General features: G+C 70.3%; 54 protein-coding genes, 1 tRNA gene and 1 pseudogene (2 of these 56 cut by a window edge). 37 read left to right on the top strand and 19 right to left on the bottom strand.

The window, feature by feature from the left end; genetic code table 11:
* The 3 genes in view from ACIP8W_RS18505 to ACIP8W_RS18495 are tightly spaced (at most 44 nt apart) and all read left to right on the top strand, a layout consistent with a single transcriptional unit that may run on beyond the window.
* Window positions 1-174: the 3' portion of a hypothetical protein gene (locus tag ACIP8W_RS18505; protein WP_402148798.1), read on the top strand. 120 nt of this gene lie to the left of the window's left edge; only the last 174 of its 294 coding nucleotides appear in the window; its start codon lies beyond the left edge, outside the window; its stop codon occupies window positions 172-174.
* Window positions 175-218: 44 nt separating this feature from the next.
* Entirely contained in the window at window positions 219-683 is a 465-nt protein-coding gene (locus ACIP8W_RS18500) for a PH domain-containing protein (RefSeq protein WP_402203725.1), read from the top strand.
* Between the two features lie 35 nt (window positions 684-718).
* Entirely contained in the window at window positions 719-2,221 is a 1,503-nt protein-coding gene (locus tag ACIP8W_RS18495) for a PH domain-containing protein (RefSeq protein WP_402203687.1), read from the top strand.
* A gap of 83 nt (window positions 2,222-2,304) precedes the next feature.
* Here ACIP8W_RS18495 and ACIP8W_RS18490 read toward each other — a convergent pair whose 3' ends face one another.
* Window positions 2,305-3,456, bottom strand: coding sequence for a pyridoxal phosphate-dependent aminotransferase (locus tag ACIP8W_RS18490; RefSeq protein WP_401956282.1), 1,152 nt, complete (start codon window positions 3,454-3,456; stop codon window positions 2,305-2,307).
* Between the two features lie 903 nt (window positions 3,457-4,359).
* On the opposite strand from ACIP8W_RS18490, the gene ACIP8W_RS18485 reads away from it, so the two are divergent.
* The 12 genes from ACIP8W_RS18485 (at window position 4,360) to ACIP8W_RS18430 (ending at window position 16,815) form a co-directional block, all read left to right on the top strand.
* Window positions 4,360-4,956 (top strand): DUF2617 family protein, encoded by a 597-nt coding sequence (locus tag ACIP8W_RS18485; protein ID WP_402148792.1) that lies wholly within the window; start codon window positions 4,360-4,362, stop codon window positions 4,954-4,956.
* A gap of 54 nt (window positions 4,957-5,010) precedes the next feature.
* Window positions 5,011-6,666 carry a polyamine aminopropyltransferase gene (locus ACIP8W_RS18480; protein ID WP_401956280.1) on the top strand — a complete coding sequence of 552 codons (1,656 nt, stop codon included), beginning with the start codon at window positions 5,011-5,013 and terminating at the stop codon, window positions 6,664-6,666.
* Window positions 6,667-6,771: 105 nt separating this feature from the next.
* Window positions 6,772-7,536: an SRPBCC domain-containing protein gene (locus tag ACIP8W_RS18475; RefSeq protein WP_401956279.1), complete on the top strand. Its 765-nt coding sequence runs from the start codon at window positions 6,772-6,774 to the stop codon at window positions 7,534-7,536.
* A 9-nt stretch (window positions 7,537-7,545) separates the two neighbouring features.
* On the top strand, window positions 7,546-8,337 hold the full coding sequence (locus ACIP8W_RS18470) for an aldose 1-epimerase (protein ID WP_401956278.1): 792 nt from the start codon (window positions 7,546-7,548) through the stop codon (window positions 8,335-8,337).
* A 94-nt stretch (window positions 8,338-8,431) separates the two neighbouring features.
* Entirely contained in the window at window positions 8,432-8,971 is a 540-nt protein-coding gene (gene pyrE / locus ACIP8W_RS18465; RefSeq protein WP_401956277.1) for an orotate phosphoribosyltransferase, read from the top strand.
* Between the two features lie 218 nt (window positions 8,972-9,189).
* The gene (gene fbaA / locus ACIP8W_RS18460) at window positions 9,190-10,221 is read left to right on the top strand and encodes a class II fructose-bisphosphate aldolase (protein ID WP_401956276.1); all 1,032 of its coding nucleotides are present in this window, start codon (window positions 9,190-9,192) and stop codon (window positions 10,219-10,221) included.
* Window positions 10,222-10,467: 246 nt separating this feature from the next.
* On the top strand, window positions 10,468-11,946 hold the full coding sequence (locus ACIP8W_RS18455; RefSeq protein ID WP_401956275.1) for an MFS transporter: 1,479 nt from the start codon (window positions 10,468-10,470) through the stop codon (window positions 11,944-11,946).
* A gap of 2 nt (window positions 11,947-11,948) precedes the next feature.
* Window positions 11,949-12,362, top strand: coding sequence for a DUF3151 domain-containing protein (locus ACIP8W_RS18450; protein ID WP_401956274.1), 414 nt, complete (start codon window positions 11,949-11,951; stop codon window positions 12,360-12,362).
* A gap of 124 nt (window positions 12,363-12,486) precedes the next feature.
* Window positions 12,487-13,452, top strand: a complete 966-nt coding sequence (locus ACIP8W_RS18445) for a DUF3152 domain-containing protein (RefSeq protein ID WP_401956273.1) — start codon at window positions 12,487-12,489, stop codon at window positions 13,450-13,452.
* 122 nt (window positions 13,453-13,574) lie between these two features.
* Complete coding sequence (locus tag ACIP8W_RS18440) at window positions 13,575-14,420, top strand: tryptophan 2,3-dioxygenase family protein (RefSeq protein WP_401956272.1); 846 nt, start codon at window positions 13,575-13,577, stop codon at window positions 14,418-14,420.
* A 43-nt stretch (window positions 14,421-14,463) separates the two neighbouring features.
* A complete protein-coding gene (kynU, locus tag ACIP8W_RS18435) occupies window positions 14,464-15,681 on the top strand; it encodes a kynureninase (RefSeq protein WP_402203723.1) in 1,218 nt (405 codons plus the stop codon).
* Between the two features lie 249 nt (window positions 15,682-15,930).
* Window positions 15,931-16,815 carry an alpha/beta hydrolase gene (locus tag ACIP8W_RS18430; RefSeq protein ID WP_402203682.1) on the top strand — a complete coding sequence of 295 codons (885 nt, stop codon included), beginning with the start codon at window positions 15,931-15,933 and terminating at the stop codon, window positions 16,813-16,815.
* Between the two features lie 74 nt (window positions 16,816-16,889).
* On the opposite strand, the gene ACIP8W_RS18425 is transcribed toward ACIP8W_RS18430, so the two are convergent.
* A complete protein-coding gene (locus ACIP8W_RS18425; RefSeq protein WP_401956270.1) occupies window positions 16,890-17,783 on the bottom strand; it encodes a diacylglycerol kinase in 894 nt (297 codons plus the stop codon).
* 217 nt (window positions 17,784-18,000) lie between these two features.
* On the opposite strand from ACIP8W_RS18425, the gene ACIP8W_RS18420 reads away from it, so the two are divergent.
* On the top strand, window positions 18,001-19,284 hold the full coding sequence (locus tag ACIP8W_RS18420; RefSeq protein ID WP_401956269.1) for an adenylosuccinate synthase: 1,284 nt from the start codon (window positions 18,001-18,003) through the stop codon (window positions 19,282-19,284).
* A gap of 168 nt (window positions 19,285-19,452) precedes the next feature.
* Here ACIP8W_RS18420 and ACIP8W_RS18415 read toward each other — a convergent pair whose 3' ends face one another.
* From ACIP8W_RS18415 to ACIP8W_RS18405, 3 genes are all read right to left on the bottom strand, one after another.
* A complete protein-coding gene (locus ACIP8W_RS18415; protein ID WP_402148778.1) occupies window positions 19,453-19,941 on the bottom strand; it encodes a hypothetical protein in 489 nt (162 codons plus the stop codon).
* A 16-nt stretch (window positions 19,942-19,957) separates the two neighbouring features.
* Entirely contained in the window at window positions 19,958-20,569 is a 612-nt protein-coding gene (locus tag ACIP8W_RS18410) for a hypothetical protein (RefSeq protein WP_402203679.1), read from the bottom strand.
* A 102-nt stretch (window positions 20,570-20,671) separates the two neighbouring features.
* Window positions 20,672-22,015: an MDR family MFS transporter gene (locus ACIP8W_RS18405; RefSeq protein ID WP_402203677.1), complete on the bottom strand. Its 1,344-nt coding sequence runs from the start codon at window positions 22,013-22,015 to the stop codon at window positions 20,672-20,674.
* Between the two features lie 176 nt (window positions 22,016-22,191).
* Here ACIP8W_RS18405 and ACIP8W_RS18400 point away from each other — a divergent pair, with 176 nt between their 5' ends.
* Window positions 22,192-22,953, top strand: coding sequence for a phosphoglyceromutase (locus ACIP8W_RS18400; RefSeq protein ID WP_401956265.1), 762 nt, complete (start codon window positions 22,192-22,194; stop codon window positions 22,951-22,953).
* Window positions 22,954-23,082: 129 nt separating this feature from the next.
* On the opposite strand, the gene ACIP8W_RS18395 is transcribed toward ACIP8W_RS18400, so the two are convergent.
* The 4 genes from ACIP8W_RS18395 to phoU all read right to left on the bottom strand — a co-directional run bounded on the left by ACIP8W_RS18395 (window position 23,083) and on the right by phoU (window position 25,478).
* Window positions 23,083-23,403 carry a beta/gamma crystallin domain-containing protein gene (locus ACIP8W_RS18395; protein ID WP_401956264.1) on the bottom strand — a complete coding sequence of 107 codons (321 nt, stop codon included), beginning with the start codon at window positions 23,401-23,403 and terminating at the stop codon, window positions 23,083-23,085.
* 185 nt (window positions 23,404-23,588) lie between these two features.
* Window positions 23,589-24,317 carry a cysteine hydrolase family protein gene (locus tag ACIP8W_RS18390; RefSeq protein ID WP_402203675.1) on the bottom strand — a complete coding sequence of 243 codons (729 nt, stop codon included), beginning with the start codon at window positions 24,315-24,317 and terminating at the stop codon, window positions 23,589-23,591.
* A gap of 131 nt (window positions 24,318-24,448) precedes the next feature.
* Window positions 24,449-24,598 (bottom strand): hypothetical protein, encoded by a 150-nt coding sequence (locus tag ACIP8W_RS18385; protein ID WP_401956262.1) that lies wholly within the window; start codon window positions 24,596-24,598, stop codon window positions 24,449-24,451.
* A gap of 199 nt (window positions 24,599-24,797) precedes the next feature.
* Complete coding sequence (gene phoU / locus ACIP8W_RS18380) at window positions 24,798-25,478, bottom strand: phosphate signaling complex protein PhoU (RefSeq protein ID WP_401956261.1); 681 nt, start codon at window positions 25,476-25,478, stop codon at window positions 24,798-24,800.
* 318 nt (window positions 25,479-25,796) lie between these two features.
* Here phoU and ACIP8W_RS18375 point away from each other — a divergent pair, with 318 nt between their 5' ends.
* Window positions 25,797-27,125 (top strand): sensor histidine kinase, encoded by a 1,329-nt coding sequence (locus tag ACIP8W_RS18375; RefSeq protein WP_401956260.1) that lies wholly within the window; start codon window positions 25,797-25,799, stop codon window positions 27,123-27,125.
* On the top strand, window positions 27,122-27,802 hold the full coding sequence (locus ACIP8W_RS18370; RefSeq protein WP_030353388.1) for a response regulator transcription factor: 681 nt from the start codon (window positions 27,122-27,124) through the stop codon (window positions 27,800-27,802). The genes ACIP8W_RS18375 and ACIP8W_RS18370 overlap by 4 nt, the downstream gene beginning before the upstream one ends.
* A 133-nt stretch (window positions 27,803-27,935) precedes the next feature.
* Here ACIP8W_RS18370 and ACIP8W_RS18365 read toward each other — a convergent pair whose 3' ends face one another.
* Complete coding sequence (locus ACIP8W_RS18365) at window positions 27,936-28,619, bottom strand: DUF461 domain-containing protein (RefSeq protein ID WP_401956259.1); 684 nt, start codon at window positions 28,617-28,619, stop codon at window positions 27,936-27,938.
* A 636-nt stretch (window positions 28,620-29,255) separates the two neighbouring features.
* On the opposite strand from ACIP8W_RS18365, the gene ACIP8W_RS18360 reads away from it, so the two are divergent.
* The 7 genes from ACIP8W_RS18360 to ACIP8W_RS18330 all read left to right on the top strand — a co-directional run bounded on the left by ACIP8W_RS18360 (window position 29,256) and on the right by ACIP8W_RS18330 (window position 36,750).
* Entirely contained in the window at window positions 29,256-29,738 is a 483-nt protein-coding gene (locus tag ACIP8W_RS18360; protein WP_003953493.1) for a CarD family transcriptional regulator, read from the top strand.
* Window positions 29,739-30,206: 468 nt separating this feature from the next.
* Window positions 30,207-30,917 carry a 2-C-methyl-D-erythritol 4-phosphate cytidylyltransferase gene (gene ispD, locus ACIP8W_RS18355; protein ID WP_401956318.1) on the top strand — a complete coding sequence of 237 codons (711 nt, stop codon included), beginning with the start codon at window positions 30,207-30,209 and terminating at the stop codon, window positions 30,915-30,917.
* Complete coding sequence (gene ispF, locus ACIP8W_RS18350; RefSeq protein WP_401956258.1) at window positions 30,907-31,425, top strand: 2-C-methyl-D-erythritol 2,4-cyclodiphosphate synthase; 519 nt, start codon at window positions 30,907-30,909, stop codon at window positions 31,423-31,425. The genes ispD and ispF overlap by 11 nt, the downstream gene beginning before the upstream one ends.
* A 253-nt stretch (window positions 31,426-31,678) precedes the next feature.
* Window positions 31,679-32,083 carry a PPOX class F420-dependent oxidoreductase gene (locus tag ACIP8W_RS18345; protein WP_401956257.1) on the top strand — a complete coding sequence of 135 codons (405 nt, stop codon included), beginning with the start codon at window positions 31,679-31,681 and terminating at the stop codon, window positions 32,081-32,083.
* Between the two features lie 164 nt (window positions 32,084-32,247).
* Window positions 32,248-33,648 (top strand): cysteine--tRNA ligase, encoded by a 1,401-nt coding sequence (cysS, locus tag ACIP8W_RS18340; protein ID WP_401956256.1) that lies wholly within the window; start codon window positions 32,248-32,250, stop codon window positions 33,646-33,648.
* 207 nt (window positions 33,649-33,855) lie between these two features.
* Window positions 33,856-34,806, top strand: coding sequence for a 23S rRNA (guanosine(2251)-2'-O)-methyltransferase RlmB (gene rlmB, locus ACIP8W_RS18335; protein ID WP_401956255.1), 951 nt, complete (start codon window positions 33,856-33,858; stop codon window positions 34,804-34,806).
* A gap of 183 nt (window positions 34,807-34,989) precedes the next feature.
* Complete coding sequence (locus ACIP8W_RS18330; protein WP_402203671.1) at window positions 34,990-36,750, top strand: DoxX family membrane protein; 1,761 nt, start codon at window positions 34,990-34,992, stop codon at window positions 36,748-36,750.
* Between the two features lie 81 nt (window positions 36,751-36,831).
* Here the strand turns inward: ACIP8W_RS18330 and ACIP8W_RS18325 are convergent, their stop codons facing one another.
* From ACIP8W_RS18325 to ACIP8W_RS18315, 3 genes are all read right to left on the bottom strand, one after another.
* A complete protein-coding gene (locus tag ACIP8W_RS18325; RefSeq protein WP_401956253.1) occupies window positions 36,832-37,551 on the bottom strand; it encodes an NDP-sugar synthase in 720 nt (239 codons plus the stop codon).
* Window positions 37,552-37,643: 92 nt separating this feature from the next.
* The gene (locus ACIP8W_RS18320; RefSeq protein ID WP_401956252.1) at window positions 37,644-38,066 is read right to left on the bottom strand and encodes a hypothetical protein; all 423 of its coding nucleotides are present in this window, start codon (window positions 38,064-38,066) and stop codon (window positions 37,644-37,646) included.
* Between the two features lie 335 nt (window positions 38,067-38,401).
* Window positions 38,402-39,523 carry an ABC transporter ATP-binding protein gene (locus tag ACIP8W_RS18315; protein WP_401956251.1) on the bottom strand — a complete coding sequence of 374 codons (1,122 nt, stop codon included), beginning with the start codon at window positions 39,521-39,523 and terminating at the stop codon, window positions 38,402-38,404.
* 201 nt (window positions 39,524-39,724) lie between these two features.
* Here ACIP8W_RS18315 and ACIP8W_RS18310 point away from each other — a divergent pair.
* Window positions 39,725-39,798, top strand: a tRNA-Thr gene (locus tag ACIP8W_RS18310).
* Between the two features lie 1,007 nt (window positions 39,799-40,805).
* Here the strand turns inward: ACIP8W_RS18310 and ACIP8W_RS18305 are convergent.
* Window positions 40,806-40,997, bottom strand: coding sequence for a hypothetical protein (locus ACIP8W_RS18305; RefSeq protein WP_401956250.1), 192 nt, complete (start codon window positions 40,995-40,997; stop codon window positions 40,806-40,808).
* A 466-nt stretch (window positions 40,998-41,463) separates the two neighbouring features.
* Between ACIP8W_RS18305 and ACIP8W_RS18300 the strand changes: the two genes are divergently transcribed.
* The 7 genes and pseudogenes from ACIP8W_RS18300 to ACIP8W_RS18270 all read left to right on the top strand — a co-directional run bounded on the left by ACIP8W_RS18300 (window position 41,464) and on the right by ACIP8W_RS18270 (window position 46,883).
* Window positions 41,464-41,631 (top strand): hypothetical protein, encoded by a 168-nt coding sequence (locus ACIP8W_RS18300; protein WP_402152749.1) that lies wholly within the window; start codon window positions 41,464-41,466, stop codon window positions 41,629-41,631.
* Window positions 41,632-41,655: 24 nt separating this feature from the next.
* Window positions 41,656-42,504, top strand: a complete 849-nt coding sequence (locus tag ACIP8W_RS18295; protein WP_402203668.1) for a sugar phosphate isomerase/epimerase family protein — start codon at window positions 41,656-41,658, stop codon at window positions 42,502-42,504.
* Window positions 42,505-42,688: 184 nt separating this feature from the next.
* Window positions 42,689-43,318 (top strand): EboA domain-containing protein, encoded by a 630-nt coding sequence (locus ACIP8W_RS18290; RefSeq protein ID WP_401956247.1) that lies wholly within the window; start codon window positions 42,689-42,691, stop codon window positions 43,316-43,318.
* 2 nt (window positions 43,319-43,320) lie between these two features.
* Entirely contained in the window at window positions 43,321-44,175 is an 855-nt protein-coding gene (locus tag ACIP8W_RS18285) for a TatD family hydrolase (protein WP_401956246.1), read from the top strand.
* Window positions 44,168-45,100 (top strand): annotated as a pseudogene (locus ACIP8W_RS18280) (alkaline phosphatase family protein); the annotation flags it as partial. The gene ACIP8W_RS18285 and the pseudogene ACIP8W_RS18280, both read left to right, overlap by 8 nt.
* Window positions 45,097-46,398, top strand: a complete 1,302-nt coding sequence (locus ACIP8W_RS18275) for a cytochrome P450 (protein ID WP_402203666.1) — start codon at window positions 45,097-45,099, stop codon at window positions 46,396-46,398. The pseudogene ACIP8W_RS18280 and the gene ACIP8W_RS18275, both read left to right, overlap by 4 nt.
* Before the next feature lie 14 nt (window positions 46,399-46,412).
* Entirely contained in the window at window positions 46,413-46,883 is a 471-nt protein-coding gene (locus tag ACIP8W_RS18270) for a GAF domain-containing protein (protein ID WP_401956243.1), read from the top strand.
* Between the two features lie 21 nt (window positions 46,884-46,904).
* Here ACIP8W_RS18270 and ACIP8W_RS18265 read toward each other — a convergent pair whose 3' ends face one another.
* From ACIP8W_RS18265 to ACIP8W_RS18255, 3 genes are all read right to left on the bottom strand, one after another.
* On the bottom strand, window positions 46,905-47,096 hold the full coding sequence (locus ACIP8W_RS18265; RefSeq protein WP_401956242.1) for a hypothetical protein: 192 nt from the start codon (window positions 47,094-47,096) through the stop codon (window positions 46,905-46,907).
* Window positions 47,097-47,233: 137 nt separating this feature from the next.
* Window positions 47,234-47,986 (bottom strand): thioesterase II family protein, encoded by a 753-nt coding sequence (locus ACIP8W_RS18260; protein ID WP_401956317.1) that lies wholly within the window; start codon window positions 47,984-47,986, stop codon window positions 47,234-47,236.
* A 378-nt stretch (window positions 47,987-48,364) separates the two neighbouring features.
* Window positions 48,365-48,532, bottom strand: coding sequence for a hypothetical protein (locus tag ACIP8W_RS18255; RefSeq protein WP_401956241.1), 168 nt, complete (start codon window positions 48,530-48,532; stop codon window positions 48,365-48,367).
* 43 nt (window positions 48,533-48,575) lie between these two features.
* Between ACIP8W_RS18255 and ACIP8W_RS18250 the strand changes: the two genes are divergently transcribed.
* The 3 genes from ACIP8W_RS18250 (at window position 48,576) to ACIP8W_RS18240 (ending at window position 54,014) form a co-directional block, all read left to right on the top strand.
* Window positions 48,576-50,306 carry an NAD(P)/FAD-dependent oxidoreductase gene (locus ACIP8W_RS18250; RefSeq protein WP_401956240.1) on the top strand — a complete coding sequence of 577 codons (1,731 nt, stop codon included), beginning with the start codon at window positions 48,576-48,578 and terminating at the stop codon, window positions 50,304-50,306.
* A 926-nt stretch (window positions 50,307-51,232) separates the two neighbouring features.
* Window positions 51,233-52,540, top strand: coding sequence for a cation:proton antiporter (locus tag ACIP8W_RS18245; protein ID WP_401956239.1), 1,308 nt, complete (start codon window positions 51,233-51,235; stop codon window positions 52,538-52,540).
* 598 nt (window positions 52,541-53,138) lie between these two features.
* Window positions 53,139-54,014, top strand: coding sequence for an IclR family transcriptional regulator (locus ACIP8W_RS18240; protein WP_401956238.1), 876 nt, complete (start codon window positions 53,139-53,141; stop codon window positions 54,012-54,014).
* A gap of 21 nt (window positions 54,015-54,035) precedes the next feature.
* Here the strand turns inward: ACIP8W_RS18240 and ACIP8W_RS18235 are convergent, their stop codons facing one another.
* Window positions 54,036-54,647: a helix-turn-helix domain-containing protein gene (locus tag ACIP8W_RS18235; RefSeq protein WP_401956237.1), complete on the bottom strand. Its 612-nt coding sequence runs from the start codon at window positions 54,645-54,647 to the stop codon at window positions 54,036-54,038.
* Window positions 54,648-54,887: 240 nt separating this feature from the next.
* A protein-coding gene (locus tag ACIP8W_RS18230; RefSeq protein ID WP_402203662.1) for an SDR family NAD(P)-dependent oxidoreductase crosses the window boundary here: on the bottom strand, window positions 54,888-55,990 show its 3' portion. It continues 6,172 nt past the right edge of the window; the window shows 1,103 of its 7,275 coding nt (coding positions 6,173-7,275); its start codon lies beyond the right edge, outside the window — the gene reads right to left on this strand; it ends in the stop codon at window positions 54,888-54,890.

Here is a 55,990-nt window from a genome sequence, read left to right as displayed (position 1 = left end):
TGGACCGTTGTCGTCGTGGTGCTGATCATGCAGGGTCGGCTTGATCAGGGCCGGCCCTACCTGGTGTCGGCGGCGGCCCTGGTGTTGTTGCTCTGGATGTGGGCAGGTGCACGACAGGCCAGAAGGAAGGCCGAGGCAGGCAGGTCCCCGGGCTCGACGTGTCGGACGTCATGAGCCCTCGGACGCCGGCTGAGCCTGAGGAGAGCGCCTTGGCTGCCGTGGGACCGTATGCCGCTGCGCGGCAACTGGACAGGCGGTCTGTGCTCTTCTGGCAGGTGGAAAACGTGGTCGGCATCGTTATGGTGATCGTCCTCACCGCCGTCCTGTCCCAGTTTTCACTGCTTCCACCAGAGTCGCGCAGATGGATCTACTTCCTGGCGGCGGCAGCTCTGGCATTCGCGTTGTTCGATGCCTTCGTATTGATTCCGCTCCGTTACAGATACTTCCGGTACACGCTGACAGTGGATTGCTTCATCGTCGAGCGGGGCCGCCTGTGGAAGCGACGCCAGGTATATCCGCTGTCTCGCATCCTGTACTGCGAGACTCGCCAAGGTCCAATTCTGCGATGGTTCAATCTGTTCACCGTCAGGACGGCAACAATCGTCGAGTCAAGGTCGATCGGGCCGTTGTCGCAGGCCGAGGCCAATCGGTTCGAGCAGTTCATCCGCGAGCACTCCCCATGACAGGGATACTCCAAAAGGGCCGCAACAGTCCGGCCATGTTCGCGATCCGCGCGGCCGAGCACGCGGCGACGATCGCCCCCACCGCCATCGCGTGGTTGTCGATCCGGGCCAGGTGGCCGGTCTTGTTCGGAATCCCGGTGGATGCGGTCTTCGGGCTGGTAGGCGGCATCATCGTGATCGGTCTGGCAGTGGACTGGTGGACAACCAGGTTCTCTGTGGATAGCGGCGGGATCAGCTACGACAGGGGATTCTTGGTGCGGCGTTCCACCTCGCTCGGCTGGTCGGAAGTGGTCTCCGTCCAAGTCTCCCGATCGGCGGTGGCGCGGCTTCTGGGCTGTTCGCGAGTATTGATCGGCATCGGCACGGAGTCGAAGGCCAACTTGACGATCGAGGCGGTTCCGCAGGCCGCCGCTGCCGAGATCGAGGGCTACTTCGAAGCCGGCCGGGTTCGTCCATCCCGCGACATGCCGGTACCCGGTACTCATAGTCGTGTGGTCGACCCGGTTGCCGAGGACCGGAGCGGATCCGCGGAGGCCGAGTGTGAATCAGTCCTGGAGTGTCGGATCGGGTCCCGCACGACGGACTCGGGCGACCTGATCTATCGGATCCGCATACGCGACTATCTCCTGATCTCGGTTACCTACGGGCAGTTCGTGCTGCTGTTTCCCTTCCTGATCGAGCTCTACGAGAACGCCGCCGCACTCTTGCGGCTTTCCCCGGCCTTTCCGGCCATCCCGGATATATCGGGGCCGTTGTGGGTGCTGGTGGTGGCCGCCTTGGCCGTATTCGGTTCGGTGGCGATGGCATTCGGGATGCTCGTCGCCTGGCTGCGTTATCGGTCGTTCGAAGTCCGGATCAGGGCAGGGGCGTTCGTCATGTCCGGCGGCCTCATCTCCGCGGAGTCGCGGCAGATACCCAGATCTCAGGTCGGCGGGGTCAAAATCCAGCGGAATCCTCTGATGCGTGTCACCGGGTACGCGCGGCTGGCCTTCGTGTCCCGGCAGTCCGGTGAAAGGATCGGCGCGAACATCGTCTTCCCGGCGGTGCGCCTCGAACGCGTGCGAGATAGCATCCGGAGCCACTTTCCGGCGTATGCCGCTGCGGCGGATCGGTCCCCCAAGGTGAGCCGCCCCCTCCAATGGGGCCTGATCGGGGTGGCTGCGGTAACGCTCGCCATGACCTCGCGGGCAGCGGACGGCATGTCCCCGGTCAGGGCGGTCGCCCTGATGGCTGCCGTGGCGATCATGCTGCTGGCCGCGAGCAACTACTGCTGGGCAACGGCGGCGCTCGACCCGGAGAATGCCGTGATCCACTTTCGCCGCGGTTTCCTCTGGGTCACCCACTATGTCGTTCCGTGGGACTCGGTGTATTTCGCTGGTTCCTACCAGCTACCCGTGGCCGGCCGACTGTCGGTCGGGGCGGTGTGCCTGGGGGTGTACGACTCGCGAGCTGTCCGACTGTGGGTGCCGGTAAGCAGGCCGGTCCTGATCAACCAGTTCATCGAAGCGACGACGAGCGGGCGGATCGACCGTCCCTGACCCGGTGGGCCGACGGAGCTCTGTCGCTCTCCGCTCTCTGGAGCCTGAGCCGGCCCCGGTCGGTCGCCCGGCCGGGCCGGGGCTCATTTCCGCAGATCGGACAGCCTTCTGATGGCTTCTTCCACCACATCGATCCGCTTGCAGAACGCGAACCGTACGAACGGCGCGCCCTCCTCCTGGTGGTCGTAGAACACCGCGTTCGGTACGGCGACCACCCCGCACCGCTCCGGCAGCGCGCGGCAGAACGCGTAGCCGTCGTGTTCGCCCAGCGGGCGGATGTCGGTCGTCACGAAGTACGTCCCGGCCGGGCGGTAGACCTCGAATCCGGCCTCGGCGAGCCCGTCCGAGAGCAGGTCGCGCTTGGCGCGCAGACCGGCGCGCAGGGTGTCGAAGTAGGCGTCGGGGAGGCGCAGGGCCTCGGCGATGGCGTACTGGAACGGTCCCGAGGCGACGTACGTCAGGAACTGCTTCGCCGAGCGCACGGCCGTCACCAGCGCGGGGGTACCCGTGACCCAGCCGACCTTCCAGCCGGTGAACGAGAAGGTCTTGCCCGCCGAGCCGATCGTCAGCGTGCGCTCGCGCATGCCGGGGAAGGCGGCGATCGGGAGGTGCTCGCCCTCGAAGACCAGGTGCTCGTACACCTCGTCGCTGACGACCAGCAGATCGCGCTCGACGGCGAGTTCCGCGATGGCGGCGAGTTCGGCGCGGGTGAGGACCGTACCGGTGGGGTTGTGGGGGGTGTTGAGGAGGATGAGGCGCGTGCGATCGGTGACGGCGTCCCGCAGCTCGTCCAGGTCCAGGTGGTACCGCCCGTCGTCGGGGCGGAGGGTGACCGGGACGCGGGTGCCGCCCGCCATGCCGACGCAGGCGGCGTACGAGTCGTAGTACGGCTCCAGCGCGATCACCTCGTCACCGGGCCCGACCAGGGCGAGCAGCGCGGCGGCGATGGCCTCGGTGGCGCCCGCGGTGACGAGGACCTCCGTATCGGGGTCGTACGCCAGTCCGTACCACCGCAGTTGGTGATCGGCGACGGCGGAGCGCAGCTCGGGGACGCCGGAGCCCGGCGGGTACTGGTTCCCGCGGCCGTCGCGCAGTGCCCGTACCGCGGCCTCCCTGATGGCCTCGGGCCCGTCGGTGTCGGGAAAACCCTGGCCGAGGTTGATCGCGCCGGTCCGCAGGGCGAGTGCCGACATCTCCGTGAAGATGGTGGTGCCGCCGAGCCATTCTTTGGTCATGACGGCCATCCTGTGCCCAACCTCTGGAGTTGCTCAAGTCGGCTTTGGGCCGGGGGCGCCGGGGGGACAACCGCTTCACGTACGAGGATCCGATACGGGGGATCCAGTGGGGACGGTGAGGGCGATGCTGGGTATGGGGATAGTGATCGTGCTGATCGCGATCGTTTTTGTCGGGGTTCTCGCGAGTGTCGGCGGCCGGGACCGGGGGAAGCGGCCGCTGCCGGGGAAGAAGCACCGCTCCGGCGACTCCGGGAGTGGCCGGAGCTGGTGGTCCGGTGACTGCGGAGGTTCCTCCTGCGGCGGTGGCGGGGGCCACTCGTCGTGCGGAGGCGGCGGGGGAGGCTGTGGCGGTGGAGGCAGCTGACACGGGGCAGTTGGTCCATCGGCTGGTCCATCGGCTGGTCCATCGGCCTATGGCCACGGCACAGTGAGGATGCCCGGCGGGAACGCATTCCCGCCGGGCATATCCATACCGGGGGCGGGAGTTGGGGGCGGCGCGACCGTTTCTGTGAACAATTGAACCGGTGGGCCCCCCAGGGAATGGAAACCCCGTCAAGTTGGGTAAAAACACTGCGAGCGTCACGTACTTCGTGATTCCCTCGCTGTTGAGAGCTTCCAGCCCTCGGACCCCCTATGAGATCTCATAGGGCACCGAGCAGGCGACCTCCCCCCACAAGACCGCCCGGCACATGGGGGGTGGGAGAAGGAGCGGGGCTGGGTGCGTGCGGCTGCAAGGCGGAGGACTGAGGCATGGCGGAGCCATGGTGATCGACGACAACGCCGCAGACGTGCGTGACCGGCCCCGCGCCGCCGCCCCCCATGTGCCAGGCGGTCCAAGTTCCCTTGCTCATCGTCCGGGACGTCACCCGGTCCACCCGTCAAGCGTGTCTGCGGAGCCGACCCATGCTCACCACCCTCAATACCGCCTACACCGACACCCGCGCCGCCGATCTGGCCTGGGCGCTCGACCGCGAACCGGTCCCCGCCTTGGCCGTCCTCGACCTCGACCTCGCCGATACCGGGCTTCAGCTGCGGCTGCTCGGCGCCTCCCACCAGGTGATTCTGGAGAGCGAGCGGGGCACCTGCTCCGAGACGGTCGCCTGTATTCCCGGCAGCAGTACACCGCTTCCGCTCGGCGTCTCCAAGCGGCTCGGGGAATGGGAGTACGAATTCGCCGCGCGCGTCGAGACGCTTTCGCGCAGCTCGTTCGCCGGGCGCGCACAGGAATTGCTCGCACTGGTGGCCGATCATCCGAATGGATTAGCGGGTACGTTTCCCGGCGCGCCGAATGCGTTCACCGCGATGCTGGCGCAGTGCGACGGGGGCCAGGTGCGGTGGCGCACCTGGCACGCGTATCCACAGGAGGGCCGGCTCGTCGTGACGCGGACGCGGGTCGGGGTCCGGATGCCGACCGGGGCGTCCGGGGCCGGGGTGTACGGGGCGTCCGGGGCTGGAGTATCCGGGTCCGGGGTGGCCGCCGGTATGCCTGCTGGTGTGTAAGTGCACTCGTGTGGGTGACAAACCGCAATGTATTCGTGACGTAGCGTTACGAAGGTGATTGAGCAGTCCGTGTCTCCGCCGCAGCAGGGGCCGCCGCCCCGGGGCGGGACACGGCTGCCCGTCCGTGCGGATGCCGCGCGCTATCTGATCCTGGCCGTGGTCTTCGTCTGCGCCGCGTGCGGACTGGTGTACGAGCTGGAGCTGGTGGCGCTCGCCTCGTATCTGATCGGGGACTCCGTCACCCAGGCATCCATCGTGCTGTCGGTGATGGTCTTCGCGATGGGCGTCGGTTCGCTGCTCGCCAAGCGGCTGCGCTGCCGGGCGGCCTTCGGGTTCGGGCTGCTGGAGGCCGGGCTCGCGCTGCTCGGCGGCTGCTCGGCGCTCGTGCTGTACGCGGCCTTCGCGTGGATCGGTGAGGCGAGATACGCGCTGGTGGGGTTCTCGCTCGCCATCGGCATACTCATCGGCGCGGAGATCCCGCTGCTCATGGCGCTGATCCAGCGCTTCTCCCAGCAAGAGGCGGACAGGACCGTCGCGGATCTCTTCGCCGCCGACTATGTGGGCGCGCTCGTCGGCGGGCTCGCCTTCCCGTTCCTGCTGCTGCCCTCGCTCGGACAGCTCACCGGCACGCTGCTGACGGGCGCGGTCAACGCGGTGGCGGGGGGCACGCTGGTGCTGTCGCTCTTCCGGCGCGATCTGACGCGGCGGCTGCGGTGGGTGCTGGTGACGGTCAACATCCTGGTGCTGGCCGTCCTCGCCACCGCCGCCGTCATGGTCGGCGACTTCGAGCGGGCGGCGCGGCGCGCGGTGTACGGGGACGGGGTGCGGGTCGCCGTCCAGACGGAGGTGCAGGAGATCGTGGTGCGGGGCGGGCCGGGCCCGGGGGGCGGTGTCGGTGGCTCGGCGGAGCCGCTGGAGCTGTATCTGGACGGGCGGCTGCGGGTCAGCGGACGCGACGAGTTCCGCTACCACGAGGCGCTGGTCCACCCCGCGATGCGCGGGCCCCGCGCGCGCGTGCTGATCCTCGGCGGCGGGGACGGGCTGGCCGCGCGCGAGGTCCTGCGGTACGGGGACGTCCGCGCCGTCACGCTGGTCGATCTGGATCCGGAGGTCGTCGAGCTGGCCCGTACGGACCCGGCGCTGTCGGCGCTCAACGGGCATGTGTACGACGATCCTCGGCTGCGGGTGGTGACCTCGGACGCGTTCACCTTTCTGCGAGGTGAGCGGGGGGCGGATGGTGCCCCGGGGGCCTATGACGTGATCCTCTCGGATCTGCCCGATCCCGGGATCACCCCCAGCACCAAGCTCTACTCCGAGGAGTTCTACGGGCTGGCCGCGCGGATCCTCACCCCCGGCGGGCGGCTGGCCGTGCACGCGGGGTCGCCCACGGCCCAGCCGCGTACGTACTGGACGGTCGACGCGACGCTGCGCGCGGCCGGGTTCGGGACCCGCCCGTATCTCGCGGCCGGCCGCCCGTCCGGCTTCGCGGCGGGGCCCGACCGGACGAAGGACGGCAGCCCGGCCGCGCGGGACTGGGGCTTCATGCTGGCCAGGCCGGGCGGGCCACCCCGGCTGGCCCTGCCGACGGACGTGCCCGCCCTGCGCTCCCTGGCCACGGGGCCGCTGGAGGCGGGCGCTCGGGGGGCGGAGCTGACCCGGGTGCGGGGGCTGCCGGCTTCCACGCTGGTGCATCCTCGGTACGGGGAGTGAGGCGGGTGTGGGGCGTGAGTACGGCACCCTGCGGCGCGCTCCATCGGCGGGGCTGTCCGGGAAGACGTCCGCAACGTCCGCCGGACGGCGCTACGCTCGTTTTCCATGGAGCATGAGGTGTTCGTTCCGGTTTCGGCAGAGGCCCTCCGGCAGGCGTTGCGGGACCCCTCCCGGGTCGCCCGGTGTGTGCCCGGGTTCCAGCAGGACGCGGAGGAGTCGGCGGGGCCGCTCGCCGGACGGATGAAGGTCCGGATCGGCGGTCATACGATCACCTACCGCGGGGCGTTGACGGTCGTCGAGCGCGACGGCGTCTTCGAGGTGGCGGGCGAGGGCATGGAGGCCAGGGGTACGGGCTCCGCCAAGGTGACGCTCAGGATCCGGCTGACGGAGATGCCGGGCGGCGAGGGGACGGCGCTCTCCTTCTCCGGCGGGTCCGGCGCCGAGGGGCGGCTCGCGGAGCTTCCCCCGGAGGCGGCGACGGCGGCGGCGCACCGGCTGCTGGACCGTTTCGTCGCGCGGCTGTCCAGCGATCCGGCGCCGGAGGGGCCCGTGCGGCGGCCGCCGTCCGCGCCGACCGCGCCCCAGGGGCCGCCCGCGGAGAACCCGGTGCTCGACGGCGAGACGGTCTACAGCACGGGCGAGTTCCGGCTGTCCGAGGAGCCGCCCGCCGAGGCCGCGCATGCCCGGCGCACCATGATCGGGCGCAGTGCGGAGGAGGTCGACCACGCGCCGCCGCGTGGCCGGTACGCCCCGGTGCCCGCGCCGGACACGTCCGGTGGAGCCGCCACGCTCCGTTGGATCGCGCCCGCCGCCGCGCTCGCGCTGGCCTCCGCCGTGGTGGTCGGGCGGGTGCTGCGGCGCCGGAAGTAGTGTCGGTGTGTGAGTAGCGAAGAGAGCATCCAGCTGGCGGCGGGCGACGCCGAGTTGACCATTACCCCGGCGAACGGCTGCCGGATCAGCAGTCTGCGCATCGGCGGGACCGAACTGCTGCGGCAGGGGGAGCGGTACGGCTGCTTCCCGATGGTCCCGTGGTGCGGCAGGACCGCGCACGGGCGGTTCCTCAACGGCGGGGTGGTGCAGCAACTGCCGCTGAACTCCCCGCCCCACGCGATCCACGGCACCGGCCGCAACACGGCCTGGCGCACCGCGCGGGCGGGCAGGAGCGAGGCGGCGTTCACGTACGAGCTGGCCGAGCCATGGCCGTACAGCGGTCTGGTCACCCAGACGTTCGAGCTGACCGAGGACTCGCTGACGCTCGGGATGGGCGTGGAGACGTACGAGACGTCCTTCCCGGCGCAGGCGGGCTGGCACCCCTGGTTCCTGCGGAATCTGGGGGACCGGGATGTGACGGTCGATTTCGAGCCCGCCTGGCAGGAGGAGCGCGGCGCCGAGCATCTGCCGACCGGCCGCCGGATCCCCCCGCGCCCCGGGCCCTGGGACGACTGCTTCGGGATGCCGGACGGGGTGGATGTGACCCTCACCTGGCCGGGGCAGCTCGAAATGAAGGTCGCGAGCCGCGCCGAGTGGGTGGTGGTCTACGACGAGCAGGCCGAGGCGGTCTGTGTGGAACCGCAGTCGGGCCCGCCGAACGGGCTCAACTCCGCGCCCCGGCTGGTCACCCCGCTGGAACCGCTGGAGATCGGGACGACCTGGAGCTGGCGGCGGCTCTGAGCGGGCCGGTCGGGCGGTCCGGGCGGGTCCGGGCCGTCCGAGCCGCGAAGGGCGTCCGGGCAGGGCTTATGACCGGCCGGTCTAAGCTCGGGGCATGACTGACGTACGGGCTGAGCTGCTCCAGCTGATCAAGGACAAGGCCGTCGTGCACGGCAAGGTGACCCTCTCCTCCGGTCTGGAGGCCGACTGGTACATCGATCTGCGCCGGATCACGCTGGACGGTCATGCCGCGCCGCTGGTCGGTCAGGTCATGCTCGACGCCACCGCCGAGCTGGACTTCGACTGTGTCGGCGGGCTGACGCTGGGCGCCGACCCGGTCGCCACCTCGATGCTGCACGCGTCGGCCGCGCGCGGACAGCGGCTCGACGCGTTCGTCGTACGCAAGGCGCAGAAGGCGCACGGCCTCCAGCGCCGGATCGAGGGTACGGACGTCAAGGGCCGCCGTTGCCTGGTGGTCGAGGACACCTCGACCACGGGGGGCTCGCCGCTGACCGCGGTGGAGGCGGTACGGGAGGCCGGCGGCGAGGTCGTCGCGGTCGCGGTCATCGTGGAGCGCGGCGCGGCGCCGGCTGTCGCGGCGGCGGGGCTTCCGTACCTGAACGTCTACGCCCTCGACGAGCTGGGCCTCGGCTGAGCTTCCCGTACCGGCTCCGACCTGCGGCTTTTCGGTGCTCTGCGGCGGCTTCCGGCTGTTTCACGTGAAACAGCCGGAAGCCGCCGCAGAGCCGGTGGCGGAGTCTGGAAAGATGGGGGCGACGATGACGTCGCCTCCTCGGGGGACGCACCCAGGCCCCCCGGGAAGCAGGTCAGGGACAAGCACCTCCACACCCGCACATCACAAGGAGCGGCCCGATGCCCATCGCAACCCCCGAGGTCTACAACGAGATGCTCGACCGGGCGAAGGCAGGCAAGTTCGCCTACCCGGCCATCAACGTCACCTCGTCCCAGACGCTGCACGCCGCGCTGCGCGGCTTCGCGGAGGCCGAGAGCGACGGCATCATCCAGATGTCCACCGGTGGAGCCGAGTTCCTGGGCGGCCAGTACAGCAAGGACATGGTGACGGGCGCGGTCGCCCTCGCCGAGTTCGCGCACATCGTCGCGGCGAAGTACGACATCACCGTCGCGCTGCACACCGACCACTGCCCCAAGGACAAGCTCGACACCTATGTCCGCCCGCTGCTCGACATCTCCGCCGAGCGGGTGAAGGCCGGTCGTAACCCGCTCTTCCAGTCCCACATGTGGGATGGCTCCGCCGAGACCCTCGCCGACAACCTGGCCATCGGCCAGGAACTGCTGGCGCAGGCCGTCGCCGCCAAGATCATCCTTGAGGTCGAGATCACCCCGACCGGCGGCGAGGAGGACGGCGTCACCCACGAGATCAACGACGAGCTGTACACGACCGTCGACGACGCGCTGCGCACCGCCGAGGCCCTCGGCCTGGGCGAGAAGGGCCGCTACCTGCTGGCCGCGTCCTTCGGTAACGTGCACGGCGTCTACAAGCCGGGCAACGTCGTCCTCCGCCCCGAGCTGCTCAAGGACCTCCAGGCCGGCGTCGGCGCGAAGTACGGCCAGGCCGCGGGCAGCCAGCCCTTCGACTTCGTCTTCCACGGCGGCTCCGGCTCCACGGCCGAGGAGATCGCCACCGCGCTGGAGAACGGCGTCGTGAAGATGAACCTCGACACCGACACCCAGTACGCCTTCACGCGCCCGGTCGCGGACCACATGCTCCGCAACTACGACGGTGTGCTGAAGGTCGACGGCGAGGTCGGCTCCAAGAAGACCTATGACCCCCGCACCTGGGGCAAGCTCGCCGAGGCCGGCATGGCCAAGCGCGTCACCGAGGCCTGCGCGGCCCTGCGCTCGACCGGTACGAAGCTGAAGTAAGCGCGTACGGAGCTTTAAGTAAACGTACGGAGCCTCAAGTAAACGTACGGAGCCTCAAGTAAACGTACGGAGCTTAAGTAAACGTACGGAGCCTCAAGTGAACGTACGGAGCTTGAAGCAGCCGTACGGGGCTGAAGCAGCCCGGATTCGCACGGTCGGCCCGGTATCCCTGTTCCAGGGGTGCCGGGCCGCGCTGTGTCCGTCCGTCCACTCGCCACCCGGCCCCGGGGCGGGGATGATCCGGGTATGGAGATCAGGCTGGCCTCGGGGCGGGGACGGTGGGTGGTTTTCACTACGGTGCTCGGGTCGAGCATGGCGCTGCTGGACTCGACCGTGGTCAATGTCGCGCTGCCCCATATCGGGGACTCCCTCGGTGCCGACCTCGCCGCTCTTCAGTGGACCGTGAACGCCTACATGCTCACGCTGGCCGGGCTGATCCTGCTCGGCGGGTCGCTCGGGGACCGGTATGGGCGGCGGCGGGTGTTTGTGGTGGGGACCGTGTGGTTCGCGCTGGGGTCGTTGCTGTGCGGGCTCGCGCCCAACGCGGCCGTGCTGATCGTCGCGCGCGCCCTGCAAGGGGTGGGCGGGGCGCTGCTGGTGCCGGGGTCGCTCGCGATCATTCAGGCGAGCTTCCATCCGGACGACCGGGCGCGGGCGGTCGGGCTGTGGTCCGGGCTCGGGGGTGTGGGCGCGGCGGTCGGGCCGTTCCTGGGCGGCTGGCTGGTCGACGGGCCGGGCTGGCGGTGGGTGTTCTGGCTCAATGTGCCGCTGGCCGCGCTCTGTGTGCCGGTCGCGCTGCGCCACGTACCGGAGACCCGGGATCCGGCGGCGCGCGGCCGGTTCGATGTGCTGGGCGCGGTGCTCGGCGCGGCGGCGCTCGGGCTGGTCACGTACGCGCTGATCGGCCGGGTGGCGTGGGCCGGGGTGGCGGGGGTGCTGGTGGCGGTCGTCTTCGTACGGGTGGAACAGCGGCGGGCCGATCCGATGCTGCCGCTGTCGATCTTCCGGTCGCGGCTGTTCACGGCGGTGAACGCGGTGACGCTGTGCGTGTACGCGGCGTTCGGCGGGTTCTTCTTCCTCGTCGCGCTCCAGCTCCAGGTCGTCGTGGGCTACTCCGCGCTCGGCGCGGGCGCCGCCCTGCTGCCCACGACCGTGCTCATGCTGCTGCTCTCCGCCCGCTCGGGCGCGCTGGCCGAGCGCATCGGAGCGCGCGTCCCGCTCACGGTGGGCCCGCTGCTGTGCGCCGGCGGGATGCTGCTGATGCTCCGGGTGGGCGAGGGCGCCGCGTACCTCCCGGATGTGCTTCCCGCGCTGGTCGTGATGGGGATGGGCATGGTCACCCTGGTCGCCCCCCTGACGGCGACCGTCCTCGGCTCCGTGGACACCGCGCGGGCGGGTCTGGCCAGCGGGATCAACAACGCCGCCGCCCGCGCGGCCGGTCTGCTCGCGGTGGCCGCGCTGCCGCTGCTGGCGGGCATGGGCCCGGAGGCGTACCGGTCGGCGGCGGAGTTCGGCGACACGTTCCGCCGCGCGATGCCGATGTGCGCCGGGGTGCTGGTGCTGGGCGCGCTGATCGCCTGGGCGACCGTACGCACACCGTCGGAACGTACGGCGCCGGAGGAGCCCGCGCACCCCGAGTGCCGGGTGAACTGCGGGCTGTCCGCGCCTCCTCTGGAGCAGGGCCGGGGCGGGGAGGCGGGGCCCGCCGGGCAAGGCAGACTGTAGCCATGGCCATCCACGAAAACCTCCTGGGGGGACCGCCCCCCACCCAGCTCCCCGACGACCCCGAGCCGCGCGAGCTGCTCGCGAACGGCACCCCGCCCGCCGAAGTCGCCGCCAAGTACCCGACATCCTCGCTGGCCTGGGCCCAGCTCGCGGACGACGCCTTCGAGAACGGCCGGGTCGTCGAGTCGTACGCGTACGCCAGGACCGGCTACCACCGCGGCCTCGACTCCCTGCGCCGCAGTGGCTGGAAGGGCCACGGCCCGGTCCCGTGGGAGCACGAGCCCAACCGCGGCTTCCTGCGCGCGCTGCACGGTCTGGCGCGCGCCGCGCAGGCGATCGGCGAGCAGGCGGAGTACGAGCGCTGCGCGACGTTCCTCCGTGACTCCTCGCCCCTGGCGGCCGACACCCTCGGGTGACGCACCCGACCGGTCACGGCTGAACCATTCGGAGGCCCCGCCCGTATGCCAGGGTGCGGGCCTTCGGCGTTCTGTTCGAGCGCGCGTGTGTCGAACCGCGTTGTCGAGCAAGGGGAGTTCCGCCGTGGGCAAGCGTTCCGCCGCTCATGGGCGCCGGGCAGGGCACCGCGTATCCGCCCGCCGGAGCCCCCTCCCGAAGCTGGTCCTGCCGGGGCTGGCCCTGATCGCCGCGGTCGGCGGCGGCTGGGCGGCCCTGGACCCCTGGTGGGACGGGGAGCGCGCCGGACAGTCCGTCGCCGCCGCCGGTACGGTCGGCGGCGTCGGAGTGCCCGTCGACACGACGACCCCGGGCGCCCCCGCCGTCTCCGTACCCCCGCAGCCCCCGGAGGCGCCCGCGGCCGTCCCGCCGCCGCTTCCCAGCCCCCCGCCGCCGCCAACGCCCAGCCCCACGCCGCCGCAGCCGCCGCAGGAGCCGCGGGAGCCGGCGCGGGAGCCGGCGCCGCCGTCCCCCTCGCCCTCCGCCGAGGTCCCCGCCTCGGGACCCGGCACCTTCACCACCGGCCGGGCCCAGGGCGAGCAGGTCGGCTCGGGAACACCGCGCCGCTACCGCGTCCAGGTCGAGGACGGCATCAACGTCTCCGCCGACCAGGCCGCCGAGGAGATCCAGGGCATCCTGGCCCACCCGCTGAGCTGGGCCGCGAACGGCCGGGGCGCCTTCCAGCTGGTCGCGGAGGGCGGTGACTTCGTCTTCCGTATCGCCACCCCGGCCACCGCCGACAAGCTCTGCCTGGCGGAGGGGCTCAACACCCGGGGCCAGTTCAACTGCGAGACCACCCAGGGCGTGGTGATCAATCTGCGACGCTGGATGGAGGGGTCCCCGACCTTCGACGGACCCGCCACGGAGTACCGGCACCTGATCATCAACCACGAGGTCGGCCATGAGATCGGCATCCGCCGGCACATGGGCTGCGCCGGTCCCGGCAGGCTCGCCCCGGTGATGATGCAGCAGATCAAGGGCCTGGACGGCTGCCGGTCCAACGCCTGGCCGTACGACACGGACGGGACGCTGATCGAGGGCCCGGTCCTCTGATCACACTGGTGTGGATGGTTCCTCAGGGACGGCTCTGTTTATGATGCCCCCAGGGGACCGGAGCTCCGTAACCAGCACGGAAAGGGGCGGACCGCTACCCGGCACATGTCGAGGAGACAGCGATGTCGCATACCCCCGATGTCCCGGAAGCCGGTTCGGAAGCCCCGAACCTCGACTTCGACGGGACCACCCCGTACGAGGACTATGTCCAGGCGGACATCCTCACCCATTTGCAGCACCTCCGCTCCGACGACCCCGGTGAGATGGTCTTCCTGGTCACCACCCAGGTCATGGAGCTCTGGTTCACCGTCATCGTCCACGAGTGGGAGACCGCGTCCAGCGCCCTGCGCGAGGACCGTGTCCCGGTCGCGATCGACGCGCTCAAGCGGTCCGTACGGGAGCTGGAGGCGCTCAACGCCTCCTGGAAGCCGCTGGGCCAGCTGACGCCCGCGCAGTTCAACGCGTACCGGGGCGCGCTCGGCGAGGGCTCCGGCTTCCAGTCCGCGATGTACCGGCGGATGGAGTTCCTGCTCGGCGAGAAGTCCGCGTCGATGCTCGTCCCGCACCGGGGCGCCCCGCGCGTCCACGCCGAGCTGGAGAAGGCGCTCCATCAGCCGAGCCTGTACGACGAGGTGCTGCGCCTTCTCGCCCGGCGCGGGCTGCCGGTGCCGCAGGAGACCCTCGACCGCGATCTCGGGCTGCGGTACGAGCCGTCGCACCCGGTGGAGGCGGTCTGGACCGGCATCTACGCCGACCCCGACCGGAACGCCGAACTGCACCGGCTGGGCGAGGCGTTGACGGACGTCGGTGAGCTGGTCTGGCGCTGGCGCAACGACCATCTGGTGGCGACCCGGCGGGCGATGGGCTCCAAGACCGGTACGGGCGGCTCCGCCGGAGTGGCCTGGCTGGAGAAGCGGGCCACGAAGAACGTGTTCCCCGAGCTGTGGACGGCGCGCAGCCATGTCTGAGCAGCCGGCGGAGGAAGAGCAGTCGATACGGAACGGGCGGCCGATGCGGGAAGAGCGGCTGACGAAGAAGGCCGCCGCGCTCGACGCCGCCGATGAACTGGCCTGCACACGCGAGCTGTTCGCCCTCGACAACGACTCCGTCTACCTCGACGGGAACTCCCTGGGCGCGCTGCCCCGCCATGTCCCCGAGCGGGTCCAGGATGTGATCGCCCGTCAGTGGGGTGAACTGCGCATCCGCTCCTGGACCGAGGGGAGTTGGTGGACCGCGCCCGAGCGGATCGGCGACCGGATCGCCCCGATCGTCGGCGCCGCGCCGGGCCGGATCGTGGTCGGCGACTCCACCAGTGTCAACGTCTTCAAGGCCGTGGTGGCGGCCATGCGGCTCGCGGCCCCCGGCCGGGACGAGATCCTGGTCGACGCCACGACCTTCCCCACGGACGGGTACATCGCGGCCTCCGCCGCCCGGCTGACCGGCGGACGGATCGTCTCCGTCGCCCCCGGCGAGGTCCTGGGCGCGCTCGGCCCGCGTACCGCCGTCGTCCTCCTCAACCACGTCGACTTCCGCACCGGACGCCTCCACGACCTCCCCGGGCTCACCGCCGCCGGCCACGCGGCCGGGGCGCTCGCGGTCTGGGACCTGTGCCACAGCGCGGGCGCGCTGCCGGTCGGGCTGGACGCGCACGGGGTGGACCTGGCCGTGGGGTGCACGTACAAGTACCTGAACGGCGGGCCCGGTTCGCCCGCCTTCCTCTATGTCGCCGAGCGCCATCAGGCCGGCTTCGACTCCCCGCTGCCCGGCTGGAACTCGCACACCGATCCCTTCGCGATGGACCGGGACTTCGCGGCGGCGGACGGTGCGGTACGCGGCCGGGTCGGTACGCCCGACATCCTCTCCATGCTCGCGCTGGAGGCCGCGCTCGATGTGTGGGAAGGGGTACGGATGGAGGCGGTCAGGGCCAAGAGCCTCGCCCTCACCGACTTCTTTCTGGAGTGTGTGGAGGCGTACGCGCCCGAGGGGCGTGTGGTGTCCCTGACCCCCGCCGCACACGGCGAGCGCGGCAGCCAGATCGCCCTGCGCTGCGCCGAGGCGCCCGCCGTGATGGACGCGCTGATCGCCCGGGGCATCGTCGGTGACCTGCGCAGACCGGATGTGCTGCGGTTCGGGTTCACACCGCTGTACACCAGGTTCGGGGAGGCCGAACGGGCGGCGCGGGTGCTCGGCGAGGTGCTGACGGAGGTCCCGGCCGCCGCCCGGCCGTAGGGGCGCCCGGTGGTGTCCGGCGGCATCCGGCGCGGTGTCGGACAGGGCGCCCGGCGGTGGCGTCCTGTCCCGGTATCCACCCAGGTATCCGTGAGGCGCGTGTGACGGGGGTTTCTGGAGGTACGGGGGCCGGTGGGCCCGCGAGGCGACGGCGCTCGCGGCCCGACGGTGTGATCGACCCCCGCCGGGGCTGATAGCGTCCCCGCTGATCAGGTCAATTCGGCCCCCGCACCGAAAGGTTGGAGCAAGATGCCGGACCCCGCCGCGGACGACGCCGTTGCTCGTGACGCCGCAGAGACCGAATCGGTCTTCGCCCATCCGGTCGTCCGGCCCGATGCGACCGCCGCGTACGGCGAACACCCTGATCAGGTGATCGATTTCTATGCCCCCCGGGGCAACCAGGAGAGCGTCCCGCTGGTGGTCGCCCTGCACGGCGGAGCGTGGCGGGCGCCGTACGACCGGGAACACCTGACCCCGTTCGCGGATTTCCTGGCCCGCCGCGGTTTCGCCGTGGCCAACGTCGAGTACCGGCGCGGCCCCGCGATCCCGCAGCAGGGCGGTGGGTCCCCGGTGGCGGGACGCTGGCCCGAGACGTTCGACGACATCGCCGCCGCGATGGATGCCCTGCCCGCGCTGGTCACCGCCGCGCTGCCGCAGGCCGACCCCCGGCGGACGGTGGTGACCGGGCACTCCGCGGGCGGCCATCTCGCCCTCTGGGCGGCGGCCCGCCATGTGCTGCCGCTGGGCTCGCCCTGGCGGCTGGACCGGCCGCCGCCGCTGCGCGGGGTGGTGGCGCTGGCGCCGATCGCGGATCTCGTACAGGCGGTGGCGCTCGATGTGTGCGGCGGCGCCGTTCGTCAACTCCTCGGCGGTGAGGGCGAGTTCACGCGGCGCCGAGAGCACGCGGACCCGGCGGTCCTGCTGCCGACCGGTATCGCGACGGCCATCGTCCAGGGCCGTACGGACCTCACCGTGCCCCAGGAGGTCGCCGAGTCGTTCGTGGACGCGGCGGGCCGCGCGGGCGAGATGGTCGGGCTGACCCTGCTGGAGGACGTCGGCCACTTCCCGCTGATCGACCCGGCGGCGGACGCGTGCGCGGTGGTGGCGGAGGAGATCGCCCAACTGGCCTGGTGAGGAAGGCCGGTCGCCCGCGCCCCGCACACGGCGGCGGTCCGGGGCCGAGCCGGACCACCCGGCGCGCGCAGTCCCTACCCGTCCCCCGCCCCGCCCCCCACCGGCAGCATCAGCCCCCACGCCCCCGGCCGCAGCGTCCAGGTCCGGGTCCGCACCGGCCCGGCGATCCTGGCGTCCGCGCGATAGCGGAAGTCCGCTCCGGAGACCGTCACCGACAGCGCGCTGGCCCTGACCGGCTCGGCCGGGGCGTGTCTGCGGACGACGACCTCGGCGCGGCCACCCCGGGACCGTACCGTCACACCCTCGACCGGCTCGTCCGGATCGCTCAGCAGCACGCCGTCCGCCTCCACCCGCAGCCGGTACGTATGCGCGGCGATGGCCGGCGGGACGGGCCGCACCAGGGTGCGTACCAGCGAGCGGCAGGTGTGCCAGACCTGCGCGGCGGCCGGACGCGCGGCGGCCGGGGCGCCCTCCGGGTCCGTGTCCGTATCCGTGTCGGAACCGGCCGAGCCCCTCGCGGGCAGCGCGGGGATCCGGAGGTCGCCGAGGACCAGCCCGTCGCTGTCGTCCACCAGCAGGTCCAGCCGTCGCACCGCACCGTCCAGCACCGCCCGCGCCGCCGCGACCGCGCCCGTGGGCACGCCCAGCGAACGGGCCAGCTCGACGGAGGCGCCGATCGGCACGAGGGAGAGCGAGCCGGAGGCCAGCTCCCGTTCGCGGTGGAGCAGGGAGACCATACGGAGCAGCGCCCGGTCGTCGCCGACCAGCACCGGCCGCCGGTTTCCCCGCCGGGCCAGCGCCCGCGCCAGCTCCTCGGGGCCCTCGGGGAAGCAGAGTTTCACCGCCGCGCCCCCGCTCAGTACGTCCTTCGCGATCCGTACGGATTCGCCGTCGGTCCGGCCCGCGACCGGGTCGATGACCACCAGAAGCTGCTGCGTGCCGTTTTCGGCGGGCTCCGGAGCCGACACCTCGGTCCTTCCTCGGGTAGCATCTTTGTGCAAGAGCCCCTTGCGCTATTGCGCCAGGGGCTTCGTCTATTCCGGGGCATCCGGTTCGACGGTCGGGTCTGCGTCGTACAACGTTGTGCGATGTCGTACGTCTGGACGCGGCGTGTAAACGCCGTACGGAAGGCGTTTGCGCGCCCCCTGACCTTGGACATGCCCCGCCCGGAAGGGGTGTACGCCTGTGCCCGCACTTGTGCTGCTCGGTGCTCAGTGGGGTGACGAAGGCAAGGGAAAGGCCACCGACCTGCTCGGTGGCTCCGTGGACTATGTCGTGCGCTATCAGGGTGGCAACAACGCCGGCCATACGGTCGTCGTCGGCGACCAGAAGTACGCACTGCATCTCCTCCCTTCCGGAATCCTCTCCCCGGGGTGTACCCCGGTGATCGGTAACGGAGTGGTTGTCGACCCGGCGGTCCTGTTCTCCGAGCTGAACGGACTCGACGAGCGTGGTGTCGACACGTCCAAGCTCCTGGTCAGCGGTAACGCGCACCTGATCACTCCGTACAACGTCACCGTCGACAAGGTGACGGAACGGTTCCTCGGCAAGCGGAAGATCGGTACGACGGGCCGGGGCATCGGCCCGACCTACGCCGACAAGATCAACCGCACCGGTATCCGCGTTCAGGACCTCTACGACGAGTCGATCCTCATCCAGAAGGTCGACGCGGCGCTGGAGTCCAAGAACCAGCTGCTGGCCAAGGTCTTCAACCGGCGGGCCATAGAGTCCGAGAAGATCGTCGAAGAGCTGCTGACGTTCGCGGACCGGCTGAAGCCGTACGTCGCGGACACGACGCTCATCCTGAACAACGCGATCGACGAGGGCAAGGTCGTCCTCTTCGAAGGCGGCCAGGGCACGCTCCTCGACGTCGACCACGGCACGTATCCCTTCGTCACCTCGTCCAACCCGACCGCGGGCGGCGCCTGCACCGGCTCGGGCGTCGGGCCGACGAAGATCACCCGCGTGATCGGCATCCTCAAGGCCTATACGACGCGCGTCGGCGCCGGTCCGTTCCCGACCGAGCTGTTCGACGCGGACGGCGAGGCCCTGCGCCGCATCGGCGGCGAGCGAGGCGTCACGACGGGCCGCGACCGCCGCTGCGGCTGGTTCGACGCGGTGATCGCGCGGTACGCGACCCGGGTCAACGGCCTGACGGACTTCTTCCTCACCAAGCTCGACGTCCTCACCGGCTGGGAGCGGATCCCGGTGTGTGTGGCGTACGAGATCGACGGCCGCCGGGTCGAGGAACTCCCGTACAGCCAGACCGACTTCCACCACGCCAAGCCGGTGTACGAGTACCTGCCGGGCTGGTCGGAGGACATCACCAAGGCGAAGACCTTCGCCGACCTGCCGAAGAACGCGCAGGCGTATGTGAAGGCGCTGGAGGAGATGTCGGGCGCGCCGATCTCGGCGATCGGCGTGGGTCCTGGCCGCACGGAGACGATCGAGATCAACTCGTTCCTCTGACGCACGACTGCCTGTGACGTACGACGGTCTGTGACGCACGACTGCCTGTGACGTACGACGGTCCCTGACACACGACGGTCTGTGACGTACGACTGCCTCTGACGTACGACGGAGGGGGAGCGGAGAAAGATCCGCTCCCCCTCCGTGCTGTCCCAGGTACGCCCGCCGTCAGGGGTTCTCGCCCATCACATCCACCTGATGCGCGACGGCCCACTGCCAGTGCTCGGAGACGCCGCGCGCGGTGTCGCTCGTCGTGACGGACGGCTGTACGTCGGCGAGCACGGCGTGCCCGTCGTCCGGGTTGCCCCAGGCGGCGGTGGTGAAGACGTACGAGGTCCCGGACGCGAGGGCGGGGCTGCCGGTGGACAGGGTGACGGTGACCGTTCCCCGGAGGTGGCCCTTGAACGTACGGTCGACTTCCACCTCGTACAGCTCGGAGGGGATCCCGGCGACGGTACGCCGACCGGAGTGGCGTACGACCTCGCCGTGGAAGACGTCGTCGGCGGTGCCCGCGACCTCGCGGGGGTCCTCGGGGTCGTACAGCGTGAAGGCGTGGGTGGGCCCGGCCGGGGTGGACAGCGTGGAGTACGCGAACCAGCCGGAGGCGAGGAGCACGACGGCCCCGGCGAGCCCGACGAGGAGCGGTGTCTTCTTCATGATTCTCATCGGTTCATCAACCCCACAGATCGTGATAATTGGCGCGGTCGCGGCTGGTGGGTCTGCCGTCCGAGGGCCCGTCGTAGGCGTTGGGCGCCATGAGCGTCGGATACCAGTCGGGTGATTTGTGGCAGAAGCCCAGGGCGTGGCCCAGCTCGTGCGCGGCGACCTGGCGGCGCTGGGCGGTGCTGCCGTACTTCTTGCCCGCCCCGAGATAGGCGGAGTTCATCCGGATCCGGTCGGTCCCGGGGAGCGCGGTCCAGGCCGCGCCGACGTTCTTCCACTGGCCGGTGGTCTCGTTGATGTCGGACCATTCGAGGTCGGCGATGCGGAAGGAGTCGTCCCGGGGGAACGAGATCCGGTTCAGCCCGTTGGCCGTCCAGACGGCGGTGGCGTGGATACGGGCGTCGTCGTACCGCGTCTCGTCCTCCCACGCGATCTCGGTCCCGTCGACGGAGGAACGGCCCCGGGAGTCCTTCTGCCCTTCCAGACAGGTGGCCGCGGTGGCGGCGACCGTCGCTCCGTAGGAGGACGAACCGCTGGTCAGCGCCGTACTCAGGGCAAGAATCCCGGCGACGGCGGAAGCCCATAAGGGCCGGTACTTCCCGGGATCCGAGTCTGTGGCCATCCGCACCTCCGGGTCGCTGGGGGACACGTCTCCGCGATCCTCGCGGGGCGGGTGCGGGGACCGTGGGGCAAGCCGGACGGTTCACCCTTCGGTGCGAAGGGATCACCCCGGCGGGTGAACTCCGCTCGGCGTGGCGCGAGAGGTACGGGAGGTACGTGCGTCGTCGTCGTCGCGGGCGGGCTCCGGCGCCGCAACCTCCGCCCGCCCCTCTGCCTGCTCCTCCGGGAGGCCACGCAGGAGCAGCCAGTAGCCGCATCCCGCGACCGCGCCGAGGGCGGCGCAGGCGCCCCAGAGCCAGTCGGCGCCGAAGTGGTCGATGACGAAGCCGGACATCAGGGGCGCGATGAGGGCGGCGGCGGCCCAGGACATCGTGTACATGCCCTGGTAGCGGCCCCGGCCGTGGGTGGGGGAGAGACGTACGACGATGCCGGTCTGGGTCGGGGCGTTGATGATCTCGGCGAGGGTCCAGACGCAGACGGTGAGGGCGTAGACGGCGATGGACCCGGCGAAGACGGTCAGGCCGAAGCCGTATCCGGCGAGGACGGACGAGACGATGAGCAGCCGCCGGGGGTCGCGGTCGCGGATGAAGGCGGTGACGGGGATCTGGAGGACGACGATCAGGACGCCGTTGACGGCGATGGCCAGGCCGAAGTCGACGCTGGAGAACCCGTCGGCGCCCATGGCGACGGGGAGCCCTACGTACGCCTGCTGGAAGATCAGCGCGACGACGAAGGACAGGCCGACGACGCTCATGAAACGGCCGTCGCGCAGGACGGCGCCCATGCCGATGCCGGGCGGCTCCACCGGGGCGCCCTTCGCGGTGGCCCGCTCGGGGCGGGCCGGGCGGGACTCCGGGAGCTTGAGGAAGACGAGGATCGCGCAGATCAGCGTCATGGCGGCTTCGCCGAGGAAGCCCGCGAGGTAGCTGTACCGGGCGATGAAACCGGCGGCGGCCGAGGAGACGGCGAAGCCCAGGTTGATCGCCCAGTAGTTGAGGGAGAAGGCCCGTACCCGGTCCTCGGGCTCGACGATGTCGGCCATCATCGCCTGGACGGCGGGCCGGGAGGCGTTGGAGGCCATCCCGACGAGGAACGCGACGCCCGCGATGGCGACCGGGTCCCGTACGAAGCCGAGCAGCGCGATCGAGGCGGCGGTGGCGAGCTGGGAGATCAGCAGGGTGGGACGGCGGCCGAGGCGGTCGGTCATGACGCCGGAACCGAGGGCGGAGATGGCACCGCCGAGACCGTGGAGGGAGGCGACGAGACCGGCGTACGAGGCGGAGTACCCCTGGTCGACGGTGAGATAGAGCGCCAGGAAAGTGGCGACGAACCCGCCCAGCCGATTGACCAGAGTGCTGGCCCAGAGCCACCAGAAGGCCCGGGGCAGGCCGGAGACGGTGTCCCGTACGGCGCGCTTCAATCCGGCTGGTCCGGCTGGTCCGGGCATCGCGGTGTCCCCCTGGGTGTGGCTCGGGCAAGCGGCCGAGCGGCCGTTCGCAACGTACGCAGGAGGGCTCGGGGGCCGCCAGTGAATTGACGGGAGCGGGTCAACCGAGGCGCCGGGCGCACCACCGGCCTCGGTCGCCAGGGGCGGTCCCGATCGCCTCGGCTAGGCTCGGACGTATGGCCGACGCACCGTACAAGCTGATCCTCCTCCGCCACGGCGAGAGCGAATGGAACGCGAAGAACCTGTTCACCGGATGGGTGGACGTCAACCTGACCGACAAGGGCGAGAAGGAGGCGGTCCGCGGCGGTGAGCTCCTCAAGGACGCCGGCCTGCTGCCCGACGTACTCCACACGTCCCTCCAGAAGCGCGCCATCCGCACCGCGCAGCTCGCGCTGGAGTCCGCCGACCGCCACTGGATCCCGGTCGAGCGCTCCTGGCGCCTGAACGAGCGCCACTACGGCGCGCTCCAGGGCAAGGACAAGGCGCAGACCCTGGCCGAGTTCGGCGAGGAGCAGTTCATGCTCTGGCGCCGCTCGTACGACACGCCGCCGCCCGCGCTGGAGGACGGCACCGAGTTCTCGCAGAGCGACGACCCGCGCTACGCCTCGATCCCGAGCGAGCTGCGCCCGAGGACCGAGTGCCTCAAGGACGTCGTCGACCGGATGCTGCCGTACTGGTACGACGCGATCGTCCCGGACCTGCTCTCCGGCCGCACGGTCCTGATCGCCGCCCACGGCAACAGCCTCCGCGCGCTGGTCAAGCACCTCGACGGAGTCTCCGACGCCGACATCGCGGGCCTCAACATCCCCACCGGCATCCCGCTCGTCTACGAACTCGACGCCGACTTCCACCCCCTCACCCCGGGCGGCACCTACCTCGACGCGGACGCCGCGGCGGCGGCGATCGAGGCAGTGAAGAACCAGGGCAAGAAGAAGTAACGCGGAACGATCAAAGCCCCCCACCCGCGAGTTTTGCCGCGGGTGGGGGGCTTTTTGGTGCCCTCGGGCCATCTCGGGAATGGAAAGCCAACCGGAATGGCCATTCCCGAAATCCGGCCCTTCAGTCCGTCACAGGATTTCGATGTCCTTCACCTTCGGCGGGCGGTTCGGATACGAGATGTCCGTCCATCGCGCGATCCTTACCGAATCGCCGTTGGCGTCGTAGTAAATCAGGTCGTTGTTCCCCGTGGAGATCCTGTCGACCCACCAGTTGCCGAAGGAGGTCCTCCCCTTGTTCGCGTAGCAGTCCACACTCTGCCTGCCGCCGCTGTGCGACCAGATCTTCAGGTAGCTTGCTCCACCCCTGCATTCGACATGGTCGATGGCGAAGGCGTTGCCCGTCGGCATGGACACGGTGAACGCGGTGGTCGCGGCGATTGCCACAGCCATGGAACGCGCTGCTCTCTTTACCTTTGAGGTCACGAATCCTCCTTGCTCGGGATGCCGCACAGAAGGCCGCATACCTCGAAAGTGGCGTCCCGCTCGACAGCGAACTCCAAATGGCCCCGGCGGCGCGAATATCACGTCGTCTCGCGCTTGCTCAACAGATGATGTCGGATATTCGTGGTGCGCGGCTATCGTCCTTTCGCACCACGGCCAGAATTCATCAGGAAATGTCCGAATCGACCCAATGGGTGATGATAATATTTCCGCGACCGGAAATTGCGTGGCCCCGCGTGAATTCTCTCAGGCCCCCGGCCCACGAGCTGTCGGGCGGGGGGTCCGAACACGACGCCGGTGGCGTGGGCCGGGATCTCCGCCCCGTCGCCGAGCGCCCATTCGGCGACCCGTGACGCCATAGCGGCCGGGACCGTGTCGCTGATGCCTTCCGCCGCCGGGATGTCGTACGTCGCGTGCGCGTCGTGGGGAAGGGTGACGCGGTAGCCCAGGGCCAGGGCTCTGCGGGCGGTTGCCAGGACGCACATCTCGGACATGACGCCGCAGACGGCGAGCGCCCGTACCCCCGCGTCGGTCAGCAGGGGGCCGAGCGGCGTGCCCTCGAAGCCGTCGTCCTCGGTCTTGCGGATCACGACCTCGCGGGGGCCGGGCTCGACGGGCAGGTGGAGTTCCCAGCCGGGGGTGTGCGGCTCGTCGGCCTCTCCGGGCGGGCCGTCGTTCTGGAGGTGTACGACGAGCGCCCCGCTCCGGCGCGCCCGGGTGAGCAGGTCCGCTGTCCGGTCCAGCAGCCGGGCGGCCCCGGGCACCGCGCCCCCGCCGGAGACGAAGGCCGTCTGGACGTCCACGACGAGCAGGGCTTCCACGGCTTCCGGCCGCCGACCGTACGCACTCATGGGCGTACACATTATCAACGTACGAGGTGAGCGACCCGGCCCGCCGGGGAACGTCCGGAGTGAACGTTTCGGCGGGCCGGCGCACTCGTACTTCGCATACGCATACGGCGGGAACAGCGGGCCGGCTGACGGCCGCCGGCCGGTCAGCCGCAGCCGCCGCCGCACTGGCACGAGCCGCCGCTCTGGCAGCCGCAGCCGCAGCCGGAACCGCAGCCGCAGGCGCCGAGGACGGGCAGGTGTATCGCCGCGACGGGGGTTTCCCGGCGGGGGTCGGTGATGGGGGAATCGGCCATGGGATCCTCCTCGAAGGCGCGCGAGGCACGCGCGGAATGTCGCCTGTGCCCATTGCATGCCCAGGAGGGCGGGCGCATCAACGGCGCATGCGCGCAAGTACCACCGTGCGCCGCGTTACGCCACCGGCGCGCGAGGCGTTCGCGGCGCCGTCGGCGCTCCCCGGCGCGTACCGGCGGGCCCGTGGCCGATCCGTACCGCTTACGCGCCCTCGACCGGTGTTTCCGCCTGCTGTATCTCGTCCGCGTGCTCGCCCGTGACCAGGTAGACGACGCGCTTCGCGACCGACACCGCGTGGTCCGCGAACCGCTCGTAGTAGCGGCCCAGCAGCGTCACGTCCACCGCCGTCTCGATGCCGTGCTTCCAGCGGTCGTCCATCAGGTGCTGGAAGAGCGTGCGGTGCAGCAGGTCCATCGCGTCGTCGTCCTGCTCCAGCTGGAGCGCCAGCTCGACGTCCTTGGTGATGATCACCTCGGCCGCCTTCGCCATCAGACGCTGCGCGAGCTGGCCCATCTCCAGCAGCGTCGTGTGCAGGTCGTGCGGCACGGGCGACTGCGGGAAACGGAGCCTGACCTGCTTGGCGACATGCTGGGCCAGGTCGCCCGCGCGCTCCAGGTCGGCGCTCATCCGCAGGGACGTGACCACGATCCGCAGATCCGTCGCGACCGGCTGCTGCCGCGCCAGCAGGGCGATGGCCCTGGCCTCAAGGTCGTGCTGGAGGTCGTCGACCTTCTGGTCGCCCGCGATGACGCTCTCGGCGAGCTTCAGGTCGGCGTCGAGCATCGCGGTGGTGGCACGGCCGATGGCGGAACCGACCAGCCGCGCCATCTCGACCAGGTCCTCGCCTATCGAGTCCAGTTCCTCGTGGTACGCGTCCCGCATGGGGTTTGTCCCTCTCTTGTACGTATGTTTTCTGCCGGAATACCAGGCAGAAAACGGCGAAAATTCCGGGTCGGATCAGGGTCGGATCAGGGTCGGATCAGGGAAAACCGGAGGAAGATCCGGGGAAGATCCGGGCCCGGACATCCCTCGCGCGGAGGCCCCGGACCCCCACGCTTCCACGCTCGGCCGGTTACAAGTCCGCCGCGTCCCTCCCAAGTGAACCGCCACTATCCCCTCGGTGAACTCTGGGCGACGAGTGTTCGAGGAGACACCCTGATGGCTGGGAGAGTGTCGGTGGGCGCGCATAACCTGGAACACATGGACGTGAACGCGGCAGTCGCCGCATTGGCAGCGATCGCCGGGGTGTGTACCGGCGTGATCGCCATGCTGGCGTTTCGCTGGAGCGAACGCGATCAGGCAAGGCCCACTCGTACCTCACTGCACACGGATGCCGTACTGCCCCCGGGCGTCGACACCGTGCTGTCGGTGCTCCGCTCCTCCGCGGTCGTCCTCGACGAGAGCGATTCGGTGGTCAAGGCCAGCTCGGCGGCGTACGCGCTGGGGCTGGTCAGGGGCGGCAAGCTCGCCGTCGAGGCGATGCTCCACATGGCCCGCGACACCCGCAGGGACGGCGAAATACGCCAGGTGGAGCTGGACCTGCCCCGGCGTGGTACGGGCAGGGGCGAGGCCCTCGCCGTCTCCGCGCGCGTCGCTCCGCTCGGCTCCCGCCTGGTCCTCCTGTTGGTCGAGGACCTCACCGAGGCCCGCCGCATAGAGGCGGTGCGGCGCGATTTCGTGGCGAATGTCAGCCATGAGCTGAAGACCCCCACCGGCGCGCTCTCCCTGCTCTCCGAAGCGGTCATGGACGCGTCGGACGACCCCGAGGCGGTCACCCGGTTCGCCGGCCGGATGCAGATCGAGGCGACCCGGCTCACCAACCTCGTACAGGAGCTGATCGACCTCTCCCGGGTGCAGAACGACGACCCGCTGGAGGACTCCGAGTCCGTACGGGTGGACGAGCTCGTCGCCGAGGCCATCGACCGGTCCCGGCAGCCCGCGTCCACCAAACAGATCACCATGGCCTCCGGCGGCGCGCCCGGCCTGCGCGTCTGGGGCAACAGGGGCCAGCTGGCCGCCGCCCTCGGCAACCTCGTGGAGAACGCGGTCAACTACTCACCCGCCCGGACGCGCGTCGGTATCGCCGTCCACCGTGTCTCCGCGACCGGCGGGGACCTGATCGAGATAGCCGTGACAGATCAGGGCATAGGTATCTCCGAGAAGGACCGCGAGCGGGTCTTCGAGCGCTTCTACCGCGTCGACCCGGCCCGCTCCCGGGCCACCGGTGGTACGGGGCTCGGCCTGGCCATCGTCAAACACGTGGCCGCCTCGCACGGCGGGGAGGTCACCGTGTGGAGTTCCGAGGGCCAGGGCTCCACCTTCACCCTGCGGCTGCCCGAGGCGGCGCCGGTACGGGACCGCACACCGCCCCCGGAGGAGGACACCGGGGAGCACGCCGTACCTCTTTCCGCCGATGAACGCCGCACATCCACCGGCCAGGACGAAGACGACCACGGCCACAACCCGCCCGACCCCAGCCTTCGGCTGGCTCCCCCGACCGTGATCCCTGCCCCGGAGGTCCTTCCGTGACCCGAGTGCTCGTCGTCGAGGATGAGGAATCATTCAGCGACGCTCTTTCCTACATGCTCCGCAAGGAGGGCTTCGAGGTCGCCATCGCGACCACCGGACCCGCGGGGCTCGACGAGTTCGAACGCAATGGCGCCGACCTCGTCCTCCTCGACCTGATGCTGCCCGGTCTGCCCGGCACCGAGGTGTGCCGGCAACTGCGCGGCAAGTCCAATGTCCCGGTGATCATGGTCACCGCCAAGGACAGCGAGATCGACAAGGTCGTCGGCCTCGAGATAGGGGCCGACGACTATGTGACCAAGCCCTTCTCCTCGCGGGAGCTGGTGGCGCGTATCCGCGCGGTCCTGCGCCGTCGCGGCGAGCCGGAGGAGGTCACCCCGGCGGCGCTGGAGGCAGGTCCGGTACGGATGGACGTGGACCGCCATGTCGTCACGGTCTCCGGCGGCAAGGTCGACCTCCCGCTCAAGGAGTTCGACCTGCTGGAGATGCTCCTGCGCAACGCGGGCCGCGTCCTGACCCGGATGCAGCTCATCGACCGCGTCTGGGGCGCCGACTACGTGGGCGACACCAAGACCCTCGACGTCCACGTCAAGCGCCTCCGCGCCAAGATCGAACCCGACCCGGGCGCGCCGAGGTACCTGGTGACGGTCCGAGGTCTGGGCTACAAGTTCGAGCCGTAAACCGGCCCGAACCCCTACGGCCCGGCCCCACATGGCCGGGCGCGGAGTCCCGGCCCTCGGCGAAACGCGGCCAGGACGGGCGAATGGCCCGTCCTGGAGTTCGGCGTGCGCGTACGTACGCCGGCGGTACGCGTCAGTGCGCCGCGTCCACCGACCCGGTTCCCGCGGAGCCCGCGTCCACCGCCCCGGTGCCCGCCGCGGCGTCGCCGACGGGTGCGCCGTCCTGCGTGTGGGGCTGGCCGGCCCCGGCGGCGGGCGACTCGGACGCGGCCGGCTTCTTCGCGGCCGGGCTCTGGACCGGCGGCGTGCTCGGGCCGACGCCCTCGTAGTAGCCGCGCGAGGGGAAGACGAAGGCGCGCAGACCGACGTCACCGGTCTCGCTGAACGAGAACACGATCTGCTGCGCGTCACCGTTCTTCGCGGTCTCGTCACCCTTGTCGATCACGGCGGAGGCGTTGTCCTTGCCGCCGAGCTGGATCGAGCCCTGCGCGGGCACGGTGATCGGGCCCGAACCCTTGGCGGGGGTCAGCTTGACCGTCGCGCCGGTGCCCGGGAGCTTGATCGAGTCGAGGGTCTGGTCGGTCCTGCCGCTGTTGAAGACAGTGCCGGTGACGACCGCGGGACCCGAAGCGTCGGCCTCGGGCCGGGTGATCACCGTCGCGTTCTGGATGCTGATGTCACCGACCGAGGTGGCGGCGTTGTCCGGCTTCACGCCGAGCGTCTGCGCGTCGTTCCCGGCGCCACACGCGGTGAGCGGGGCGAGCGAGAACACGAGGGCGGTAGCGGCGAGGGCGCCGCGTCGAAGGCTGCGGCTCACGGCGGCGGCATCTCCTAGGACGTACGGACGGAGGGCTTTTTCTGACGGTCTTCGGTACGGCTCGGTACGACGGTGGTGCGGGCTTCGGTACGGCAAGGGCACGTCAGCGGCTTCAGGTTACCGAGCCACTGTCGGCGCCCCGCACCCGACCCGCCCCCAGCGGCCACCGGCCCTCGCGGTGGTCCCGATGCCACGTGTGGGATCACGCTGTTTAGCGCTCCGTTCACAAAACATCCGGTGATCAATTCCAGCGGCCGCGTTGGATTCCTTACGAATACCGCGGCACTTGCCGCAGTGATCAAATTCGGATTCCCTCACACTTCTGCTGTACTTCCGCCGTGCTTCTGTTCGTACGGCTGGCCGACACTCGAACGAAGTGCGAGAAGTTCGGCGTTCAGAACCCGGCAAATCGGGACGTTCATCCTCTCCGGGGGCGCTCGCGCGGTGGGTGGCGTACGCGTTTCTGTGCGCCCGCGCAGCCGCTCCGACCTGCGAATACCCCGTTCCGGAAGCCGCTCGAAGCACGTTCCTGGCGCTGTTGTCAAGCCCCGAGATGCGCCCTGACCTGCGAAAACGTCATTCAGAAGCGGCCATTCTCGTGTTATCCTGGATAGCCACGGAAGGGGTACCTGTCACATGACGTTCAAGGTTGGCGACACCGTGGTCTATCCCCATCACGGGGCCGCGCTGATCGAGGCCATCGAAACTCGCCAGATCAAAGGCGTGGACAAGACCTACTTGGTGCTCAAGGTCGCCCAGGGCGACTTGACGGTGCGTGTACCGGCGGACAATGCGGAGTTCGTCGGCGTGCGCGATGTGGTTGGTCAGGACGGGCTGGACCGGGTCTTCGAGGTGCTCAGGGCGCCATATGCGGAAGAGCCCACGAACTGGTCCCGTCGTTACAAGGCAAATCTTGAGAAGCTCGCCTCCGGCGATGTCATCAAGGTCGCCGAGGTGGTGCGTGACCTGTGGCGCCGGGAGCGTGAGCGTGGACTCTCCGCAGGTGAGAAGCGCATGCTCGCCAAGGCGCGGCAGATTCTCGTCAGTGAGCTGGCCCTCGCGGAGAACACCAATGAAGACAAGGCCGAGGCTCTGCTCGACGAGGTCCTCGCGTCCTGAATCTCCTGCCTCCCCTGAGGCCGCGCGGTGCGTCCGCGTGGTTCGGTGAAGCGGTGAGAGCAGCAAAGGCAGTGCAGCAGTAAATGCCGTGGTGCCCGATGACCAGCTATGACGGAAGCTGTGTTGCCGGGCGCTGCGGCATGTTCGTACCCATACATGTCCAGTATTCGGACCGGCTGTCCCTGTGGCCGGGGAGGGCGTGGCCTGGGGATGGCCGGGGCAGCGCCGCTGCCCGCACGGCCGCCCCTGGTGTCGCCTGTCGCAAGTGCCTCGACCAGTGTCACGGAAGGGCCGGTCAAGGCGTCGCGCCCGGCACGTTGTGGCCATACCCATGTCGGCCGAGGAAACAAACCTGCCGGAGTGCAAGCGATGTCAGAGGAAGCCGGCCGCCCGGCCGGTCAAGCAGTCAGCGCGGGTCAAGAGGCCGGCCAGGGGGTCGGCAGGACCGGCTCCCACCGCACCGCCGCGGTGATTCCGGCGGCGGGCCGGGGCGTACGGCTCGGCCCCGGCGCGCCCAAGGCGCTCAGGGCGCTGGGCGGCACGCCGATACTCATCCACGCGGTACGCGCGATGGCCGCCTCGCGCGCCGTCTCGCTGGTCGTCGTGGTCGCACCGCCGGACGGTGCCCCCGCGGTCAAGAACCTCCTGGACGAACACGCCCTGCCCGAGCGGACCGACTATCTGGTCGTCCCGGGCGGTGAGACCCGGCAGGAGTCCGTACGGCTCGGGGTCGAGGCGCTGCCCGAGGACATCACCGCCGTGCTCGTCCATGACGCGGCGCGTCCGCTCGTACCCGTCGAGACCGTGGACTCGGTGATCGAGGCCGTGCACGACGGGGCGCCGGCCGTGGTGCCCGCGCTGCCGCTCACGGACACGGTCAAGCAGGTCGAGCCCCGGGAGAAGGGCGAGCCCGAACCGGTCGTCGCCACGCCCGAACGGGCGCTGCTGCGTGCCGTACAGACCCCGCAGGGGTTCGACCGCGAGACGCTCCAGCGCGCCCACCGCACGGTCCCGGGGGCCGGGGAGGGCGCCACGGACTGCGCCGGTATGGTCGAACGGCTCGGCGCGCCGGTGGTGGTCGTGCCGGGGCACGAGGAGGCGTTCAAGGTGACCAGGCCGCTGGATCTGGTGCTGGCCGAGGCCGTCCTCGCCCGGAGGAGGGCCAAGGATGGTTTCTGAGACACCCGGATCCGTGCCGTCGGCGCTGCCTCCGTTGCCGCAGGTCGGGATCGGTACCGATATCCACGCCTTCGAGGAGGGCCGCGAGCTGTGGTGCGCGGGGCTGCTCTGGGAGGGCGAGGGACCGGGGCTCGCCGGGCACTCCGACGCGGACGTGGTCGCGCACGCGGCCTGCAACGCGCTGTTCTCGGCCGCGGGCCTCGGGGACCTCGGCGCGCACTTCGGCACCGGCCGCCCCGAGTGGTCCGGCGCCTCGGGCATCAGCCTCCTTACGGAGGCGGCCAGGATCGTCCGCGCCGGGGGCTTCGAGATCGGCAATGTCGCGGTGCAGGTCGTCGGCGCGCGGCCCAAGATCGGCAAGCGGCGCGACGAGGCGCAGCGGATCCTCTCGGCGGCGGTCGGCGCCCCCGTCGCGGTCTCCGCCGCCACCTCGGACGGGCTGGGGTTCACCGGGCGGGGCGAGGGGCTGGCCGCCATCGCGACGGCGCTGGTGGTCCGTACCGGCTGATCATCGCCCGACTGCCCGACTGCCCGACTGCCCGACTGCCCGACTGCCCGACTGCCCGACTGCCCGACTGCCCGACTGGCCTGTCTGTCGACCTGCTGATCACTGTCGTCGCAGCAGATCACCGCTGACCGCAGCCGACCGCCGCACCGTGCCGATCGGCGCGAAATGTCCGTCGGCGGGGACGGGTTGAGGGAATATCGATCAGTATTCGTACCTCTTCGAGTAGCAGCAGGCACAGGCAGGAAGGCATCCCATGGCAGTCGCTCTCTCCGACGACCTCAAGAAGCTCCTTGACACGCCGGTCTTCGTCAACATCGCCACCATCCAGCCCGACGGCAGCCCGCAGGTCTCACCTGTCTGGGTGAAGCGCGACGGTGACGATCTGCTCATCTCCACCACGGTCGGCCGCCGCAAGGAGGAGAACCTGCGCCGTGACCCCCGGGTGACGGTCGTGGTCCAGCCCGCCGACGCCCCCTACACGTACGCGGAGATCCGCGGCACGGTGACGCTCACGACCGAGGGCGGCCAGGAGCTGATCAACGAGCTGTCCCGCAAGTACACGGGCAAGGACTACGCCGACTTCAACCCCGCCTCCGTCAAGGACGCGGAGCGCGTGGTCGTCCGTATCTCGGCCCGCAAGGTCGTCGGCAGCATCTGAGGCGTCCGAGACATCCGAGGCCCTTGGGACGGCCGGGGCGTCCGGGGTGTGCGTGCCCGAAATCCGCCGGAAGGCGGCCGGGCACGCATATAAATGTCACGCTTCGGTGTCCCCATGGCCGAAACAGTCGCAAGGCACTGCCCCGGGCGCACTACCCTTGTCGCGTGACTATTCGGCTGTACGACACCGGCGCCCGGCAGATCCGTGACTTCACCCCGCTCACGCCGGGCTGTGTCTCGATCTACCTGTGTGGCGCCACCGTGCAGGCCGCTCCGCACATCGGTCATATCCGGTCGGGACTGAACTTCGACATCATGCGCCGCTGGTTCGACCACCGCGGCTACAAGGTGACGTTCGTCAGGAACGTCACCGACATCGACGACAAGATCATCACGAAGTCCGCGGACCAGGGCCGCCCGTGGTGGTCCATCGGTTACGAGAACGAGCGCGCCTTCAACTCCGGCTATGACATTCTCGGTTGCCTGCCGCCCACCTACGAACCACGCGCGACCGGCCACATCACCGAGATGATCGAGATGATGCGCGGTCTGATCGAACGTGGGCACGCGTACGAGGCGGACGGCAACGTCTACTTCGACGTACGGTCGTTCCCCGGTTATCTGTCCCTGTCCAACCAGGACCTGGACGATCTGCGCCAGCCCTCCGGCGACGGCGAGACCGGCAAGCGCGACCCGCGCGACTTCGCGATGTGGAAGTCCGTCAAGCCCGGCGAGCCCTCCTGGGAGACGCCCTGGGGGCGCGGCCGGCCCGGCTGGCACCTGGAGTGCTCGGCGATGGCCCACAAGTACCTGGGCACGGCCTTCGACATCCACGGCGGCGGCCTCGACCTGATCTTCCCGCACCACGAGAACGAGATCGCGCAGGCCAAGGGGTACGGCGACGAGTTCGCGGCGTACTGGGTGCACAACGCCTGGGTCACCATGAGCGGCGAGAAGATGTCGAAGTCGCTCGGCAACTCGGTGCTGGTCTCCGAGATGGTCAAGCAGTGGCGTCCCATCGTGCTCCGCTACTACCTCGGCACCCCGCACTACCGCTCGATGATCGAGTACAGCGAGGACGCCCTGCGCGAGGCCGAGTCGGCGTTCGCGCGGATCGAGGGCTTCGTCCAGCGGGTCATGGAGAAGGCCGGGGGCGTCGTCGAGCCCGCCGACGAGGTGCCGCCCGCCTTCGCCGAGGCGATGGACGACGACCTGGGCGTCCCGCAGGCGCTCGCGATCATCCACACCACCGTCAGGCAGGGTAATTCCGCGCTCGCCGCCGACGACAAGGAAGCGGCCGTCGCCCGGCTCGCGGAGGTACGGGCGATGCTCGGCGTCCTCGGCCTGGACCCGCTCGACCCGCACTGGGCGGGCGAGACCGACCGCGGCGAGGATCTCCACGGGGTCGTGGACACGCTCGTACGGCTCGTGCTGGAGCAGCGCGAGGCGGCGCGCGGCCGCAAGGACTGGGGCAGCGCGGACGCGATCAGGGACCAGCTCCAGCAGACCGGTCTGGTGATCGAGGACGGTCCGTCGGGTCCGCGCTGGACGCTCGGACCGCGATGACACCGTGGCGAGTCACCGCCGGGTCACCGTCGCGACGGCGACCCGGCGACTCCCCGATGGCTCGGCGACGACCCCTCGCTGAGCCGGCCGTATGTGCCGTCCGGCCCGCCGGGCGGCACACTGGTCCGTATCCATACGTACGCTGTTACTCACATGAACGCCGCGTACGACTCGTACGCATGTCTGAAGCAACGAAACAGGTAGGTCATGGCCGGGAACAGCCAGCGCAGGAACCGCCGCACGTCCAACAAGAAGGGCGCGCAGGTCGGCAGCGGTGGCAAGCGACGCCGCGGGCTTGAGGGCAAGGGCCCGACGCCGCCCGCGTCCGCGCGCAAGGGCCATGTCCAGAACCGCGTGGCCAACGCCAAGGCCAAGCAGACCGCCCGGCGCCAGGTCGCCCGGCGCGGCGGCAAGGGCACCAGCGAGATGGTCGTCGGCCGCAACCCGGTCTTCGAGGCGCTGCGCGACGGCGTGCCCGCCTCGATGCTCTACGTACAGCAGTACATCGACAACGACGAGCGCGTCCGCGAGGCGCTCCAGCTCGCGGCCGAGCGCGGTGGCATCCACCTGATGGAGGCATCCAAGCCCGAGCTGGACCGGATGACCAATGGTCTGAACCACCAGGGCATGGTCCTCCAGGTCCCGGCGTACGAGTACGCGCACCCCGAGGACCTCGCGGCCGCCGCCTTCGACGACGGCGAGGACCCGCTGATCGTCGCGCTCGACGGCGTCACCGACCCGCGCAACCTCGGCGCGGTCGTCCGCTCCGTCTCGGCCTTCGGCGGCCACGGCGTCGTCGTACCGGAGCGGCGCGCCGCCGGGATGACCGCGGGCGCCTGGAAGTCCTCGGCCGGCGCGGCGGCCCGTACGCCCGTCGCCCGCTGCACCAACCTCACCCGCACCCTGGAGGCGTACCGCAAGGCGGGCCTCACCATCGTCGGGCTCGCGGCGGACGGCGAGGCCGAGGTCGGTGACCTCGCGCAGCTCGGCGGGCCCGTCGTGATCGTCGTCGGCAGCGAGGGCAAGGGCCTGTCGCGGCTGGTCGGCGAGACCTGCGACTTCCGCGTACGGATCCCGATGCCGGGCGGCGCCGAGTCGCTGAACGCCGGGGTCGCGGCCGGAGTGGTGCTGTACGAGGCGTCGCGCCGCCGGGTCTGATCCGCTCCGGGGGGCGGTCCTCCGCCGGTCCGACCGGCTTCTCGGGGCGGTCCGTCCGGGGTACGCGGAGTACTCCGTACGGCCGCCCGCGCCGTCCCCCGAACGGCCCTGCTTCATGATCTTGACGGGTCTCGGACATCCTCCACGTCAAGGCAGTGTCCTAACGACAAGTCACTCGGTTAGATGAGTGTGGACACCAGAACGCCCCGGCCCGGGTTCGACGATCAGCCCCCGCTGAGCATGCTCAAGGTGGACTGCGATCCCGCGCAGGTCATCGTGAACCACGCCAGCTTCCGGGTGAAGCTCGCATCGCCCCAGCGTGTCGGCGCACTACGCGCGGACACCGCACGCATCCCCGCCATGAGCGGCGCCGTCCGGGGAGGCGCGCGCCGCCGCGCCCCCGTCGTCTGGAGCGGCAAGTCCGAGCCGGGCGACCCCGGAGCGAGCGGACTCCTCCAGGCCGTACGGAACTCCTCGCTGGTGCCGGCGGGCGGCGCCCGTGTGGCGTCCGGCGCGCCCGACGTATCCGGAAGGGGATACGACACCGGCTCCACCCAGGTCATCCCCCAGCTCGGCCCCCGGTCCGGGTACGCCGACGAGAACACGATGCCGACGCCCGTCGTCGGCGGCTCCGTCCCCGGACAGGGCCCCGGCGGTCCGCGTACCGGAGCGGGCCCGCTGCTCCCGCCCATGCGCAAGGCCGTGGGAGCGTACGACCCGCCCGAGCACGAGCTGTACGACGACGAGCTGTACGAGACCGGCGGCGGCCCCGACGACCGCGCCCGCGCCGTGCGGCACGGCAACGACAGCGTCCGGCACGCCTACTACCCCGGCCGCCGGATGAACCTCGGCGTGGTGCTGCTGCCGCTCCGGATCTTCCTCGGCTTCATCTCCATCTACGCGGGCATGGGCAAGCTCTGCGACCCCGTCTACTTCGACGGCGGCGAGCGCGGCTCCATGGTCAAGTGGCTCACCTCGCTCCATCCGTGGGCGCTCGCGGAGCCGCTCAGGGAGTTCGCGCTCTCGCACCCGGTCGGCGCGGGCCTCAGCGTCGCCTTCCTCCAGATCGTCGTCGGCGTGCTCACCGTCTTCGGGCTCTGGCAGCGCGTCGCCGCGTCCTTCGGGGCGCTGCTGTCGGCGGCGCTGCTGCTCACGGTCAGCTGGCGGACCGTCCCGGCGTACGACGCGCCGGACATCATCTACCTCGCGGCCTGGTCGCCGCTGATCATCGCGGGCGCCCCGGTCTACTCCGTGGACGGCAGGCTCGCCGGTGAGGCATGGCGCACGCTCGGACCGCGCTCCGAGATCTGGGACCTGCGGCGGCGGGTGCTGCGGCGGGGCGCGCTCGTGGCCTCCGTGATCATCGGGCTCACGCTGCTGATCGGCTCCATCCTGGGCGGAGCCGTACGTTCCGCGGACCGCGTGATCGTGCCGGGCCCCGGCGTCGACCCGGTCAACCAGCTCCCGGGCATGCCGCTGCCCCAGCGGCCCGGCGGCAGCAGCAGCGCCACCACCCCGCCCGCCAGCCAGGGAACCACCGGCGGACGGCCCGCCGAGCCCTCCGCGACCCGTTCGGGCACCCCCTCGGCCCAGCAGTCCACGCCGGGCGGCGCCACCTCGGTCCCGTCGATCGGCGGCGCGACCACCGGCGCGAGCACGGGCACGGGCGCCACCACGGGCGGGACGCAGCAGCAGCCCAGCCAGACCCAGGGCACCGCCCAGGAGCCCCCGCCGGTGGCCGAGCAGGCCCCGCCGCCCTCCAGCAGCCAGGGACCGGCCTCCACGGGCGGCTCCACGGGCGCGCCGGGCTCCACGGGCGACGGCAGCGGCGGAGGCGGCACCGGCAGCGCCGACAACGGGGGGACCGCGACCGGCGGCTCGTCCTCCGGCGGCAGCGGCAGCGGCGGCGGCAACCGCAACCCGCTGGGCGGGCTGCTGGGCTGACGCCACACCCGAAGGAGGGGCTGTGCCGCTGTCCGTACCGTACGGACAGCGGCACAGCCCCTCCCGTACGTGCGGACGGGGTCAGGGGCGGGCCGTGGCGGCGAGTTCCTTCGCGGCCTCCGTCAGGTCCTTCGCGGTGTCGATGGCCCGCCAGTACGCGCCGTTCGGCAGGGGGAAGCCCGCGAGGCGGCGCTCGCGGGCCAGCCGGGGGAAGGTGCTCCGCTCGTGGTCGCCGCGGTCGGGCAGCAGCTCGACGAAGTCCGGCGAGAACACGTACACGCCCGCGTTGATCAGATAGGGCGACGGCGGTGACTCGATGAAGTCGAGGACATGGCCGAACTCATTGGTCTCGACGGCCCCCCACGGGATCCGCGGCCGGGCGAGAGCGAGCGTCGCGGTCGCGTCACGCTCGAAGTGGAACGCCGCCATCTCGCGCAGCGAGAAACGTGTCCAGATGTCGCCATTCGTGGCATACCAGGGCCGACCGGGATCCGGCAGCCCGGCGGCGGCGTGCTTGAGACCTCCGCCGCGGCCCAGGGGCTCCGACTCCACCACGGTCGTGACACGCAGGGGAAGATCCGCCGACTCCAGCCACTCCTGGAGGACTTCCGCGAGATGGCCGCACGAGATGACGGCGTCGGTCACGCCCTCCGCGGCGAGCCAGGCAAGCTGATGGCCGATGATCGGGGTCCCCGTCCCGGGGATCTCGACCATCGGCTTGGGGCGGTCATCGGTGTACGGGCGCAGCCGCGACCCCTGGCCGCCCGCGAGGACCACGGCCTGCGTCGGAAACGTATGCATGCCGTGAACGATAGGCGGACCGCTCCGGTCGGGTCGTACCAGGTCGGACAGGTCGTACGGGATCAGGCGGGTCGTACCGGACCGGTCGGGGGTCAGCTGGTCGCGGCCTGCTGGGAGACGCCGTACGCGAACGAGGTGTCGCAGACGGGGCGGGAGAAGGACTGGGCGCGGGTGGGGCCGTAGCTGGCCACGGCGGCCCGTCCGAGGGCCCGCGCGATCGAGATGCAGTGCTTGGCGAGCGAGGGGCGCTCCTCGACCTCGCGCTGGAGATGGGTCAGGGCGATCCCGGGATCCTTCTCCTGAAGCTCCACGAGCAGCTTGTCGCGCAGGATCTCCTGGGGTGCGCGGGGCTTGGCCTGCACCGAGGCGGTGTCCGAGGAGGCGGTGAGGACCTGCGACTCGGTGGTACTGGTCGCCCACGGAACACGGGCGACCGCGAGGGTCCCGGAGAGCACCAGGACGACGGGCAGAACGAAGGCGAGGGATCGGCCGATACGGCGGGCAGTGTGGGTCACGCAGGCGAGCGTAGCGGGCGGTAATGATTTGGCGACCTTTAGTCACCCACGCGAGGGAAGGTTCGAAGGGTCTTTTCGAATTACGTGTTGACGGACACTGTCCGAAATGGCCCGTCTGCCGGGGTATTTGGAGGGGTACGGAAACGGCCCCGCACCGGAGTGCGGGGCCGTGCGGACGAATTCGGGCCGGGACGCGGTGCGGGCGCGTCCGTAAACCTCGTTCTCCGCCCTGCTTGCTCGCGCGCGAGCGGATCAACTCATGAGCGGACCAGCTTGTATGCGGAACGGCTCGTGTGTGGAACGGGCTCGTGTGCGGAACGGCTCGTGTGAGCGGATCAGTCGGTGAGGCGCTCGCCGGTCGAGGTGGAGAAGACGTGCGTCTCGCCGGCGCGCGGCAGGACGTACAGCGTGGAGCCCTTCTCCGGCACGGCGCGGCCGTTGACGCGGACGACGATCTCCTTCCGCTCCTTGTCCAACTCGGCGGTGCCGTAGACGTAACCGTCGGCACCCAGCTCCTCGACAACGTTCACCGTGACGGCCAGACCGGCCGGGGCGTCCTTGGAGAGGGCGCCCGAGCCGCTCTCCTCGGCGAGGTCGAAGTGCTCCGGGCGGACACCGACCGTGACGGTCTTGTCACCCTTCGCCGACGCGGCGGCGAGCGCTTCGCGGGAGACCGGCACCACGCTGTTGCCGAACTTCACACCGCCGTCGGTGATCGGCACCTCGACCAGGTTCATGGCGGGGGAGCCGATGAAGCCGGCGACGAAGAGGTTCTTCGGGCGGTCGTACATGTTGCGCGGCGAGTCGACCTGCTGGAGCAGCCCGTCCTTGAGGACCGCGACCCGGTCGCCCATGGTCATGGCCTCGACCTGGTCGTGGGTGACGTACACCGTCGTGATGCCCAGGCGGCGCTGGAGCGACGCGATCTGCGTACGGGTGGAGACGCGGAGCTTGGCGTCGAGGTTCGACAGCGGCTCGTCCATGAGGAACACCTGTGGCTCACGCACGATGGCGCGGCCCATCGCGACACGCTGGCGCTGACCACCGGAGAGCGCCTTCGGCTTGCGGTCCAGGTACTCCGTGAGGTCGAGGATCTTGCCGGCCTCCTCGACCTTCTTGCGGATCTCCGCCTTGTTCACACCGGCGATCTTGAGCGCGAAGCCCATGTTGTCGGCGACGGTCATGTGCGGGTACAGCGCGTAGTTCTGGAACACCATCGCGATGTCCCGATCCTTCGGCGGCAGGTGCGTGACATCACGGTCACCGATGAGGATCGCACCGCCATTGACGTCCTCGAGCCCGGCGAGCATGCGCAGGGAGGTCGACTTACCGCAACCGGAAGGACCGACGAGGACGAGGAACTCACCGTCCGCTACATCAAGCTCAAGCTGGTCGACAGCGGGCTTCGTGGACCCCGGGTAGACGCGGGTGGCCTTGTCGAACTGAACAGTCGCCATGACGATGTGTCCCCTCACCGGCAGGAACGTGCCGGACGATCCGAGTAAGGAATGGTTCTCCCGCGAAGCGCGGAAGATGGGTCTAGTCCACCTGGGTGAACTGAAGGTGACGGTACCCCCCGTTTTGCGATCTGTCAGCAGTCCGGGCGGGATGAAAATCTGGCGAAGCGACGATCGGGGACCGTTACACTTCTCGGGCACGCCTCCTTAGCTCAGTTGGCCAGAGCAACGCACTTGTAATGCGTAGGTCATCGGTTCGAATCCGATAGGGGGCTCGGTGAAGCCCCAGGTCAGATAGGTTCTGACCTGGGGCTTCTTGTTTGATTGACCTTGGAATTCGGGCCAATCGGACAGGTGTGGTCCATGTGTCGCAATGCGTGGGTCTGGGGGTTTGCGGCCGTGGTGATTCTGCCCTCACGCGCCTGTGACCTGGTCTTTTGCCCCTTGCCGTCGATCTCTCTCAGGCTGTTCGGATTGGCGTGGTGGCCATGTGGCGGCCGAGCGTGCAGCCACCGTGCGGACCGGCTGCCGGCCAACCGAGGAATTGGTGGTGGACACCGGAGCGAAGGTTGTGGCATCCCGACCACTTGCCTGCGGGGCTTGCTGCGGAAGGTTCCCTCCGCCTCACCCCGGATCCATGGGCTTCGGCCCGAGGCTGTCATAGGTTTTGGCGGCGGACAGGCCGACGGCCAGGGGGAGTCTCACCGCGTGCGACAGGACGTGTATCCCGGAACCCGGCCTGCCCCGGTCCACGGGCCTGTGAGTTCGCCCCCCTTTCCGCCCGCACGTAGGCGGAGTCGAGGATCACGCGGGAGAGACCGGGCAGGCCGTACTCGTCGATCCTGTCAATGACAGCATGCCCAATCAGCGCTGTGACCAGCGGCGCGACCCGTTCGGTGGACGTGCGTGGACGTCGGTGGAACAAGATCGGACGACTCGTCATGCGTAGGTCTCGGGTCCGAATTCCGAAGGCGGCTCTTGGAACCCCAGGTCAGGCTTTTGACCTGGGGTTCTGTGGTGGCCTGAGCGGAGGCAGGCGGCGGTTGATCGCCTCGCGGGGTACAGATCCTCTGTGATCGCCAAGCGTGAGATGCGTCCCGCGGGCCGACGCGCGGGGAACTGCTCGCGCTGCCCGCTGCTGTTGGCCTGGAGGCGGCGAACCGTGCGCTGTCTCTCAGCCGCACCGCGGGGTACGACCTTGCCAAACGCGGACGGTATCCGTGCGCGGTCCTTCGTCCGGGCACCGCCTACCGGGTCGTCACGCGGTACGAGGTCGGCGCCCTCAGTGCTCTCTCGGACCGTCCCCGAGTGCCATCGTCGCGTACTCCGTCACCAACTCATCGCTAGGTAAGAGGAGTTGGCGGGCGCTGCGATCGTCCGCTGCCGGGCCGTCCGGGCCGACGTACGCGCGCTTGGTGCCCTGGTCGTACGTCGCGGTGGGCTCCGTGGCGCAGGTGGGGGCCGAGTGCCGCACCTGTGAAGCGTGGACCGGAGCAGCTCGTCCCGGTGCCTGTGAGGACCGGGTCGACGAGCGGCGACCCGGCTTCGGGAACCGGTGTGGCGGGTGGCTGAAAGGCGCCGGGGCGCGTGATGCCCGGCGGTCGGGGGTGTCGTGGAGGGCGAACTCGATGGTGAGGCGGAGCGCCCCCGGCGGTAGGTGCGTTCCCGCCCCTGATTCATTGACTCGCTGTGCATACCCTTGGGGAAGGCCTCGTTAACATTGGCTTATTGTCGTGTTCATCACAAGAAAAGATCAATCCGTCGTATATTAATCTTCAAGTAATTTCGGTAATGATATGAGTCATGAGCGACCGGAAAGCGATCCCCCACGCCGGTTTCCGACCACCCCGACGACTCGCCAAGTTTCAGCCGCCCGCACTTTCCGACCCCGTCGACTCGGTCGAGCGGTCCGGCTGCCCGCCCCCGCCACGACGGCGGCCGTGCCGTCGTCCACGGCGCTGCCGACGGTGCTGCCCGCCGTCATGGTCCGCGAGGTGGTCGCCTGTACCGTCGCCGCCGTGCTCCTGGGGGCTGTGCACCCGGTGGCGCAGCGCCCGGCGAGGCGGGCGTCCCCGACCTGGGGCAGCTGGGGCGAACAAGCCATATGACCTGGGCGAGGTGAAGGACGGACGATGGGCCTGAGATTCGGCTACGGCACCAACGGGTTTACCCACCACCGCCTCTCCGATGTCCTCGGCATCCTCGCCGACCTGGGCTACGACGGCGTCGCCCTCACCCTCGACCACAACCACCTCGACCCGTACGCCGACGACCTGGACCGCCAAGTCGCGGGAGTACGCGAGCGGTTGGCGTGGCTCGGGCTGACCAGCACGGTCGAGACCGGGGCGCCCTACTTCCTCGACCCCTGGGGCAAGCACCGGCCCACCCTGATGTCGGACCATCCGGAACGGCGCATCGACCTGTTGCGGCGCGCCATCCGCATCGCGGCCGGACTCGGCTCGCCCACCGTCCACCTGTGCAGCGGGCCGGCTCCGGACGCGGTGCCGGAACCAGAGGCGTGGCGGCGGCTGGCGGCGGGTGTCGGGGCGGCGCTGGATACGGCGGAGGCGTACGGGGTCGCGCTGGCCTTCGAACCCGAGCCGCACATGTTCGTCGACACGGTCGCGAAGTGTCTGCGGCTGCGTGAACTGCTCGGCGGACACGAGCTGTTCGGCATCACCCTGGACATCGGACACGCCCACTGCGTGGAGGCGCCGTCTCTGCTCGACTGCGTCGCCCGGGCCGCGCCACATCTGCTGAACGTACAGATCGAGGACATGGTCCGCGGTGTCCACAGGCATCTGGGTTTCGGTGCGGGCGAGATCGACTTCCCGCCGGTACTGGCCGCGCTGACCGACCTCGGACACCGTGGCCTGGTGTCCGTCGAGATCCAGGGCGGCGCCCTGGACGCCCCCGACATCGCCCGCAGCTCCCTGGAGTTCCTGCGCAGGGCCGAGGCCCGCCATCTGGCCCCTTCCTGAACCGCGCTGCCCGACCCTTTCCGAACCTTCCCTTTCTGAACCGCTCTCTTTCCGATTCCGAGTCCTCGACCTTTCCTTTCGAAACCGGTCTCACCTTTCCTGAGCCCCTTTTCCCCTTCGCTCATTTCGTGCGGCCTTCCCCGCATTCGGTCTCCTTCACCCTTCCGCCGGAGGCGCCCCAGCCATGTCCTCTTCCGACCCGGCAGTCCCCGATGCCCTCACCTCCCTCACCCCCGAAGCCCGCGCCTGGCTGGACACCGCCCTGGCCGGAATCGCCACCGATCCCACCACCATCCGCACTCTCTTCCCCGCCGTCCGCCGCCGCTGCGGACGCGCCCCGCTGCCCGACGGGCGAACCGTCGACGAGGCCGCCCGTATCCTGCTCCTGACCGCGCTGCCCCTGCGCGACCAGGCCCTCGTCGACGAGGTGGGAGCGCTTCACCGCTACGGCGACCCCGCCGAACAGCGGGCCGTGTTACGGGCGTTGCCACAGGTCGACCGAGCCGGGACCGGCCGGTTCCTGGACCTCGTACGGCAGACCCTGCGCTGCAACGACAGCGCGCTGATCGAGGCCGCCCTCGGCCCTTACGCGGCGGCCCACCTCCCTTCGGACGAGTACCGCCAGGCCGTCCTGAAGTGTGTCTTCCACGAGATCCCGCTCGACCGCGTGGCCGGCCTCGACGACCGCGCCGACGCCGAACTCGCCCGCATGCTCAGCGACTTCGCGCGCGAGCGCGCGGCGGCCGGACGCCCCGTACCCGAGGACATCGCCCCTCTCGTACGCCCCTTCACCACCACCCACGGAGCCGTGTGACCATGCGCATCTTCGACCCCCACATCCACATGACCTCCCGCACCACCGACGATTACGAGGCGATGCGCGCGGCCGGGGTGCGGGCCGTCGTCGAGCCCGCCTTCTGGCTCGGCCAGCCCCGCACCTCGCCCGACACCTTTTACGACTACTTCGACTCGCTGATCGGCTGGGAGCCCTACCGGGCAGCCCAGTTGGGCATCCAGCACTTCTGCACGATCGCCCTCAACCCGAAGGAGGCGAACGACCCGCGCTGTCTCCCCGTCCTCGACGAACTGCCCCGCTACCTCGCCAAGGACCGTGTCGTCGCCGTCGGTGAGATCGGCTACGACTCGATGACCAAGGAGGAGGACGAGGTCCTCGCCCGCCAGCTCCAACTGGCCGTCGAACACGGCCTGCCCGTCCTCGTCCACACCCCGCACCGCGACAAGGAGGCCGGGACGCGCCGGAGCCTGGACGTCGTACAGGAGTCGGGCATCGCCCCCGAACTCGTCGTCCTGGACCACCTGAACGAGCTGACGGCCGGCATGGTCCTCGACAGCGGCTGCTGGGCCGGCTTCTCCGTCTACCCGAAGACGAAGATGAGCGAGGAGCGCATGGTCCGTATCCTCCAGAAGTACGGGCTCGATCGCGTTCTCATCAACTCGGCGGCTGATTGGGGAAGTTCGGACCCCCTGAAGACCCGCAAGACGGGTGACGCGATGCTCGCCGACGGCTTCGGGGACGACGACGTCGACCGCGTCCTGTGGCGCAACCCCGTCGCCTTCTACGGCCAGAGCGGACGCCTCGACCTGGACGAGCCGGAGCCGGACGACACGTCGTCGTTCGAGGGCAACTCCATCCGGCGCGGGGGAGAGTGAGCCGCCCGTGCGATTCCTCTTCGACGAGAAGAGCCCCGACCTGACCCTCGTCCACACCCCGCAGATGGACTATGGACCCCAGCGCTCCGGGCCGCGGTCCGCGGCATCCGTCCGCGCCGACCGTCGACCCGACGATGCCCTGAGTCCGTTGACCGACCACTTTCCCGCCGCCGGCGCGGCGGTGGTCGCGCTCGGCGAGTACGGCATCACCCCGGCCTCCCGCCCCGTCGACCTCAACCGCGCCCTGCGCCGGGCCGGGCTGCCGGAGGTGCCCACCCGGGACGGCATGGCGTGCCTCGCCCCCCGGACCTCCGGCGCCTTCGTCGTCGCCGACCACCAGGTGGCGCACGTCTGCGTACGGGACCTGGCGGACGTACCGGAGGTCGCGAAGGGCCTCGGTGAACTCGACGGCGTGGAAAAGGTGTTGGGTGCGGGCGGTAAGGCGGCCCAGGGGCCGGTCCGCTCGGGAGAACTGGCCGTCGTGGCGGACGCGGACGCCTGGTTCACGTACTACTACTACTGGCTGGACGACGACCGCGCCCCCGACTTCGCCCGCCAGGTCGAGATCCACCGCAAGCCCGGCTGCGACCCCGCCGAACCGCTGTGGGACGACACCGTCCCGGCGGTGAAACCGCGTGCCATCGGCCGAGTCGCCCGCAAGGAAACGGGTTTCCGCTACCGCGTGCGGACGGTTCCGCTCGATCCGGCGGACGTCCGCGGCAGCCACGGGCGTGCCCCGACCGACCTCGACCACGGCCCCGTACTTCTGTGCTCCGAACCAGCCGTGGAGCATACGGAGTTGACGGCGACGGACGTAAAGCCCCGGCTGTGGCCGGCGGGATCGGCGGGATCGGCGGAAGCGAAGGGAACGACCGGGGCGACCGGGGCGACCGTGGACCGCACGGCCGCCGAGGGGCGGGCATGACGACCTACCCGGCCCTGCCCCTGCCCCGTACCCTCCTCGACCCCGCTCCCGAATACGCCCGTTGGCGTGCCGAGGAGCCCGAGCGGCCGCTGCGGCGGGTCATCCTGCCCGACGGCAGTACGCCCTGGCTCGTCACCCGGCGCGCCGACGCCCGGTCCGTGCTCGCCGACCCCCGGTTCAGCGCCGACGCGAGCCGTCCGGGATTTCCCGGGGGAAGGAAGTACACCCAGCAGCCCCGGCCGGGCCTTTTCCATCTGATGGACCCGCCCGACCACACCCGGCTGCGCCGCATGCTGATCCCCGAGTTCTCCTTCCGCCGGACGGAGGCGCTGCGCGGCCGGCTCCAGCGGATCTGCGACGACCTGATCGACGCGATGGTCGCCGCCGCGACGGCCGGCGGCGTGGCCGAGACGGACCTCGTGGCGGCGTACGCCCTGCCGCTGCCCACCCTCGCCATCTGTGAACTGCTCGGAGTGGCTGACCAGGACCGTGCCTTCTACCGGGCGAAATACGAGGTCGTGACCGATCTCACGGCCGCTCCCGAGGAGGTGGCGGCCGCCCGCACCGCCGTCTACGCCCACCTCCGGGCGCTGCTCTCCCGGCGGGTCCACGAGCCCGCCGACGACCTGGTCTCCCGGCTGGCCATGGACCGGATCGCCACCGGCGAGGTCACCCTCGACGAGGCCACCGGCATGCTCTCGCTGCTGCTCGTGGCGGGCCACGAGACGACCGCCAACCTGATCGGGCTGTCGGTGGCCGCCCTGCTGCGCAGCCCCGCCCAACTGGCCGCCCTGCGCGCCGGTGTGGACGGGGCCGGCTGGCCGAACGCCGTCGAGGAACTCCTCCGCCACCTGACCGAGGTTCGCCCCGGGCTGTGCCGGATCGCGACGGAGGACGTCCAGGTCGCCGGGGTCCTCGTACGCGCGGGCGAGGGGGTGGTCGTCGCCGTGCACGCGGCCAACCGTGACCCGGTGGCCATCCCCGCGGCCAACCGTGACCAGGCGGCCATCCCCGCGGCCAACCGTGACCCGGTGGCCATCCCCGCGGCCTCAACGGATGCCGACGGCCTCGGCGATCTCGAAGACCTGGACATCACCCGGAACGTCGGCCGTCATCTCGCCTTCGGCCACGGCCCGCATCAGTGCATCGGTCAGTCCCTGGCCCGCATCGAACTGGAGACGGCCCTGTCCACCCTCTTTCACAGGCTGCCCGGCCTGCGGGCGACCGTTCCAACCGAGGGCCTCGCCCTCTCCACCAGCGCTGTCCACGGCCTCCGTACCCTCCCCGTCACCTGGTGAAGGAGACCCCCACCATGACCACTGCCGGTACTTTCAACGAGACCGTCCTGAAGAACGCCGTTCCCGAAGTGGGCAGTTGGCTGTCCGCCTTCGTCGAGCGGCACACCGGATTCGTCGGTTCCGTCCATCTGTCGGAGCCCGCCGAGGACGGCGAGATCGTGCTCGTCGCCGCACACAACCTGCCGCCGGCCGTGGCGAACGGCGCCGCCGTCGTCGTCATCGGCAAGGGCATGGCAGGCGTCACCGCCGAGCGCAAGGCCGCCGTCAACATCCCCGACCTCCAGACCGACACCTCGGGCGTCGCCCGCCCGCCGGCCCGTGCCTCCCGGGCGAGGGGCTCCCTCACCCTCCCGGTCTTCGCCCCGGACGACCCCACCAGACTGCTCGCCGTCGTCGGCATCGGCTTCAAGGAGCCCCGCGAGTTCACCGAGGAGGAGATGGCGATGTACGCGGCCGAAGCGTCGACCGTGCTGACCGCCGTGTAAGTCGTCGTCCACGTGCCGAGCTCAGGGGCGTACGGTCTCCGGCCGTACCGCGCACGCCTTGAACTCCGGCTCGCTCACCTCCGGCGAGCGCGCTCGCTCCCCGTCGCCGACCTGGACGAAGCACGGCATCGCCACAGCGACCATCACCACGGCGACCATCACCACGGCGACCCTCACCACGGACGGCCTGCGGGGGGCGGCGGCGAGGTCCACAGGGGGAACGACGCGACCTGGCCGCGGTTGCCCGCCTCGCCCGCCGTCGGTCATCCGACGGGGAGCGGGCTCGCCGGTCGGCCGCGCGGCGAGCCGGTCGGGGCCGGACCGGCGCGGTCATGGCGGTCGGGGGACGATCAGGGGGTCGGTCGCAGTGCCGTCCGCAGGACGCGTTCGACCGTCTCCTTGTTCTCCGGCGCGAGCAGGGCGAAGTGGCCGCCTTCGAGCAGCTCGACCCGGCATTCACCGGTGGTGTGCTCGGCCCAGGTCGGCAGGAGGTCCGCCGGGATCAAGCGGTCGGAGCGCCCGCCGAGGACATGCACCGGTACGGTGACGTGGACCGAGTCGAGGTTCGCCGCCTCCCGGCCGAGTCGCAGGTCCGCGTCCAGCACGGCGAGAAGGCGCTGCCGCATCTGGGGGTCCCGCAGTATCTGGGCGGAAGGTCCTGCCTCCGTCTCGACCTCCTGGAACAGGTCCTCCGCCGTGTGCGCCTTCGGGGGGCGCCGGGTGCTCCCGGGGATCTGCCCGCTGACCACCAGTGCCTGGCAGGTGTCGTCCAGCAGTTGGGCGATCCGGGCGGCGAGCATGGAGCCGAGGCTGTGTCCGACGACCACGGTGGGCAGCGGCTCCAGGCCGAGGATCTCGGTGTGGAAGCTGTCGAGCACGTCGTCGAGCGTGCAGCCGATCGGCTCGTCGTAGCGGCGCTCGCGTCCGGGCAGGCAGAGCCCGAGGATCTCGACGTCATCGGGTACCGAGGTGAGCGCGGTGCGCAACGAGCTGGGGCCGGCACCGGAGTGGGGAAGCACCAGCAGCCTGGTCCGGGCCGTCTGTGCCGTCCGGTGGCGCAGTACGGACCACCAGAGGTGCCTGGTACGGGATGTGGTGGACAGGTGGACCCCTCCTTGGGCTCATTCCAGGGACCTCTCCGGGTCTTCTCCGGAATTTCTCAGCCCAAGAGTGCCCCTGCCCACCCGCGCTCCGCCCTTTGTCGTGCCGCTATGTGGCACGACGGGGTGACATGTAAGTGTTCCAGGCCATCTCCTGGTAGCGGCCCGGTAGCAAGTTCTCCATTCAGGGACGACAGGGGATCTGATGCGGTATGAGCTGTTCGACTCCCTTCGGGTGCCGGACGCGAAGGGCAGCCGATCAGCGATGGATCCCTCCACGGCCCGACATCTTCACCGACCTCTACCCCTGTTCGGCTTGCCCATCGATTTGTACACAGACATGGCGACCGGTCCGACGGACAAGAAGCTCCAGAACGGTTCTCACGCGATGTTCGGCCGCTCGAACGCGTAGCCAGTCGGCTGGTCGTCACAGTCGTCGAGCGGCTGAGCGGCAGGGACATCGAGGAAGCCGTCCGCGATCAGTTCGAGCGGTGGCGGGGCGATCCGCCGCCGACCGATCTGGTCAAGGCTTTCCGGAGGGCGGCGCACCCGACCCGATCGACAGTAGCTGGCCCCCGCAGGAGGGTATGACATGAGCATGGCGCACAACACGGAACAGCAGGCTGATGTGTACGACGTGGCGATCATGGGCGGCGGCTTGGCCGGCCTGACGCTGGCGCTTCAGCTGAAGCAGGCCCGCCCGGACACCAGCATCCTGGTGGTCGAGCGAGAGAACCACCCCGTGCCCGAGGCGGCGCACAAGGTGGGCGAGTCGACGGTCGAGATCGGCGGACGCTACCTGCGCGACGTGCTGGGGCTGAAGGATCACCTGGACGAGCACCAGCTCAAAAAGTTCGGTATCCGCATGTTCTTCAGTGACGACACCAACGAGGCCATCGCGAGTCGGCCCGAAATCGGGCACACCGCCTTCCCGCCCCACAAGGTCCTCAGCTACCAGCTCGACCGGGGACGGCTGGAGAACGCGCTGGGGCAGGAAGTGCAGGCGCTCGGCGTAACGTTTCTTTCCGGCTGGAAGACGCAGGAGATAGAGCTGCGGCCGGACCAGGACTACCACCAGCTGAGCCTGGTCGGTGAGGATGGCGCCGAACGCCGGATCACGGCCCGTTGGGCATTGGACGCCACGGGCCGGTCGTCGATGCTCAAGCGTCAGCTCGGGCTGCTCAAGCAGGTGGAGCACCGCGCGAACGCGGCCTGGTTCCGGATCGGCGACCCCATCGACGTCGACAAATGGTCGGACGACCCGGCTTGGCACGCCCGGATCGACCACGAGGTTCCGTTCAGCGATCGTGAGCTGTCCACCAACCACCTGATGGGTCCCGGCTACTGGGTCTGGCTGATCCGGCTGGCCTCGGACGCGATCAGCATCGGCATCGTCACCGATGCGGACATGCACCCGTTCTCCACCATGAATCGCTTCGACCGGGCTCTGGAGTGGCTGCGCGAGAACGAGCCGGAGTGCGCCCGCGTGGTCGAGCAGCACCGCGACAAGCTCCAGGACTTCCGCGTCATGAAGAACTACTCGTACGGCTGCGAGCAGGTCATGTCCAGCGACCGGTGGTGTCTGACCGGTGAGGCCGGGGTCTTCCTCGACCCGCTGTACTCGCCCGGCCTGGACATGATCGGCATCGGCAACGGCCTGATCACCGATCTCGTCACCCGCGCCCTGGACGGGGAGAACGTCGAGGAGCGGGCGGCGTTCCACAACCAGGCGTATCTCGCCACGTTCGAGGACTGGCTGACGATCTTCGAGAAGCAGTACCCGCTGATGGGCAATACCAGGGTCATGATGTCGAAGATCATCTGGGACACGACTCGTTACTGGGCCAGCCCCGGCTGGCTGTACTTCCACGACATGTTCCGCCGCCTGGCCGACTTCCCGCAGATCGTGGCCGATCTGGCCCGCTTCCACGAGGTCACCAGGCAGGCCCAGGGCTTCCTCCGCGAGTGGCACGGCATCGATCAGTCGAGCGAGACGGACGGGTTCGTCCGCTACTACGACCTCGACTTCATGCGGCAGCTGCACATCGGCATGACCGAGCCCCTGGCGGACGAGGAACTGGAATCCCGGTACGCCGCCAACGTGCGCTTCATGGAGCAGATGACGGGCCAGATGATCGGCACGGTCATCGAGGAGTGCAAGGCCAAGCCGGCGGACGAAGCCCTGCAGCAGCAGGTCAAGCTGTGGGAGAGCGACGCGTCGCTGATGCGCCTGGTCGAGATCTACCACGAGGACTCCCAGGAGAACCCGATCAAGGATCTCTGGATCACCTGCAAGAAGCAGGTAGAGCAGACCGCCGGCTGAGAACTCCACGCAGAGCCCGGCCGAAGCCGGACCCGGCCGGGCCGACCGCGGCGGAGACCTTCCTGACCGGCCTTGGCCCCGGACCGTCCTGGGGCTCTTGCCGGGCGTGACCGTCCCGGGGCCGGCCACCCGATCGTCCCCGCGCTGGAACTCGAAAGGCGGGTCACGACGCCGACGCCACGGAACCAGACCAAACGCCCACGACCGAGGCCGACTTGGCGGCCGACGAGATCGGGCGGCCGATCGCGCGGGCCCCAGCAGGGGCGTCCGAAGCGTGGACATCCGGAGCACGGGTGTCCGATCGCTGCTCGGCGGCCATGCCGGGGCGGGAGGTCGCCGGGGTGCCGGGCGTGGGCGCGTGACCGGCCCGCGGGGTTCGCGGAGCGGGTGGTGAAGCTCCGGTAGTACGGGTGGCCTCACCGGCCGCCCGGGAACGGGAGCTTCGCGCTGTCCCGGCCGGGTGGGCCACGGCCCTCGTCGATGCCGACATCGACGAGGACGCGGCCTGCTCCGTGGCGGCTGGTGACGGACGCCGACGCCGACGCGCCGGACCCGGCCGTCGGAGCCGGCCGTCGGAGCCCGGCTGCCGTCGCGCGCCACCGCCCGGCACCGGGCCGCGCCCGAGCAGGTCACCGAAGCCCGGTGCCCGGCACCGGGCCGCGCCCGAGCAGGTCACCGAAGCCCGGGTCCTGGCCGCGGCCAAGGGCCTGAACTTCCCCCTGTCCATCCCCTGTCCACCAGGGCTTCCTGAGTGAATGCCAGGTCACCGACCTGAAGGGCGAGTCGCTACCGGCCCGGCCCGCGCGCCATGGTTGCTCCGCGCACCCGGACCGCCGACGCCCGCCGACTCGACAGCCGCACCGAAACCACCCGCTGGGCCTGCCACGACCGCCAGCGCCCTTTCCGAACGGGGAGAACTGATCACCTTGGACCACTCTTTGATTGCCGCCGGTTCCAGTGATGTCATCACCGGGAACATGCTCGCGGGACTCGCCGTGATCCTCGCCGCGGCGTACATCTTCGCCCGGCTGGCCAAGCGCATTCGGCAGCCCACGGTGATGGGGGAGATCGTCGCCGGTCTCGCCCTGGGGCCGAGCCTGCTGGGCCTCTTGCCGGGAGACCCCGTCGAAGCGCTGTTCCCGGCGGACGCGCGGCCGATTCTTCAGGCGCTCTCGCAACTCGGGCTGGTCCTGTTCATGTTCGGCATCGGCTACGAACTGGACTTCGCCCGTCTCCGGGGAAGTGGCCGCCGGGTCACCTTGGTCTCGCTCAGTTCCGTGGCGCTGCCGTTCGCGCTGGGGGCCGGGCTCGCCGTTCTCCTGTTCCCCTGGTACGACAAGTCGCAGCTCAGTACCGATGGTGTGCTCGCCCCGGCGCTCTTCCTCGGGGCGGCGATGTCGATCACCGCGTTCCCGGTGCTGGCCCGGATCATCGCCGAGGGCGGCATGCAGCGCAGCCGTATCGGCGCCATGGCGCTCGCCTGCGCCGCCATCCAGGACTTCCTCGCGTGGTGTGTGCTGGCCGTGATCGTGGTCATCGCCACCGCGAGCGGACCGTGGCCGCTGGCGCAGATGGTGGTGGAGTCAGGTCTGTTCCTGATCGTCCTCCTGTACGTCGTGCGCCCGGGGCTGCGTTGGGTGATGGCTCCGGAGCGGCCGTGGGCGGGCAGCAGCTCCCTCATCCACACCATCCTCGTCACCGGACTGCTGGTGTCCGCCTGGGCGACCAACGAGATCGGTCTGCACGCGGTCTTCGGCGCCTTCGCCTTCGGTGCCGTTGTGCCTCGTGGCCCCATCGAGGCGCAGGCCCCTCAGGTCGCCGAGCGCATCGAGCAGACCAGTCTCTTCCTGCTGCCGGTCTTCTTCACCGTGACCGGGCTGTCGGTGGACCTCGGCGGGCTCGGTGGGCACGGTGTGATCATGACCGTCGCCGTCATCGTGGTGGCGTGCGTGGGGAAGTTCGTCGGGGCCGCCGGTTCCGCACGCCTTTCCGGCGCCTCGGGGGCCGAGTCGATGACGCTCGGCGTGCTGCTCAACGCCCGAGGACTTACCGAGCTGGTCATCTTGAACGTGGGGCTGAGCCTCGGGGTGCTGGACAGCCGTCTGTTCAGTGCCATGGTCGTCATGGCGCTGGTCACCACGTTCATGACGGGACCGCTGCTTCAACGCCTCGGGTTCCACGAGGAGCTCATGCCGCTGCCGGCTCCCAGGAAGAGCGCGGGGAAAGGCGCCTGACGCGAGGCCGCGTCAGCCACAACGGACATTTTCGGTAAGGCTGTTGAGCCGACGCGACGCGAAGCTCCGGTAGTACGGGTGGTCCGCACGGGCCGCCCGTACTACCGGAGCTTCACCTCCTTCGCGAGCCCCTTGTACGAGTCGAGCCGCGCGACCTCGGCCGTCCACCGGTCCACCGGTTAGGGCCCCCTAGATGCTCACGTCGACGGACGGGCGCGGCACCCCGGCGGGACGTCCGTGGGCGGCCGGACGGGGCGTACAAGCGCGGCTCCGGGCACGGGTGCCGGCGCGGGGTCCAGGTGTCCGGACGCGGGCACGGGACCACCGCGCCGCCGCCCGATTTCCGCAGGTCGCAGTAGCTCGGTGCCGCCGCACACGGCCTGCCGAGCGGCGCTTCGGGGCCCGCGGTACCGGGTCGGCGCAGGGGCTCGGGAGAGGCCGGACGCGGCCACCCGGCCCAGCCCGCGTGCCGTGATGCGGCCCGCCGAAATGGCGCGATCGACGCACTGTCCCCGACCGTTTACATTCCGAAAACGGGCCTCTAGATTGGACGCGCGTCCATTTTGATGGCGCCATCTGTGCAATCCCGGGAGCCCCCATGTCAGTTCACTCTCCCTTGACCTCCGAACTCTCCGACACCCTGCTCACAGATACCGCGCTTTCCCAGGAACCAACGGTCCCGTCGGATCAGCGGACCGCGGTCGACAAGGCACTCGCCCTGCTCAAGTCCCTCGCCGAACAGGACCGGGAGATCGGCGTGAGCGAGCTGGCCCGCCGCGCCAGTCTCACCAAGTCGACCGCTTTCCGGCTGCTGGGCATTCTTCAACGCAACGACCTGGTCGAACGGGTCGGCAGCGACTACCGGCTGGGCGCTCAGCTCTTCGATATCGGCACCCGGGTCTACGGCCCGAGATCCCTGCAGTTGCGCGAGCGACTGTTGCCACATCTCGCGGACCTGTATGTGCTGACCCAGGAGACCGTTCACCTCGCGGTGCTGCACGACACCGACATCGTCTTCGTCAACAAGATCCACGGGCACCGCGCCACACCCTCCCCCTCTCGCATAGGCGCCCGTTTACCCGCGTACTGCACGGCCGTCGGCAAGGCCCTGCTGGCCTTCGACCACGACGCCGCGGAAGCGGCCATCTCGGCGGGGCTGCCGAAGCTCACCAACTCCACGATCACCGACCCCGCGGTCTTCCGCGCCGAGCTGCGGCGTATCCGCCAGGACGGCATCGCGTACGACCGTCAGGAGGCCGCCCTCGGCCTTGTCTGTGTCGCCGTCCCGATCATGGGGCCCGCCGGCCGGCCGGTCGCTGCCCTCTCCGTCTCCGGGGCCGGCCACCGCTTCGACTGCGTCCGCTTCGCCCCCGCCGTGCGCCGTGTGGCCTACCAGGCGGCACAAGTGATCAGCGCGGCCTCGAAGGGCCGGCGGCGCGCGCTGTCGGCCTCCGGGAGCGGATCCCCCGTCTGACCACCCCGGTGGACGCGAGGTTCAGTGCGCGCCGTCGCCGTGGGTCCGCGCCGTGCTCGTGGACCCGGTGCAGGGCTGCGCCCGCGGCACACTCACCACGATGTGCACCAGGCTCTCCCCCTCCAACGACTGGTACACGTGCGGCCGGTCGCCCGGGTAGCGCACGAAGTCACCGGTGGCCAACTCCACCGGGCTGTCCGCCGGGCCCACCCGCACCCGGCCACTGATCACGTACAGGTGCTCCAGCGTGCCCACCGGGTGCGGCTCGGTCGGCTTCCCCGTGCCGTCCCGGTCGGGGGCGACGCGCATCAGATAGTTCTCGATGACACCGGAGCCGTACAGATGGTCCAGGGCCCGGGACTTGAAGCCCTGGTGTTCCTTCCAGACGACGTCGGATCCGCGCTGAACGGTCATCACCTGCTCGCGCTCGGCGACCAGCCTGGTCACCGGCACGCCCAGCGCCGTCGCGATCGAGAACAACGTGTCCACGGTGGGGTTGCCCGTGCCCTGTTCCAGATTGGACAGGGTCTGTTTGGCGAGGCCCGCCTCCCGGGCCAATCTGGTCAGGGACAGCCCCCGTTGCTCTCTGAGAAGGCGGACGTTGCGCGCGACGACAGCATTTCCTGAGGACACGACACCACTGTAAGGGGGGTGCGACAGCACGGTAAGGGGGGTACGGCCCTGCCGTAAGGGGGGTGTGATCGTGTAGGGGCCGGAGGCCACGGGACGGATACCACCACCCGGATCATGGCCCCGGAGGTCGCCCTCGGAGCCACGATCCGCCACCGGCAGGCCCGGCCGCATCGGCGTTGCTGATCAGTACGTCGATGCCGCCGAGCCGCCCGGTGGCGGGCTGACGGCCCGGTGGCCGTATCAGGCGCTCGCTTCTGCCGAGGCGTCCAGCTCCTGGTAGAGGTGGTCGGCCAGATCCTGTGGCGCGGGGTACTCGAACACGAGCGTGGCGGGCAGCCGCAGCCCGGTCAGGGCGCTCAGCCGGTTGCGCAGTTCCACCGCGGTCAGCGAGTCCAACCCGGCCTCGTGCAGGCTCTGTTCCGGGGCCAGGGCCTCGGCGTCCTGATGGCCGAGCAGCTCGGCGGCGATCGCGCGCACCTCGGCCAGCAGCCGTTCGGCCCGCTCGGCCGGGGCCAGGTCGCGCAGTGGGACAACGGGCGCCGCGGCGGCCGGTCCGGCGGGCACGAGAGCGCGCAGCAGCGCGGGCGTCCCGTGGCCGCGCAGCTTGGCGACGTCGAACCGGGCGAGGGTGAGCACCGGGTCGTCCTGCCGCAGCGCCTCGTCGAACAGGGCCAGCGCGAACGCGGTGGGCAGGGGCAGGGTGGCGTCCGGGAGGGTGCCGTCCCGGTCGCGCGCGTGCAGCGTCTGCGTCATGCCGGAGGTCTCCTCCCACCCGCTCCACACCTGGGCCTGCGCCGGCAGCCCGTCGGCCCTGCGGTGCTCCGCGAACGCGTCCAGGAACGCGTTCGCGGCCGCGTAGTTGCCCTGTCCCGGACTGCCCAGCACTCCGGCCACCGAGGAGAACAGCACGAAGGCGGCCAGCTCGGTGTCCTTGGTCAGCTCGTGCAGGTTCAGTGTGCCGTCGACCTTGGGGCGCATCACCTGCTCCACCTGATCGGCGGTCAGCCCGGTCACCACACCGTCCGCGATCACCCCGGCCGTGTGCACCACCGCGACCAGCGGATACCGGGCGGGTACGAGACCGAGGGCGGCGGCGAGACCGTCCCGGTCGGCGACGTCGCAGGCGGCGACGGCGACCTCGGCGCCCAGCTCCCTCAGCTCCGTGACGAGCGGCTCGGCGTTCCGCGCCCCGCCGCGACTGGTGAGCAGGAGGCTGCGGACCCCGTACTCGGTCACCAGGTGCCGCGCCAGCAGCGACCCGAGCGTGCCGGTGCCGCCGGTGATCAGGACGGTGCCGTCGCCGAGCTCCGGCCGGGCGTTCCGCGCCGGTGTGGCGCGCGCCA

It is taken from the genome of Streptomyces sp. NPDC088554 (genome assembly GCF_044752945.1).
Classification (GTDB): domain Bacteria; phylum Actinomycetota; class Actinomycetes; order Streptomycetales; family Streptomycetaceae; genus Streptomyces.
The sequence above is the reverse complement of the archived record's forward strand: the minus strand, read 5'-3'. Positions and strand labels throughout refer to the sequence as shown.

What these genes read in the sequence shown, in the direction of transcription:
- ACIP8W_RS18495 (WP_402203687.1), top strand. Translation starts at nt 719, where the DNA reads ATGTTCGCGATCCGCGCGGCCGAGCACGCGGCGACGATCGCCCCCACC.
- ACIP8W_RS18490 (WP_401956282.1), bottom strand. Translation starts at nt 3,456, where the DNA reads ATGACCAAAGAATGGCTCGGCGGCACCACCATCTTCACGGAGATGTCG.
- ACIP8W_RS18485 (WP_402148792.1), top strand. Translation starts at nt 4,360, where the DNA reads ATGCTCACCACCCTCAATACCGCCTACACCGACACCCGCGCCGCCGAT.
- ACIP8W_RS18475 (WP_401956279.1), top strand. Translation starts at nt 6,772, where the DNA reads ATGGAGCATGAGGTGTTCGTTCCGGTTTCGGCAGAGGCCCTCCGGCAG.
- pyrE (WP_401956277.1), top strand. Translation starts at nt 8,432, where the DNA reads ATGACTGACGTACGGGCTGAGCTGCTCCAGCTGATCAAGGACAAGGCC.
- fbaA (WP_401956276.1), top strand. Translation starts at nt 9,190, where the DNA reads ATGCCCATCGCAACCCCCGAGGTCTACAACGAGATGCTCGACCGGGCG.
- ACIP8W_RS18455 (WP_401956275.1), top strand. Translation starts at nt 10,468, where the DNA reads ATGGAGATCAGGCTGGCCTCGGGGCGGGGACGGTGGGTGGTTTTCACT.
- ACIP8W_RS18450 (WP_401956274.1), top strand. Translation starts at nt 11,949, where the DNA reads ATGGCCATCCACGAAAACCTCCTGGGGGGACCGCCCCCCACCCAGCTC.
- ACIP8W_RS18440 (WP_401956272.1), top strand. Translation starts at nt 13,575, where the DNA reads ATGTCGCATACCCCCGATGTCCCGGAAGCCGGTTCGGAAGCCCCGAAC.
- kynU (WP_402203723.1), top strand. Translation starts at nt 14,464, where the DNA reads ATGCGGGAAGAGCGGCTGACGAAGAAGGCCGCCGCGCTCGACGCCGCC.
- ACIP8W_RS18430 (WP_402203682.1), top strand. Translation starts at nt 15,931, where the DNA reads ATGCCGGACCCCGCCGCGGACGACGCCGTTGCTCGTGACGCCGCAGAG.
- ACIP8W_RS18415 (WP_402148778.1), bottom strand. Translation starts at nt 19,941, where the DNA reads ATGAAGAAGACACCGCTCCTCGTCGGGCTCGCCGGGGCCGTCGTGCTC.
- ACIP8W_RS18410 (WP_402203679.1), bottom strand. Translation starts at nt 20,569, where the DNA reads ATGGCCACAGACTCGGATCCCGGGAAGTACCGGCCCTTATGGGCTTCC.
- ACIP8W_RS18405 (WP_402203677.1), bottom strand. Translation starts at nt 22,015, where the DNA reads ATGCCCGGACCAGCCGGACCAGCCGGATTGAAGCGCGCCGTACGGGAC.
- ACIP8W_RS18400 (WP_401956265.1), top strand. Translation starts at nt 22,192, where the DNA reads ATGGCCGACGCACCGTACAAGCTGATCCTCCTCCGCCACGGCGAGAGC.
- ACIP8W_RS18395 (WP_401956264.1), bottom strand. Translation starts at nt 23,403, where the DNA reads ATGGCTGTGGCAATCGCCGCGACCACCGCGTTCACCGTGTCCATGCCG.
- ACIP8W_RS18390 (WP_402203675.1), bottom strand. Translation starts at nt 24,317, where the DNA reads ATGTGTACGCCCATGAGTGCGTACGGTCGGCGGCCGGAAGCCGTGGAA.
- ACIP8W_RS18385 (WP_401956262.1), bottom strand. Translation starts at nt 24,598, where the DNA reads ATGGCCGATTCCCCCATCACCGACCCCCGCCGGGAAACCCCCGTCGCG.
- phoU (WP_401956261.1), bottom strand. Translation starts at nt 25,478, where the DNA reads ATGCGGGACGCGTACCACGAGGAACTGGACTCGATAGGCGAGGACCTG.
- ACIP8W_RS18375 (WP_401956260.1), top strand. Translation starts at nt 25,797, where the DNA reads ATGGACGTGAACGCGGCAGTCGCCGCATTGGCAGCGATCGCCGGGGTG.
- ACIP8W_RS18360 (WP_003953493.1), top strand. Translation starts at nt 29,256, where the DNA reads ATGACGTTCAAGGTTGGCGACACCGTGGTCTATCCCCATCACGGGGCC.
- ispF (WP_401956258.1), top strand. Translation starts at nt 30,907, where the DNA reads ATGGTTTCTGAGACACCCGGATCCGTGCCGTCGGCGCTGCCTCCGTTG.
- ACIP8W_RS18345 (WP_401956257.1), top strand. Translation starts at nt 31,679, where the DNA reads ATGGCAGTCGCTCTCTCCGACGACCTCAAGAAGCTCCTTGACACGCCG.
- rlmB (WP_401956255.1), top strand. Translation starts at nt 33,856, where the DNA reads ATGGCCGGGAACAGCCAGCGCAGGAACCGCCGCACGTCCAACAAGAAG.
- ACIP8W_RS18330 (WP_402203671.1), top strand. Translation starts at nt 34,990, where the DNA reads ATGAGTGTGGACACCAGAACGCCCCGGCCCGGGTTCGACGATCAGCCC.
- ACIP8W_RS18325 (WP_401956253.1), bottom strand. Translation starts at nt 37,551, where the DNA reads ATGCATACGTTTCCGACGCAGGCCGTGGTCCTCGCGGGCGGCCAGGGG.
- ACIP8W_RS18315 (WP_401956251.1), bottom strand. Translation starts at nt 39,523, where the DNA reads ATGGCGACTGTTCAGTTCGACAAGGCCACCCGCGTCTACCCGGGGTCC.
- ACIP8W_RS18295 (WP_402203668.1), top strand. Translation starts at nt 41,656, where the DNA reads ATGGGCCTGAGATTCGGCTACGGCACCAACGGGTTTACCCACCACCGC.
- ACIP8W_RS18290 (WP_401956247.1), top strand. Translation starts at nt 42,689, where the DNA reads ATGTCCTCTTCCGACCCGGCAGTCCCCGATGCCCTCACCTCCCTCACC.
- ACIP8W_RS18285 (WP_401956246.1), top strand. Translation starts at nt 43,321, where the DNA reads ATGCGCATCTTCGACCCCCACATCCACATGACCTCCCGCACCACCGAC.
- ACIP8W_RS18275 (WP_402203666.1), top strand. Translation starts at nt 45,097, where the DNA reads ATGACGACCTACCCGGCCCTGCCCCTGCCCCGTACCCTCCTCGACCCC.
- ACIP8W_RS18270 (WP_401956243.1), top strand. Translation starts at nt 46,413, where the DNA reads ATGACCACTGCCGGTACTTTCAACGAGACCGTCCTGAAGAACGCCGTT.
- ACIP8W_RS18250 (WP_401956240.1), top strand. Translation starts at nt 48,576, where the DNA reads ATGAGCATGGCGCACAACACGGAACAGCAGGCTGATGTGTACGACGTG.
- ACIP8W_RS18240 (WP_401956238.1), top strand. Translation starts at nt 53,139, where the DNA reads ATGTCAGTTCACTCTCCCTTGACCTCCGAACTCTCCGACACCCTGCTC.